50 protein-coding genes (2 of these 50 only partly in view) are annotated in these 56,552 nt (G+C 63.0%); 23 read left to right on the top strand and 27 right to left on the bottom strand.

The features are described 5' to 3' along the window. The 3 genes in view from gatC to gatB are tightly spaced (at most 58 nt apart) and all read left to right on the top strand, a layout consistent with a single transcriptional unit that may run on beyond the window. Positions 1-43 carry the end of an Asp-tRNA(Asn)/Glu-tRNA(Gln) amidotransferase subunit GatC gene (gatC, locus tag MQW23_RS08870; protein ID WP_252107500.1) on the top strand. 245 nt of this gene lie to the left of the window's left edge, so the window shows 43 of its 288 coding nt (coding positions 246-288); the start codon falls outside the window, past its left edge; its stop codon occupies positions 41-43. A 58-nt stretch (positions 44-101) separates the two neighbouring features. Further along, the gene (gene gatA, locus MQW23_RS08865) at positions 102-1,562 is read left to right on the top strand and encodes an Asp-tRNA(Asn)/Glu-tRNA(Gln) amidotransferase subunit GatA (RefSeq protein ID WP_252107499.1); all 1,461 of its coding nucleotides are present in this window, start codon (positions 102-104) and stop codon (positions 1,560-1,562) included. Further along, a complete protein-coding gene (gene gatB, locus MQW23_RS08860; RefSeq protein ID WP_252107498.1) occupies positions 1,562-3,016 on the top strand; it encodes an Asp-tRNA(Asn)/Glu-tRNA(Gln) amidotransferase subunit GatB in 1,455 nt (484 codons plus the stop codon). Before gatA ends, gatB begins: the two co-directional genes overlap by 1 nt. A 76-nt stretch (positions 3,017-3,092) precedes the next feature. Here gatB and sixA read toward each other — a convergent pair whose 3' ends face one another. The 4 genes from sixA to MQW23_RS08840 form a co-directional block, all read right to left on the bottom strand. After that, positions 3,093-3,572 (bottom strand): phosphohistidine phosphatase SixA, encoded by a 480-nt coding sequence (gene sixA / locus MQW23_RS08855; RefSeq protein ID WP_252107497.1) that lies wholly within the window; start codon positions 3,570-3,572, stop codon positions 3,093-3,095. Continuing rightward, positions 3,562-4,632 carry an NAD(P)H-dependent glycerol-3-phosphate dehydrogenase gene (locus tag MQW23_RS08850; RefSeq protein ID WP_252107496.1) on the bottom strand — a complete coding sequence of 357 codons (1,071 nt, stop codon included), beginning with the start codon at positions 4,630-4,632 and terminating at the stop codon, positions 3,562-3,564. The genes sixA and MQW23_RS08850 overlap by 11 nt, the downstream gene beginning before the upstream one ends. 136 nt (positions 4,633-4,768) lie before the next feature. Next, positions 4,769-6,673 (bottom strand): molecular chaperone HtpG, encoded by a 1,905-nt coding sequence (gene htpG, locus MQW23_RS08845; RefSeq protein WP_252107495.1) that lies wholly within the window; start codon positions 6,671-6,673, stop codon positions 4,769-4,771. Between the two features lie 123 nt (positions 6,674-6,796). Further along, positions 6,797-7,129: a YkvA family protein gene (locus MQW23_RS08840; RefSeq protein WP_252107494.1), complete on the bottom strand. Its 333-nt coding sequence runs from the start codon at positions 7,127-7,129 to the stop codon at positions 6,797-6,799. A gap of 135 nt (positions 7,130-7,264) precedes the next feature. Here MQW23_RS08840 and MQW23_RS08835 point away from each other — a divergent pair, with 135 nt between their 5' ends. Next, positions 7,265-9,229, top strand: coding sequence for a transglycosylase SLT domain-containing protein (locus tag MQW23_RS08835; protein WP_252107493.1), 1,965 nt, complete (start codon positions 7,265-7,267; stop codon positions 9,227-9,229). Positions 9,230-9,259: 30 nt separating this feature from the next. Here MQW23_RS08835 and MQW23_RS08830 read toward each other — a convergent pair whose 3' ends face one another. Continuing rightward, positions 9,260-9,928, bottom strand: coding sequence for a LysE family translocator (locus tag MQW23_RS08830; protein WP_252107492.1), 669 nt, complete (start codon positions 9,926-9,928; stop codon positions 9,260-9,262). Positions 9,929-10,060: 132 nt separating this feature from the next. Here MQW23_RS08830 and MQW23_RS08825 point away from each other — a divergent pair, with 132 nt between their 5' ends. Beyond that, the gene (locus MQW23_RS08825; protein WP_252107491.1) at positions 10,061-10,264 is read left to right on the top strand and encodes a cold-shock protein; all 204 of its coding nucleotides are present in this window, start codon (positions 10,061-10,063) and stop codon (positions 10,262-10,264) included. 73 nt (positions 10,265-10,337) lie between these two features. On the opposite strand, the gene MQW23_RS08820 is transcribed toward MQW23_RS08825, so the two are convergent. The 4 genes from MQW23_RS08820 to MQW23_RS08805 form a co-directional block, all read right to left on the bottom strand. Continuing rightward, on the bottom strand, positions 10,338-11,879 hold the full coding sequence (locus MQW23_RS08820) for a hypothetical protein (protein WP_252107490.1): 1,542 nt from the start codon (positions 11,877-11,879) through the stop codon (positions 10,338-10,340). 61 nt (positions 11,880-11,940) lie between these two features. Continuing rightward, entirely contained in the window at positions 11,941-12,900 is a 960-nt protein-coding gene (gene yegS / locus MQW23_RS08815; RefSeq protein WP_252107679.1) for a lipid kinase YegS, read from the bottom strand. 33 nt (positions 12,901-12,933) lie between these two features. Further along, entirely contained in the window at positions 12,934-15,564 is a 2,631-nt protein-coding gene (pepN, locus tag MQW23_RS08810; RefSeq protein ID WP_252107489.1) for an aminopeptidase N, read from the bottom strand. Between the two features lie 144 nt (positions 15,565-15,708). Continuing rightward, a complete protein-coding gene (locus MQW23_RS08805; protein ID WP_252107488.1) occupies positions 15,709-16,194 on the bottom strand; it encodes a YajQ family cyclic di-GMP-binding protein in 486 nt (161 codons plus the stop codon). A 174-nt stretch (positions 16,195-16,368) separates the two neighbouring features. On the opposite strand from MQW23_RS08805, the gene cobO reads away from it, so the two are divergent. Further along, positions 16,369-16,968, top strand: a complete 600-nt coding sequence (cobO, locus tag MQW23_RS08800) for a cob(I)yrinic acid a,c-diamide adenosyltransferase (RefSeq protein WP_252107487.1) — start codon at positions 16,369-16,371, stop codon at positions 16,966-16,968. A 107-nt stretch (positions 16,969-17,075) separates the two neighbouring features. On the opposite strand, the gene MQW23_RS08795 is transcribed toward cobO, so the two are convergent. The 11 genes from MQW23_RS08795 to MQW23_RS08745 form a co-directional block, all read right to left on the bottom strand. Then, positions 17,076-18,374: an adenylosuccinate synthase gene (locus MQW23_RS08795; RefSeq protein WP_252107486.1), complete on the bottom strand. Its 1,299-nt coding sequence runs from the start codon at positions 18,372-18,374 to the stop codon at positions 17,076-17,078. Next, positions 18,374-19,567 (bottom strand): ATP phosphoribosyltransferase regulatory subunit, encoded by a 1,194-nt coding sequence (locus MQW23_RS08790; RefSeq protein WP_252107485.1) that lies wholly within the window; start codon positions 19,565-19,567, stop codon positions 18,374-18,376. The genes MQW23_RS08795 and MQW23_RS08790 overlap by 1 nt, the downstream gene beginning before the upstream one ends. Before the next feature lie 194 nt (positions 19,568-19,761). Continuing rightward, positions 19,762-20,673: a protease modulator HflC gene (gene hflC / locus MQW23_RS08785; protein WP_252107484.1), complete on the bottom strand. Its 912-nt coding sequence runs from the start codon at positions 20,671-20,673 to the stop codon at positions 19,762-19,764. After that, entirely contained in the window at positions 20,674-21,957 is a 1,284-nt protein-coding gene (hflK, locus tag MQW23_RS08780) for an FtsH protease activity modulator HflK (protein WP_252107483.1), read from the bottom strand. Between the two features lie 117 nt (positions 21,958-22,074). Continuing rightward, positions 22,075-23,385, bottom strand: coding sequence for a ribosome rescue GTPase HflX (gene hflX / locus MQW23_RS08775; RefSeq protein WP_252107482.1), 1,311 nt, complete (start codon positions 23,383-23,385; stop codon positions 22,075-22,077). 33 nt (positions 23,386-23,418) lie between these two features. Then, positions 23,419-23,667 carry an RNA chaperone Hfq gene (gene hfq, locus MQW23_RS08770; RefSeq protein ID WP_252107481.1) on the bottom strand — a complete coding sequence of 83 codons (249 nt, stop codon included), beginning with the start codon at positions 23,665-23,667 and terminating at the stop codon, positions 23,419-23,421. A gap of 206 nt (positions 23,668-23,873) precedes the next feature. Then, a complete protein-coding gene (gene miaA / locus MQW23_RS08765; protein ID WP_252107480.1) occupies positions 23,874-24,812 on the bottom strand; it encodes a tRNA (adenosine(37)-N6)-dimethylallyltransferase MiaA in 939 nt (312 codons plus the stop codon). Positions 24,813-24,854: 42 nt separating this feature from the next. Beyond that, entirely contained in the window at positions 24,855-26,762 is a 1,908-nt protein-coding gene (gene mutL, locus MQW23_RS08760; protein ID WP_252107479.1) for a DNA mismatch repair endonuclease MutL, read from the bottom strand. Positions 26,763-26,829: 67 nt separating this feature from the next. Continuing rightward, on the bottom strand, positions 26,830-28,287 hold the full coding sequence (locus tag MQW23_RS08755) for an N-acetylmuramoyl-L-alanine amidase (protein WP_442908586.1): 1,458 nt from the start codon (positions 28,285-28,287) through the stop codon (positions 26,830-26,832). 31 nt (positions 28,288-28,318) lie between these two features. Further along, the gene (tsaE, locus tag MQW23_RS08750; RefSeq protein WP_252107477.1) at positions 28,319-28,777 is read right to left on the bottom strand and encodes a tRNA (adenosine(37)-N6)-threonylcarbamoyltransferase complex ATPase subunit type 1 TsaE; all 459 of its coding nucleotides are present in this window, start codon (positions 28,775-28,777) and stop codon (positions 28,319-28,321) included. Between the two features lie 9 nt (positions 28,778-28,786). Next, positions 28,787-30,304 (bottom strand): NAD(P)H-hydrate dehydratase, encoded by a 1,518-nt coding sequence (locus MQW23_RS08745; protein WP_252107476.1) that lies wholly within the window; start codon positions 30,302-30,304, stop codon positions 28,787-28,789. A 162-nt stretch (positions 30,305-30,466) separates the two neighbouring features. Here MQW23_RS08745 and queG point away from each other — a divergent pair, with 162 nt between their 5' ends. Beyond that, positions 30,467-31,564 (top strand): tRNA epoxyqueuosine(34) reductase QueG, encoded by a 1,098-nt coding sequence (gene queG, locus MQW23_RS08740; protein ID WP_252107475.1) that lies wholly within the window; start codon positions 30,467-30,469, stop codon positions 31,562-31,564. Between the two features lie 10 nt (positions 31,565-31,574). On the opposite strand, the gene orn is transcribed toward queG, so the two are convergent. Next, positions 31,575-32,144 carry an oligoribonuclease gene (orn, locus tag MQW23_RS08735; protein WP_252107474.1) on the bottom strand — a complete coding sequence of 190 codons (570 nt, stop codon included), beginning with the start codon at positions 32,142-32,144 and terminating at the stop codon, positions 31,575-31,577. A gap of 94 nt (positions 32,145-32,238) precedes the next feature. Here orn and rsgA point away from each other — a divergent pair, with 94 nt between their 5' ends. The 3 genes from rsgA to asd are packed head-to-tail and all read left to right on the top strand — an operon-like array spanning position 32,239 to position 35,033. Then, the gene (gene rsgA / locus MQW23_RS08730; RefSeq protein ID WP_252107473.1) at positions 32,239-33,270 is read left to right on the top strand and encodes a small ribosomal subunit biogenesis GTPase RsgA; all 1,032 of its coding nucleotides are present in this window, start codon (positions 32,239-32,241) and stop codon (positions 33,268-33,270) included. Positions 33,271-33,282: 12 nt separating this feature from the next. Then, the gene (locus tag MQW23_RS08725; RefSeq protein WP_252107472.1) at positions 33,283-34,125 is read left to right on the top strand and encodes a sulfurtransferase; all 843 of its coding nucleotides are present in this window, start codon (positions 33,283-33,285) and stop codon (positions 34,123-34,125) included. Between the two features lie 50 nt (positions 34,126-34,175). Continuing rightward, positions 34,176-35,033 carry an archaetidylserine decarboxylase gene (gene asd / locus MQW23_RS08720; protein WP_252107471.1) on the top strand — a complete coding sequence of 286 codons (858 nt, stop codon included), beginning with the start codon at positions 34,176-34,178 and terminating at the stop codon, positions 35,031-35,033. On the opposite strand, the gene MQW23_RS08715 is transcribed toward asd, so the two are convergent. Further along, positions 35,023-35,628 (bottom strand): TetR/AcrR family transcriptional regulator, encoded by a 606-nt coding sequence (locus MQW23_RS08715; protein WP_252107470.1) that lies wholly within the window; start codon positions 35,626-35,628, stop codon positions 35,023-35,025. The two genes, asd and MQW23_RS08715, sit on opposite strands and share 11 nt — an antisense overlap. Before the next feature lie 207 nt (positions 35,629-35,835). On the opposite strand from MQW23_RS08715, the gene MQW23_RS08710 reads away from it, so the two are divergent. After that, positions 35,836-36,999: an HlyD family secretion protein gene (locus MQW23_RS08710; protein WP_252107469.1), complete on the top strand. Its 1,164-nt coding sequence runs from the start codon at positions 35,836-35,838 to the stop codon at positions 36,997-36,999. After that, positions 36,996-38,546, top strand: coding sequence for a DHA2 family efflux MFS transporter permease subunit (locus MQW23_RS08705; protein WP_252107468.1), 1,551 nt, complete (start codon positions 36,996-36,998; stop codon positions 38,544-38,546). Before MQW23_RS08710 ends, MQW23_RS08705 begins: the two co-directional genes overlap by 4 nt. Positions 38,547-38,552: 6 nt before the next feature. Here MQW23_RS08705 and epmA read toward each other — a convergent pair whose 3' ends face one another. Continuing rightward, positions 38,553-39,533 carry an EF-P lysine aminoacylase EpmA gene (epmA, locus tag MQW23_RS08700; protein ID WP_252107467.1) on the bottom strand — a complete coding sequence of 327 codons (981 nt, stop codon included), beginning with the start codon at positions 39,531-39,533 and terminating at the stop codon, positions 38,553-38,555. 83 nt (positions 39,534-39,616) lie between these two features. Next, positions 39,617-40,183, bottom strand: a complete 567-nt coding sequence (gene efp, locus MQW23_RS08695; RefSeq protein ID WP_252107466.1) for an elongation factor P — start codon at positions 40,181-40,183, stop codon at positions 39,617-39,619. Positions 40,184-40,306: 123 nt separating this feature from the next. On the opposite strand from efp, the gene epmB reads away from it, so the two are divergent. Next, on the top strand, positions 40,307-41,305 hold the full coding sequence (epmB, locus tag MQW23_RS08690; protein WP_252107465.1) for an EF-P beta-lysylation protein EpmB: 999 nt from the start codon (positions 40,307-40,309) through the stop codon (positions 41,303-41,305). A gap of 58 nt (positions 41,306-41,363) precedes the next feature. Here epmB and MQW23_RS08685 read toward each other — a convergent pair whose 3' ends face one another. Continuing rightward, complete coding sequence (locus MQW23_RS08685; RefSeq protein ID WP_252107464.1) at positions 41,364-42,443, bottom strand: hypothetical protein; 1,080 nt, start codon at positions 42,441-42,443, stop codon at positions 41,364-41,366. A 100-nt stretch (positions 42,444-42,543) separates the two neighbouring features. Beyond that, positions 42,544-44,700 carry a TonB-dependent siderophore receptor gene (locus MQW23_RS08680; RefSeq protein ID WP_252107463.1) on the bottom strand — a complete coding sequence of 719 codons (2,157 nt, stop codon included), beginning with the start codon at positions 44,698-44,700 and terminating at the stop codon, positions 42,544-42,546. Positions 44,701-44,870: 170 nt separating this feature from the next. Here MQW23_RS08680 and MQW23_RS08675 point away from each other — a divergent pair, with 170 nt between their 5' ends. From MQW23_RS08675 to MQW23_RS08660, 4 genes are all read left to right on the top strand, one after another. Further along, a complete protein-coding gene (locus tag MQW23_RS08675) occupies positions 44,871-45,860 on the top strand; it encodes a helix-turn-helix domain-containing protein (protein ID WP_252107462.1) in 990 nt (329 codons plus the stop codon). 60 nt (positions 45,861-45,920) lie between these two features. Continuing rightward, entirely contained in the window at positions 45,921-46,280 is a 360-nt protein-coding gene (locus tag MQW23_RS08670; RefSeq protein ID WP_252107461.1) for a hypothetical protein, read from the top strand. An 11-nt stretch (positions 46,281-46,291) separates the two neighbouring features. Beyond that, complete coding sequence (locus tag MQW23_RS08665) at positions 46,292-48,313, top strand: pyrroloquinoline quinone-dependent dehydrogenase (RefSeq protein WP_252107460.1); 2,022 nt, start codon at positions 46,292-46,294, stop codon at positions 48,311-48,313. 127 nt (positions 48,314-48,440) lie between these two features. Further along, positions 48,441-49,334 carry a ParB/Srx family N-terminal domain-containing protein gene (locus MQW23_RS08660; RefSeq protein WP_252107459.1) on the top strand — a complete coding sequence of 298 codons (894 nt, stop codon included), beginning with the start codon at positions 48,441-48,443 and terminating at the stop codon, positions 49,332-49,334. A 28-nt stretch (positions 49,335-49,362) separates the two neighbouring features. On the opposite strand, the gene MQW23_RS08655 is transcribed toward MQW23_RS08660, so the two are convergent. Continuing rightward, positions 49,363-50,220: an ion transporter gene (locus MQW23_RS08655; RefSeq protein ID WP_252107458.1), complete on the bottom strand. Its 858-nt coding sequence runs from the start codon at positions 50,218-50,220 to the stop codon at positions 49,363-49,365. Between the two features lie 502 nt (positions 50,221-50,722). Here MQW23_RS08655 and MQW23_RS08650 point away from each other — a divergent pair. From MQW23_RS08650 to MQW23_RS08625, 6 genes are all read left to right on the top strand, one after another. Beyond that, positions 50,723-50,938: a hypothetical protein gene (locus MQW23_RS08650; protein WP_252107457.1), complete on the top strand. Its 216-nt coding sequence runs from the start codon at positions 50,723-50,725 to the stop codon at positions 50,936-50,938. A gap of 207 nt (positions 50,939-51,145) precedes the next feature. Further along, entirely contained in the window at positions 51,146-53,971 is a 2,826-nt protein-coding gene (locus MQW23_RS08645; protein WP_252107456.1) for a monovalent cation/H+ antiporter subunit A, read from the top strand. Position 53,972: 1 nt separating this feature from the next. Continuing rightward, positions 53,973-54,305 (top strand): Na+/H+ antiporter subunit C, encoded by a 333-nt coding sequence (locus MQW23_RS08640; RefSeq protein WP_252107455.1) that lies wholly within the window; start codon positions 53,973-53,975, stop codon positions 54,303-54,305. Continuing rightward, positions 54,302-55,813 (top strand): monovalent cation/H+ antiporter subunit D, encoded by a 1,512-nt coding sequence (locus tag MQW23_RS08635; RefSeq protein ID WP_252107454.1) that lies wholly within the window; start codon positions 54,302-54,304, stop codon positions 55,811-55,813. The genes MQW23_RS08640 and MQW23_RS08635 overlap by 4 nt, the downstream gene beginning before the upstream one ends. After that, positions 55,810-56,307 carry a Na+/H+ antiporter subunit E gene (locus MQW23_RS08630; RefSeq protein WP_252107453.1) on the top strand — a complete coding sequence of 166 codons (498 nt, stop codon included), beginning with the start codon at positions 55,810-55,812 and terminating at the stop codon, positions 56,305-56,307. Before MQW23_RS08635 ends, MQW23_RS08630 begins: the two co-directional genes overlap by 4 nt. Beyond that, positions 56,301-56,552, top strand: partial view of a K+/H+ antiporter subunit F gene (locus tag MQW23_RS08625; RefSeq protein WP_252107452.1) — the 5' portion only. The gene runs 18 nt beyond the window's last position; 252 of the gene's 270 nt are visible here — the first part of the coding sequence; its start codon is at positions 56,301-56,303; its stop codon lies off the right edge, out of view. The genes MQW23_RS08630 and MQW23_RS08625 overlap by 7 nt, the downstream gene beginning before the upstream one ends.

The raw sequence follows: 56,552 nt of genomic DNA, 5'->3' as shown, positions 1-56,552 counted from the left end.
GGTGGAAGACGGCCTGTACCTGGTGCCCCGCGTGGTGGAATGAGGCCACCACTCCCGCCCTTTCGACTTTTCATATTCGCCCCGAACGGAGCTTTTGGGTCATGCATAATCAAACCGTAACCCAGCTGGCGGCCGCCTTGAAAAGCGGCGAGCTCTCGAGCCGAGAGATCACCGCCCACTATCTACAGCGGATCGAGCGGCTCGACGGCAAGCTCAACAGCTTTATCAGCGTGACCGCCGAGCAGGCGCTAAACGGCGCCGAGGCTGCGGACAAGGCGCGCGCCGCGGGCGACACCCACGCGCTTGCCGGTATTCCGCTGGCGCTCAAGGACATCTTCTGCACGAAAGGCGTGAAAACCAGCTGCGGCTCGAAAATGCTGGATAACTTCGAAGCGCCTTACGATGCGACCGTGGTCGAGAAACTCAGCGCCGCGCACACCGTAAGCCTCGGCAAGACCAATATGGATGAGTTCGCCATGGGCTCTTCCAACGAGAACAGCCATTACGGCCCGGTGAAGAACCCCTGGGATTTAACGGCCGTGCCCGGCGGAAGCTCCGGCGGCAGCGCGGCGGCGGTCGCGGCAGGGCTGGTACCGGCCGCGCTCGGCACCGACACCGGCGGCTCGATTCGCCAGCCCGCAGCGTTTTGCGGCATTACCGGCCTCAAGCCCACCTACGGGCGCGTTTCGCGCTTTGGCATGATCGCTTACGCCTCGAGCCTCGATCAGGCCGGCCCCATGGCGCGCTCGGCCTCCGACTGCGCGCATCTTTTAAACGTCATCGCCGGCCACGACGTGCGCGACTCCACCTGCGCCACCCGCGGCGTGCCGGACTACACCGAGCAGCTCAATGCGCCGCTTTCCGGGCTCAAGATCGGCTTGCCGAAGGAGTATTTTGGCGAGGGCCTGAACGCCGACGTCGAGCGCGCGGTGCGCGAGGCGGTGAAGGTGTACGAGTCACTGGGTGCTACCGTGCGCGAGGTGAGCCTGCCGCACACCCACTACGCCATTCCCGCCTACTACGTCATCGCCCCGGCAGAAGCCTCGTCGAATCTGTCGCGCTATGACGGCGTGCGCTTTGGCCACCGCTGCGAGGATCCGAAGGATCTGATCGATCTCTATACCCGCACCCGCGCCGAAGGCTTCGGTGAAGAGGTGAAGCGGCGCATTCTGATCGGCACCCATACGCTCTCGGAAGGCTTTTTCGACGCCTACTACATCAAGGCGCAGAAAGTTCGCCGCCTGATCCGTCAGGATTTCCTCGATGCGTTTGAAGACGTCGACGTGTTGATGGGCCCGGCCGCGCCGACCACCGCGTTTGACCTGGGCGCGAAAAAGGACCCGGTGTCGATGTATCTGCAGGACATCTACACCATCGCCGTCAACCTGGCCGGCATTCCCGGCATGAGCGTGCCGGCAGGCTTCGTCGACGGCCGCCCGGTCGGGCTTCAGATTCTTGGTACCCACTTCGCCGAGGCGCAGCTTTTGAACGTGGCCCACCAGTTCCAGCAGGCCACCGACTGGCACCTTCAACGTCCCGCACTCGCCGAGGAGAACGCCTAATGCAATGGGAAACCGTCATCGGGCTGGAGGTTCACGTTCAGCTCGCCACCCGCTCCAAGATCTTCTCCGGGGCGTCGACCGCGTTCGGCAGTGAACCCAACACCCAGGCAAGCGCGGTGGATTTGGGCCTGCCCGGCTCGCTTCCCGTGCTCAACGAGCAGGCCGTGGCGATGGCCGTTCAGTTCGGCCTGGCCGTGCACGCCGGCATTCCCGAAGTGTCGGTGTTCGATCGCAAGAACTACTTCTACCCGGACCTGCCCAAGGGTTACCAGACCAGCCAGATGTATCACCCCATCGTGGGCCCGGGCGAGGTCGAGATCACCCTGGATGACGAGGTGACCAAGCGCATCCGCATCCACCACGCGCACCTGGAAGAGGACGCGGGCAAGTCGCTGCACGAAGATTTCCAGGGCATGACCGGCATCGACCTGAACCGCGCCGGTACTCCGCTTTTGGAGATCGTCTCCGAGCCGGACATGCGCAGCGCCAGGGAAGCCGCGGCCTATCTCAAGGCGATCCATTCGATCGTCACGTATCTCGGCATTTCCGATGGCAACATGGCGGAAGGCTCGATGCGCTGCGACGTCAACGTCTCCGTACGGCCCAAGGGTCAGGAGGCGTTTGGCACCCGCGCCGAGATCAAGAACGTCAACTCGTTCCGCTTCGTCGAGCGCGCCATCGCCTTCGAGGTCGAGCGCCAGATCGAGCTGATCGAGGACGGCGGCGAGGTCGTGCAGGAGACGCGCCTGTTCGACCCGGAGCGTGACGAGACGCGCAGCATGCGGACCAAAGAGGAAGCCAACGACTACCGCTACTTCCCCTGCCCGGATCTATTACCGGTGGTGCTCGACCAAGCGTATCTCGACCACCTGAAAGGCCAGCTGCCGGAACTGCCCGCGGACAAGCGCGCGCGTTTTCAAAACGAGCTGGGGCTTTCCGCGTACGACGCCAACGTGCTCTCGGCGAGCCGCGAAATGGCGGAGTTTTTCGAAGAAGCCCATCAGGTCTGCGGTGATGCCAAGCAGGCGGCCAACTGGGTTCAGGGCGAACTCTCCGGGGCTCTCAATCGGGAAAACCTGGGCGTTGTGCAAAGCCCGGTGTCGGCGCAGCAGCTGGGTCAGCTCATCAAACGCGTGGTCGACGGCACGATCAACGGCAAGGCCGCCAAGGAGGTCTTCCAGGCGCTGTGGAACGGCCAAGGGCGCGACGCCGACGAGGTGATCGAAGCCAAGGGCCTGAAGCAGGTGACCGATACCGGCGCCATCGAGGCGATGATCGACGAAGTGATCGCTGAGAACCCGGCCCAGGTCGCCCAATACCGCGACGCGGAGCCGGATAAGCGCGGCAAGATGATCGGCTACTTCGTCGGTCAGGTGATGAAGGCTTCGCGCGGTACCGCCAACCCGCAGCAGGTCAACGGTCTGCTAAAAGAGAAGCTCGACGCGCTGCGTTGATCCTTTTTGCGCGGCAAATGCGTAACGCTAAAACGGCGGCCCTCGGGCCGCCGTTTTGGTCTCTGGCGCTGCCGCGCTAAAGCTGGGCAGGCTCAATCAAGCGAATAAGCCTTGCAAGCCCCGCCGCCCATACCGGCGCCTCGAGCTCGGCGAGTGCGCCGGTGGCAAAGCCGGGGCCGCGGGTTTCGCGCCCCTCGATTAGATAGCCGCACAGCGCACCGACCAGCGGCATGTGGCTCACGAGCATGATCGTCTCGCCTTCCGGTTGCGCCAGCAGCCAGTCGCTTACCGCCCGCGGCGCATCGTCGGGCGTGATGTTTGATAATGTTTCGACCGGCACGCCGAGCGCGTCGCTCACCGCGGCCGCGGTTTGCTGGGCGCGCCGGTAGGGGCTCGCGCAGAGCCTGACCGTGCCCAAATCGTTCTGAGCGGCGAGCCAGCCGGCCATGCGCGCCGCCTCCTGCTCGCCGCGCGCGGTCAGCGTGCGCGCGTGATCGACCCGCCCAACCCCCGCTTCGCCGTGGCGCATGATCAGAAGGCGGCTATCACCGGCCATGGTCGCCTCCGGTTTCGCTATGGGCCTGATGGACGGCCTCGCGGGGCAGCACGAACTCCACGTCGCTGCTGTGTTCGTTCATCATCAGCATGCCGGCCATCTCCTTGGGCGCCACGCCTTCGAACAGCACCCGGTTGAGCCCTTCGGCAAGCGGCATGTAGACGTTCATCTCCCGCGCCTTGTCGCGCACGAGCCTGACCGTGTTGACGCCTTCCGCTACCTGGCCCAGCGCGTCGATCGCCTCCTGTAGCGTGCGCCCTTCGCCCATGGCAAAGCCCACGCGGTAGTTGCGCGAAAGCTTCGACGAGCAGGTCACGATCAGATCACCAACGCCGGCCAGGCCCAGAAAGGTCATCGGGTTCGCCCCCTGGGCGACGGCGAAGCGGCCCATTTCCGCCAGCGCCCGTGTCATCAGCATGCTGCGGGTATTCTCGCCCATGCCAAGCGCAGCCGCCATCCCGGCAGAAATGGCGTAAATGTTTTTCAGCGCCCCGCCAAGCTCCACACCGTGGCGGTCGTTGCTGGCGTAAACGCGAAAGTAGCTGCAGCCCAGCAATTGCTGAACGCGGGTGCGGGTCTGCGGGTCCTGGCTTGCCACCACGGTGGCGGTCAGCTGCTTGTCGGCAATTTCCGAGGCAAGATTGGGGCCGGCGATCACGCCGACATGACCGGAGCCGGTCTCCTCCTCCAGCACTTGGCTCATTAGCAGAAAGCTTTCCTGCTCGATGCCCTTGGTGGTGCTGACGAGGATTTGCTCTTTTTTGAGCCACGGTTTGGCCTGGCGAACGACCTGGCGAAAGGCGCTGGAGGGAATGGCGACCAGCACCAGCGCCGCGCCTTCGACCGTTTCACGAATGTTGGTCGAGGCGGTGACCGCCTCGTTGATCGCGTAGTCGGGCAGGTAGCGCCCGTTTCGGTGCTCGGTGTTGATCTGCTCGACCAGCGCCGCGTCGCGCATCCACTGACACACGCGGGCACCGTTGTCGGCGGCGATACTGGCAAGCGCGGTGCCGAAGCTTCCGCCGCCGAGCACCGCAACCTTGATCTGCTCCAAAGCCATGACGTTGTCCTACTCTTTCGGGCGATCCGGCTACTTTATCACTTATCACTTTGACCGGGACGTTGGATAACGGCCTGTTTTCAACCGCTAAAAAAAACGGCCCGCCAAAAGGCGGGCCGCGTTACGCGAAAGCCGATCAGGCGGTAAGAACGCTGTTCAACCGCTTGACGTAGGCTGCCGGGTCATCAAGATGGCCGCCTTCGGCGATGATCGCCTGGTCGAGTAGAATGTGCGCCAGCTGAGTGAACTGCTCGCCGTCGGCACCTTCCAGGCGCGCCACCAGGGCGTGATCCGGGTTGAGCTCGAGAATCGGCTTCACCTCGGGCATCGGCTGACCGGCGGCTTCCATGATGCGGCGCATCTGGTAGCCCATTTCGTGCTCCGGCAGCACCACGCAGGCCGGGGAGTCGGTCAGGCGGTGGGTGATCTTCACTTCCTGAACGCCGTCGCTCAGCGCTTCTTTCACCCGCTTGACCAGCTCCTCCTTCGACTTGGCGGTCTCTTCCTGAGCCTTCTTCTCCTCTTCGTCTTCCACATCGCCAAGATCGAGCTCGCCCTTGGCCACGTCGGCAAACGACTTGCCGTCGAACTCGGTCAAATGGCTCATCAGCCACTCGTCGATGCGATCGGATAGCAGCAGCACTTCGATGCCCTTCTTACGGAAGATTTCGAGGTGCGGGCTGTTCTTCGCCGCGTTGAAGCTATCGGCGACCACGTAGTAAATCTTCTGCTGGCCTTCCTTCATGCGCTCGATGTAGCCAGCCAGCGACTGATCCTGAGCGGCGGTATCGGTATGGGTCGAGGCGAAGCGCAGCAGTGCCGCGATGTTTTCACGGTTGGAGGGATCTTCGCCCGGGCCTTCCTTCAACACGCTGCCGAAGGTGTTCCAGAACGTCTGGTACTGCTCGCTGTCCTTGGAGAGCTTCTTGAGCATGTCCAGCGCGCGCTTGGTGAGTGCGCCCTTGATCTTCTCGACCTTCGGGTCCTGCTGAAGAATTTCACGCGACACGTTGAGCGACAGATCGCGGGTATCCAGCACGCCCTTGATGAAGCGCAGGTAGAGCGGCAAAAACTGCTCGGCGTCGTCCATGATGAACACGCGCTGCACGTATAGCTTCACGCCGCGGGCACCGTCGCGCTCGAACATGTCGAAAGGCGCACGGCCGGGCACGTATAGAAGGCTCGTGTACTCGAGCTTGCCTTCGACCTTGTTGTGGCTCCAGGTCAAGGGGTCGCTGAAATCGTGGGCAACGTGCTTGTAGAACGCCTTGTACTCGTCCTCACTCACCTCGGATTTCGGACGTACCCAAAGCGCCGTGGCTTCGTTGATGGTCTCCCAAGTCGTGACTTCGCTGCCTTCGATCTCGTTGCCTTCGTCGTCCTTGGCGGTTTCGACCTTGGGCATGCGCACCGGCACTTCGATATGGTCCGAGTACTTGCGCACCAGCCCTTTCAGGCGGTAGTCGTCGGCGTACTCCTTGGCATCCTCCTTGAGGTGCAGGGTAATTTCGGTGCCGTGGAAGTCGAGCTCGAGATCGGCAACGCTGAACTCGCCCTCGCCTTTGGAGCGCCACTCGACGCCTTCGCCTTTCTCGCTGCCCGCCTTGCGGGTGCGCACGACCACTTCATCGGCGACGATGAAACCGGAGTAGAAGCCAACGCCGAACTGGCCGATCAGCTTGGCGTCCTTTTGCTGCTCGCCGGTGAGCTGCTGCATGAACTCGGCGGTGCCGGAGCGAGCGATGGTACCCAGATTCGAGATCACGTCGTCGCGGTTCATGCCGATGCCGTTGTCGCGCAGCGTCACGGTGTTGGCGGCGGCGTCGTGCTCGATTTCGATACGCAGGTCGCTGTCGCCTTCGTATAGCGCGTCGCTGTCGAGCGCGGCGTAGCGAAGCTTGTCGCAGGCATCCGCGGCGTTGGAGATCAGCTCGCGGAGAAAGATCTCCCGGTTGGAGTACAGGGAGTTGATCATCAGGTTTAGAAGCTGTTTGACTTCCGTTTGAAAACCAAGCGTTTCTTCGTGGGTTGCCGTGCTCATGCGTAGCCCTCTATTGCCTGTTGCTGCGTTACCAATGCGCTCTGCTCAGCGCGAACGTTTATGTGAAGGTCAATATGGGGCCAGGCCGGATGATTTCAAGAACCCGCCGATACCGAACAAGGGCTAGGCGTCCACGGGCTCCGGGTCGCCGTACTTCCACGCCCGGTAGCCGATCAGGCGTCGGTCGATGCGATCCAGAAGCCAGCCGATGATCAGCGCGTCATCGACGACGCCGATGAGAAAGAGAAAATCCGGAATCAAATCGAAGGGCATGATCAGATAGCCAATCGCCAGCGCCATCATGCCAAACGCCGACCAGGGCACCGGGCGGTACCGGCCGCTTAGAACATCGCGGGTCATGGGGAAGAACAGTTTCAACGCCCGCGCGATACGCTTAAACGCCCCCACGCGGCCTTTCAAGCGTGCGAGCCACCACCCTTTCATCCATCGTGCCATGTGTATCCATCCCTGTTAAAAATGCAGATCAACGCGTCACGTCCTTTGATTGTAGGGGCAAGCGGCGCCGTTATGGTCCACTATAGACGCTCAATGCCCTAGCAGTCAGCGCCACCCGTTCAAAGAGAGGAAGCCATGCCGGTTTTGCGATTACGTTTTCGCCTTAAAGCGCTGGGCGTCGCCGCGCTCGTCGGTTTAGCCGCCCAGGGAGTTGCCACGCCGAGTCTGGCGGCAACGGACGCCCAAATGAGCGCGGCACTCAACGCCGCCCGCGAGCAGCAGTGGCAGCGCGTCGACGAACGCGCCATCGCCGGCCACGTGCTCGAAGGCTACGTCGAGTATCACCGCCTGCGCGGGCGCCTTCCCAACGTCTCCTCCGGCGAGGTGCAGGCTTTTCTCCAGCGCTACAGCGATTCGCCGCTGTCCGAGTGGATGCGCGGCCAGGCGATCGCCAACTACGGCTACGCCGGGCGCTACAACGACCTGCTGGCTATCGCCGATGGCGTGCCCGACGGCACCGCCCGCCAGTGCTATTACTACACGGCGCTGCTGGACCGGGCGCCGATGGAAGCGCGCGCCGCGGGGCTCGATCTCTGGCGCACCGGCAGTTCCCAGCCCGACGCCTGCGACACGCTCTTCAATCGCCTGCGCGCCGATGGCACCATCGATGACCAGGCGGTATGGGAGCGCAAGATGCTGGCGTGGCAGGCTGGCGATATCGGGCTCTCGAACTATCTCAACGGCCTGCTCGGCGGGCAGTGGCAAAGCGCTATCGACACCGTGGAGGCTACCAACCGCAGCGCCTCGATGATCGCTCAGGCGCCGGCGTGCCTGGGGCCGCAGTGCGCCGGGAGCGCGGCGTTCTATCAGGCCGGCATGCAGCGCTATGTTCAGGAAAACACGCCCGCCGCGCTGAGCGCCTGGCAGAATTTATCGCCCCGGCTGGCGCTCGATAGCGAGGCGCAGCGCGTCATCGAAGAGGAGCTCGCCTTTTACGCGTTGGTTCGAAGCGTGCCCGGCGCGCTTGGCTGGGTGGACAGCGTGTTGCCGTCGCTTGGCAGCGAGCGGGTGCTCGAGCTTCGCGTGCGCCGCGCGCTCGAGGATCGCCAGTGGCAGGACGTCATGCGCTGGATCGCCCAGATGCCACCGACCCAGCAGGAGAGCAGCCGCTGGCAGTACTGGCTGGCCCGGGCCAACGAGCAGCTGGGTAATCGTGATGCCGCCGAGGCGCGCTATCGCGAGGCAGCCCTGGATCGCAGCTTTTACGGCTTCGCCGCCGCGGAAAAGCTCGGCATTCCCTACCGGCTGAACAACGAGATCAGCTACTTCGACGAGGTTTCGCGCGAGCGCACCGCAAACCTTCCGGTGGTACAGCGCACCGAGGCGCTGCTGCGCATCGGCGAAGACGGGCTGGCCAACAGCGAGTGGCTTTACGCGGCGCGCACATCGACGCCGCTGGAGGCCCGGGCGCTGGCGGACTACGCCGCCCAGCGTCAGTGGTACGCGCGGCTGGTGCAAACCACCATCGCCGGGGAAATGTGGGACGCGCTGGACTGGCGCTTCCCGCCGGCTTACCGCGAAAGTTTCATGCGCTGGGGCAACCAGAACGGGGTCGACCCTTACCTGCTGATGGCGATCACCCGCCGGGAAAGCGCCTACAACCCGGTGGCGCTCTCGCCCGCCGGCGCTCGCGGCTTGATGCAGCTGATGCCGGGCACCGCCGCCCAGGTAGCCCGCCAGCTCGGCCTTGCCGACCCGGGGCCTTATGGCGTGCTCGACCCGGAGCTCAATATTCGCCTGGGAAGCACCTATATTCGCGAGAAGCTCGACCGCTACCGCGGTAACCGCTTGGCAGCGACGGCGGCCTACAATGCAGGCCCCGGCCGGGTCGATCAGTGGCTGGGCAGCGGCGTGGAGTCATTCGACCTGTTCGTTGAGAGCATTCCGTTTCGCGAAACCCGCGACTACGTTCAGGCGGTGCTGAGCTACCGGGTGATTTTCGAAAGCCTGGCCCGGGGCGGCGACAGCCAGGGCGTGACGCTCTTGAGCGATAACGAGCAACAGATGCGCTACGACCGCGCCTTGCTAACGCTTCGCTAACCGCACCTTTCCCCGTTCTTCAGCGCCCGGTTAGACCGGGCGCTGCTCGAGCGCCAGGCGCAGGCCGAAAACCACCAGCACTGCCCCGGTCGTGGCATTGAGCACCCGCGCAAAACGGGCGCTGGCCAATAGCCGCCCAGCACTTCCCACCAGCAGCACCACGCCAATTTGCCAGACGTTCGCAATCACGAAATGCACGCCGGCGAGCCACAGCGACTTTAAAAGCGCGGGCTCGGTGGGGGCGATGAACTGCGGCAAAAACGCCATATAGAACACCACCGTTTTGGGGTTGAGCACGTTGGACAAGAGCCCTTCGCGAATCGGCTTCCACAGCCCTACCTGCGAGTGCGGTGGCGAGCGCGGCTGATCAAACGCCCCGACGGGCAGCGCCACGCCGCGTTTTGCCGCCAGCAGGCTGCTGATACCCAGCCACACCAGATAACCGGCGCCGGCGAGCTTGAGCAGGTTGAACGCCATTGCGGACTGCAGCAGGATCAGCGAGATACCGAGCGCGGAAATCGTGGCGTGCACAAAAAGCCCGCAGCAGATCGCAAGGCTGGTGACGACGCCGTCGCGCACGCCGCCGCGGGCGGTATTGCGAATCACCAGCAGCGTGTCCACGCCGGGGGTGATCGAGAGCAGCGTGATCGCGATCAGAAAGGGAATGAACTGGGTATCCACCAGCGTAACAGGGCTCATAAAGCGGCGCTCTTTGCGTTAAAAGAATCCTTGCGTCGTCACTGGACGACCCGTTTTTTTACTTCTACAGTAATTTTTGTAGGCTCTAAAGAAGCCTATCTAATTATTAAAAGCTCGTTAAGGAAACGAAAGATGGCAACTGGTACCGTCAAGTGGTTCAACGACACGAAAGGTTATGGCTTCATCTCCCCGGATGACGGCGGTGACGACCTTTTCGCACACTTCTCAGAAATTCAGGCTGAAGGCTTCAAGACCCTGCAGGACGGTCAAAAAGTCACTTTTGAAGTCACGCAAGGTAAAAAAGGCCTTCAGGCTTCCAACATTCGCGTTTCCTGATCGGCGCGCGAAGAGAAAGGCCCGCTCTTGCGGGCCTTTTTATTGCCTAAACATCGGTTCATGAGCCGCCGCATCACTGCGCGGCGCTTGGCTCTTCAAGCTCGCTTTCGCGCTCGTCACCTTCCGCCTCGGCGTCGTTTGTTTCTCCATCGTCCATTTCGTCGGCTTCATTTGATTCCAGCGCGCCGGGCTGTTCTGTCGCCGCACTCGAGCCATTGTCGCCCTCTTCACTAGCGGGCTCGTCGTTCGACGCTCCGTCGCTGGCGGCGTCAGCCTCCTCGACGCTTTCGCCACCCGGCGCGGCGGCGGCTTCTTCGTTCTCGGCCGCAGTTTGCGTCGCCTCGGCGCCTTCGTCACTGGCAGGCGCTTGCGCCGTGTCGTCGCTTGACGCGTTCGAGTCACCCTGCTCTTCACCGGCGGCGTCCTGAACCGTAGTGCCACCCGGGGCCGCCGCGGCTTGTTCGGTTTGCGCCGCGGGGGTATCAGCACTGGCCTCAGTATTGGTTTCACCCGCGCCTGGCAGCTCAGTAGGTGCCGGCGCGTTCGCCTCGCGTTCGCTTGACGGGGCGGCGTCGCTTGACGCTTCGGCGCTGGCAGCGTCATCGCCGCCCGGGGCCGCCAATTGCTGAGTAGTCGCGGCCTGCTCGGGCTGGGCGGCATCGCTTGCCGACTCGCTCGAAGACGCGGCATCGGCGTTGGTGCTCTCTGCCCCGTCGCTCATCGGGGCATTGGATGACGAATCGACATCCGGATCGGAAGCCTCGCCTTGAGTCGCGCTTTGCTGCGCGGCGGGTCGGTCGTCGTCATCGTTATCGTCGCCGCCGCGGTTGGTGATGAGCGCGGTAGCTACCGCCGCGGCGCCGGCGATCGCTGCGGTGCTGAGCATCGAGTTGCCGCTACCCGGCTGGCGGGCGCTACTGCCCAACGTTGGGGCGCTCGTTGCGCCGGCGCTGCGCTCGCGCTCCATCTCCTGAAACTGCTCGTTCAGGCGCTGCTGCGCCTCTTCGAAACGCCGCTCGGTATCTTCGATCATGGCATCGACATCGGTCGCATCCAGGTTTTCGCCCTGGCGCTCGCTTTCGGACAGGCTGCTGTCGATTTCCCAGTCGCTGGAGAAGCTTTCGCTCTCCATGGGCTCGAGTTCCGGCGTTTGGTTTTCCACTTCCTGGAACTGCTGCTCGAGCTGGCGCTGAGCCTCCTCGAAGCGGCGCTCGGTTTCGGCGATCACCTCGTCGACATCGGAGCGGGTAGTTTCACCGGGCATGGCGCTCTCTTCGTTGAGCGCCTCTTCCGGGTCAGCGGCCAGGGTATCCTCGCCGGCCTGCACCTCTTCGCCAACCGTTGGCTCGGCGCCTTCGGCGTCGAGCGCCTCGGCCTGTTCGAGCTCCTCGGCGGCCTGGCGCGCCTCGACGTCGTCCTCCATTTCGCCGGGGTCGGGCATGTTGGCGGCGTTCTCGGCGGCCTGGGGTGCCTCTTCGTTGTCGATGACCTCGTCATCGGAGACGGCGCTATCCGTCGATTCCGGCTCGACGGTCGGCTCTTCCTGGCTATCACCGCAGGCGCTCAGCACGAGCGCCAAACTTGCCAGCAGCGGAATCCACAAGCGATTTACCATCGGGCTACTCTCCTTTGGTGGCCATGCGTGATGGCGCTATTGATAGGCTCAATATGGGTTATCAGGGGTGATCGTTGGCGGCCAGCAATGTGCAGCCCTCGGGTAACAAAACGCTTAGCGCCAACGGCACGACCTCGACACTAAAGCGCTCGTGGTGACGGGCCTCGCCGTCCAGCGTCAGCGGCCAAGGCGCATCGTCGGCTTTGGTCGTGACCGAGAGTTTCGTCGCGGTGAAGTAGCGCACGTAGCGCCCTTCGGCAGGAAAGTTCTGCAGCTCACCGATTAGCGTGGGCAGCTCCCATACCGACGAAAAATCCTTAACCAGCAGCACGTCGAGGCGGCCGTCGTCGAGCCTGGCGCGTGGAGCCAACACCTGGCCACCGCCGGACTGTCGGCCGTTGCCCAGCGCCAACAGTAGAAGCGACTCGCTCTGCTCGTGCTCCTGCCAGTGGAGCGTGCCGCGATAGCTCTGGTGGCGCCAGGCCTTGAGCGCTCCCATCAGCGAGTAGGCGCCGCCGCCGAGCATACGCTTGAGCATCTTGGGCGTGGTCGAGGTGATTTCGGCGCCGAAGCCGCCGGTGGTCATATTGATATAGTAGCTGACCTCCGCCTCGCTGCCCTGGCCGGCGGTCATACGCACCACGTCGATCGGTGAGGCGTCAAAAGCGAGCGCTGCCGACAGCGCCGGGCCCGGCTCCAGCGGCAACCCCACGGAGGTGGCGAAGTCGTTGGCGCTGCCCATCGGCACAATGCCCAGCGCCGGGCGGCGGTCGTGAGCCACGCGCATCAGCCCGTTGACCACCTCGTTGACCGTACCGTCGCCGCCAGCGGCGATCACGTGGGTCATACCGTCTTCTACTGCTTTTTCGGCGAACTCGGCGGCGTCACCGCCTTCCCAGGTCGCGCGCACCGTGATCTCTTTTCCCGCCTTCCGCTCGGCTACGACCGCCTCGCGAAGCAACGGATCACCCGAGGATTTACCGTTCACGATCAGTAAGTAACGCTTTTGCGAGTCTGTCACCGGCGGTTTCCTTTCCATGGTTGGTTCGCCCTTTTAGGCCAGTGCCTTCTCCACCACTTCGAACACGTTGGAGGAGAGCGGCTCCCTGCTGATTCGTTTGAGCTCATCGCGCATTAGCACCTTGCGCGGCTCGTCGAAACGCTGCCAGCGCGTCAGCGGTGTGATCAAACGCGCGGCGATTTCCGGATTCAGGCGGTTGAGCTCGATGACCACGTCGGCCAAAAGCCGGTACCCCTGGCCGTCGAGACGGTGGAAGTTGATCCGGTTCTGGGTAAACGCGCCGATCAGCGCGCGCACCTTGTTGGGATTTTTGATCGAAAACGCCGGGTGGTCCATCAAATAACGTACGCGATCGAGCACATCGGGCTGCGGGCGCGTGACCTGCACCGTGAACCACTGATCCATTACCAGCGAATCGTGCGCCCACTGCTCGCCGAATGTCTTGAGCGCCGGTGTCGTCAAATCGTCGCGGTCGCTGTGTACCAAAAGCGTCAGCGCTTGGCGCACGTCGGTCATGTTAAGCCCCGCCTCGAACTGCGCCTGGCAGAGCTTCACGCCCTTCTCATCCTCGATCGACATCAGGTAGGCAAGCGCTACGTTTTTCAGACTGCGCGTGGCAATCTGCTCCGGCGTCGGCGCGTAGGGCTCGTCCTGGGTGTTCGCTTCATAGGTGGCGATGAACTCGTCACGAAGCGCCAGCGCCAGCGACTGGCGCATGAATTCGCGGGCGTTATGGATGGCGTCGACATCGACGATGCGCTGCTGCTCGGCGATATAGGCTTCGGTAGGCAGCGTGAGCATCTCGGCCAGTACCGCCTTGTCGTTCTGCTCCTCGGTCAACAGCGCGCGAAACGCCTCGACCACCCGCGTATCCATGACCTTTTCGACACCGTTTCGGTGCGCGGCGATCAGGTCGTCCAGCGCCAACATCGACAGGCGCTGGCCGGCATCCCAGCGGTTGAAGCCGTCGCTGTCGTGGGTCAGTAAGAACGCCAGATCCTCGCGGGAGTACGGGTAGTGCAGCGTGACCGGTGCGGAGAAGTTGCGTAAAAGCGACGGCACCGGCGCCTCGGCCACGTGTTCAAACACGAACGTCTGCTCGTCTTCGGTCAGATGCACCACGCCCTGCTTGCCAAGCGACTCGCCGTCAAGGGTCAGCGTCAGATCCTGGCCGGATTTGGTGCCGACCAAGCCCATCAGCACCGGAATGTGCAGCGGCTGTTTATCGGTTTGGCCGGGAGTGGCCGGGGTGCGCTGGCGAAGCGTGAGGTGGTACTCGCCGTGAACGTAGTCGTACTCGCCGAACGCGTCGATCTCCGGCGTGCCCGCCTGGCCGTACCAGCGCATGAACTGCGAAAGATCCTGGCCGGAGACCTCGGCCATGCAGCCAACGAAGTCTTCGATGGTGGCGGCCTGGCCGTCGAAGCGCTCGAAGTAAAGATCCGAGCCTTGGCGAAACGCCTCTTCGCCGATCAGGTTACACAGCATGCGCACCACTTCCGCGCCCTTCTCGTAGATCGTCAGGGTGTAGAAATTGGTGATCTCGATATAGTGGTCCGGGCGCACCGGGTGGGCGGTGGGGCCGGCGTCCTCAGCGAACTGGGCGGTGCGGAAAAACGATACGTCCTGAATGCGCTTGACCGGCGCGGAGTTGGTGTCCGCGGAGAAGCACTGGTCGCGAAAGACGGTGAAACCCTCTTTGAGCGAGAGCTGAAACCAGTCGCGGCAGGTGACCCGGTTGCCGGACCAGTTGTGAAAGTACTCGTGGGCGACGATGCTTTCGACGGTTTGAAAGGTCGCGTCGGTAGCGGTATCCGGGTGGGTCAACACCGCCGCCGAGTTGAAGATATTGAGGCCCTTGTTCTCCATCGCGCCCATGTTGAAATCGTTCACCGCCACGATCATGAACAGATCCAGATCGTACTCGCGCCCGTAAGCCTGCTCGTCCCAGGCCATGGCGCGCTTCAGGGAGGCCATGGCGTGCTCGGTCTTGTTCAGGTTCTCCTCTTCCACCCAGATCTCAAGGGCGACTTCACGACCACTCAGAGTGGTGAAGGTATCGCTCACCTTGTGCAGGTCGCCGGCAACCAGCGCGAACAGATAGCAGGGCTTCGGGTGCGGGTCTTCCCAGACCGCGAAGTGGCGCCCCCCTTCACGCTGGCCTTTCTCGACCGGATTGCCGTTGGCGAGCAGCACCGGCTCGCGGGTTTCATCGCCGATTACGGTGACCTTGAACGTGGCCATGACGTCAGGGCGGTCCGGGTAGAAGGTAATTCGGCGAAAGCCCTGGGCTTCACACTGGGTGCAGTACATGCCGCTGGACTGGTAGAGCCCTTCCAGGGCGGTATTGCTTTGCGGGTCGATCTCGACCTCGCTTTGAAGACAAAACCGCGCCGGCACCTGGGGGATTGTGAGCGCCTTCTCAGTCAGCGCGTAATCGTCAGGCGCAAGGGCGCGGTCGTCGAGCGACAGCGATATCAGTTTGAGGTGTTCACCATCAAGCACCAGCGGCGCGCTTTCAGCGGCGGTGGCGCTTCGCTCAATGAAAAGGCGGGCTTTGACACGGGTAGCAGCAGGGTCAAGATCGAACGTCAGCTCGGTGTGGGTCACGCTGTAATCGGGCGGCTGGTAGTCGCTTAGATAAACCGGCTGCGGATCGGACATGTTGCATAGCTCCTTGCTTGGTCATATCGCTGTTTTTGGAACATCCAGTATAGACGAGACGCGCTTTTGTGTTGGCGCGGCCCGGTCGACCCGGACGCGAATCGATCGCACGGGTCGGGACTTACAAACCCTCTCTCTTGGATGTTAGTCGCGGAAGTTGTCGAACTGAAGCGGCAGGTCCGGGCCCTCTTCGCCACGCAACAGCGCCATGACGGCCTGCAGGTCGTCGCGCTTTTTACCGGTGACGCGCACTTTCTCGCCCTGTATTTGCGCCTGCACCTTGAGCTTGCTCGCCTTGATACGCTTGACGATATCCTTGGTTTGCGCCGCGTCCAAACCCTGCTTGAGCGCTACTTCCTGGCGCGCCTTGACGCCGGAGAGTACCGGGTCTTTCTCTTCCATGCAGCGGGCGTCGATGCCGCGGGCGATCAGGCGGGCGCGCAGTACGTCGAGCATCTGCTTGAGCTGGAAATCCACTTCGGCTTCCAGCGCCACGTTGTCGCCTTCCAAGGCAAAGCTTGCATCGACGCCCTTGAAGTCGAAGCGCGAGCCCACTTCGCGGTTGCCCTGATCCACCGCGTTGGCGGCTTCGTGGCGATCGAATTCGGAGACGATATCAAATGAAGGCATGGTGCGTTCCTTAACAAGAGGTTGCCCGCCATTCTAGAGCAGCCAGACGCCGGTTGCGATACGCCGGTCACGATCCATTGCCCACGACACACTCGCTTTGAGGCAGCGACCGCCATACCCAACGCCGCCGCGATCCATTACCCTGACCGGGCATGACTATCGAAGGAAACGAACATGAGCGATCGCGAAAGCCGCCACAAGGCGTCGATGGAGAAACTCAAGGCCCATGTGGATGAGAAAGTGGCCAGCGCCGATGAGGAGCGCGGCCTGATCCTGGTCAACACCGGCAACGGCAAGGGTAAGACCACCGCGGCCTGGGGCACGGTGACCCGAGCGCTGGGCTACGGCTACAAGGTGGGCGTGGTGCAGTTCATCAAGGGGCTCTGGGAGTGCGGCGAACGCAACCGGCTGGAGGACGACCCCAACCTGAGTGTCGCCATCATGGCGACCGGCTTCACCTGGGATACCCAGAACCGCGACACCGACACCCAGGCGTGCCTCGAGGTGTGGGAAGAAGCCGAGCGAATGCTGACCGACTCCGAAACCTATCTCGTCGTGCTCGACGAGATCACCTACATGCTCAAATTCGGCTATCTGGAGATCGAACGAGTCAAGGCGGCGCTCGAAAACCGACCTCGCGAGCAGACCGTGATCATCACCGGGCGCAACGCCCACCGGGAACTGGTCGCCATGGCGGATACCGTCACCGAGATGCAGGAGACCCGCCACGCCTTCAACAACGGCCTGAAAGCGCGCCGCGGCATCGATTTTTGAGTCCTTGAGTCGGACTCATCGGCTAAACGCAAAACGCCGCCGGAGAACCGGCGGCGTTATCAAGCGGGCCCTGCGGGCCCGCTTTTCTCTGCGCGTCGCTTTAGACGTTACTGCTCATCGAACGGATTACGCAGTACGATGGTCTCGTTACGATCCGGACCTGTCGAGATGATGTCGATGCTGGTGCCCACCTGCTCTTCCAGGTAGCTGATATAGGCGCGGGCGTTGGCCGGCAGATCCTCGACCTTCTTCGCGCCGAGCGTCGACTCTTTCCAGCCCGGCAGATCGAAGTAAACCGGCTCGACGGCTTCGTAGCCTTCGGAATCGACCGGGTTCTCCAGCACGTCGCCATCCTTGCTGCGATAGCCCACACAGACGCGGATGTTCTCGAGCCCGTCGAGCACGTCGAGTTTGGTCAGGCAGATGCCGGTGACGGAGTTGATCTGCACCGCGTGGCGAAGCGCGACGGCGTCGAACCAGCCGCAGCGGCGCGCCCGGCCGGTGGTGGCGCCGAACTCGTGACCGCGCTCGGCCAGGTGACGGCCGTGGTCGTCGAAGAGCTCGGTGGGGAACGGGCCGGAGCCGACGCGGGTGGTGTAGGCCTTGGTGATGCCCAGCACGTAGTCGAGATACAGCGGGCCGACGCCGGAGCCGGTGGCGGTGCCGCCAGCGGTGGTATTGGAGCTGGTCACGTACGGATAGGTGCCGTGATCGATGTCCAGAAGCGAGCCCTGGGCGCCTTCGAACAGGATGTTCTCGCCGGCCTTGCGCAGATCGTGGACCTGGCTGACGGTATCGCCGACCATCGGGCGTAGCTCGTCGGCCATCTGCATGGCGCTGTCGAGCACTTCCTGGAAGTCGACCGGTGCTTCACCGTGGTAGTTCACCAGCACGAAGTTATGATAATCGAGCACTTCGCCGAGCTTGGAGGCAAAACGTTCGCGGTGGAGCATGTCGCCCAAACGCAGGCCGCGACGTGCGACCTTGTCCTCATACGCCGGGCCGATACCGCGACCGGTGGTGCCGATCTTGGCCACGCCCCGGGCCTTTTCACGGGCCTGATCCAGGCGCACGTGGTAAGGCAAAATTAAGGGGCACGCCGGTGACAGGCGCAGGCGCTCACGCACCGGCACGCCCTTGTCTTCGAGCTCGCGGATTTCCTTGATCAGCGCTTCCGGCGAGAGCACCACGCCGTTACCGATGACGCAGGTCTTGCCCGGGCGCAGCACGCCGGAGGGAATCAGGTGCAGGACGGTTTTTTCACCGTCGATGACCAGCGTATGGCCGGCGTTATGGCCGCCCTGAAAGCGCACGACCGCCGCTGCCGACTCGGTCAGCAGGTCCACGATCTTACCTTTGCCTTCGTCACCCCACTGGGTGCCCAGGACTACGACATTCTTACCCATTATGCACTCGTCTCTTGTGTCAGGGCCGTTGTCTGCCAACGACCGTCGATAAACTCGAGGCGGCGATCACAATCGTGCTCCGCCGGTTCACTGCGCTGTCCGGGCAGCGCCTGGATCACCCGCTCGCCTTGCTGGCGAAGCGACTCGATCGCCGCTTGAAGCGCCTCGTCGTCCGTTGACGGTGCCCAGATCAACCCCGGCTCCTTCGCCGCCGCTGCAAGCGTTGCCAGCTGCTTTAAATCCATCGAGAAGCCGGTCGCCGGGCGAGCCCGCCCAAAGGCGCGGCCGGTGTCGTCGTAGCGCCCGCCCTTGGCCAAGGCGTGGCCGTAGCCGGGCACGTAGGCGGCAAACATCATGCCGGTATGGTACTGGTAGCCTCTGAGTTCCGCCAGATCGAAATAGAGCGCCACGTCGAAGTGGGCGAGCACCGTTTTGTTGAGCGCTTCGAGCTGATCGAGCGCGGCAGTGACCGACGCCGGCGCGCCGGCGAAGCGCTCGCGGGCCTCGGCCAGAATCGCGGCGTCGCCGTGAAGCTCGCCGAGTGCCAGAAACATTTCGGAAAGTACCGGGTCACTCACGTGCGCGCTCACCTGGCGGGAAAGCTCGCCCGGGGACTTGAGCGCCAGGGCATCAAAAATTGCGCTCTCCTGGTCACGGTCGAGGGCAGCGGCCTCGACAAGCGCACGGAAAATGCCGATGTGGCCCAGCGCCAGATGAATTTCGCTCGCCCCGGCGGCGGAAAGACTCGCCAGCGCCAGCCGGATGATCTCGCTGTCCGCCTCGAGCCCGGCGTGGCCAAAGAGTTCGACGCCGACCTGAACCGGGCTGCGCCCGCCCTGATGCTGGTCGGCCTTGGCGCGCAGCACGTTGGTACAGTAGCAAAGGCGCACCGGGCCCTGGCGCTTGAGCGAATGGGCGTCCATGCGCGCGACCTGCGGGGTCACGTCGGCGGAGGCGCCCATCATGCGCCCGGTAAGCTGGTCGGTCAGTTTGAAGGTTTGCAGATCGAGCTCGGTGCCGGTGCCGGTCAACAGCGAGTCCAGAAACTCGACGGGCGGTGGCATCACCTGGTCGTAGCCCCAGACGTAATAGAGATCCAGCAGCGTACGGCGCAGCTCTTCCATACGGCTTGCCTGAGGCGGTAGCACCTCATCCATGCCGTCGGGCAGCAGCCAGCGGTCAGCGATGGTCATGTGAACAATCCTGCAAGACGATGAAGGCCCCGGGACTCGATGAAATCGTCGTTGGCACCCTGGCCAAAAACGCACCCGCGCCAAATGAGGGCCACAAAAAAACCGGGCGAACGCCCGGTTCAATTAAGTCTACCACGTTTGGCGGTCAGGTGAACCCCGCCGGCTATCCGCCGGCAAGGCACGACCGCTAACGCTTATTCGTCGCCCGCACCGGCGTTTTGGCTCGCGCCATTGCCTTGATCCGGGCTTCGCAGGTAGCGGAAGAAGTCGCTATCCGGCTCCAGTACCATCATGTTGCCATCGCCGGCAAAGCTTTCGCGGTAAGCGTTCAGGCTGCGCCAGAAGGAGAAGAACTCCTGATTCTGACCGTACGCTTGTGAGAAGATCGCCGCAGCTTCCGCGTCGCCTTCACCGCGCAGGGTTTCGGCGCGCTCGTTGGCCTGTGCCAGCAGTACCTGGCGGCGACGATCGGCGTTGGCGCGAATACGCTCGGCCTCTTCCTGCCCCTGGGCGCGCCACTCGCGGGCCTCGCGCTCGCGCTCGGAGCGCATGCGCTGGAAAACCGCTGCGGAAACGTCGTCGGGCAGATCGATTCGCTTGATGCGAATGTCGCGTATCGCCACGCCCAGCTCTTCACGCATGAGGTTGTCGAGCTCCTCGGTCGGGCCGATCATCAGGTCGTCGCGCCGCTCGGCGATAATTTCCTGAAGGTTCAGCCGGCCGAACTCGTTACGCAGGCTTTCGTCCACGCGGGGCTGAATGAGACGAATCGCCATCATCTCGTCGCCGGCGGTCGCCTCATAGTAGCGGGTCGGATTGACCACCTGCCACTTGACGTAAGAGTCGACGATCACCGCTTTCTGCTCGAGAGTCAGGTAACGGCTGGTGTCAGTGTCCAGAGTCAAAAGGCGCGTATCGAACTTGCGAATCGTCTGGGCGATCGGCATTTTCGCGTGCAGGCCAGGCTGAATGTTCTCTTCGATGACCTCACCAAAGCGCAGCTTCACTGCGCGTTCGGTCTCGTCCACCACGTAGAGCGTGTTACTGGCAAGCCAGGCGATGGCGGCCAAGCCGCCAACGATCAGCAGGGATCGGTTGTTAATCATTTAGCGGCCCTCCCTGCGAATAGTGCCATTGTTCGACGACGAACTATTGCTGCTACCTTGCGTGTTGCGCAGGGTTTCGAGCACCGACGGATCGATCTGCTCGTCGTTCTGGTTCGAGGCGTTGGCGCTTCGGTCGCCCGAGCTGCCGCTACCGCCTCGCAGCTGATCCAGCGGCAAATACATCAAGGGCGCATTGTCGCTGACATCCAGCAGTACCTTGGGCGTGTTGCCGTAGACTTCTTCGAGAGTGTCCAGATACATACGCTCACGCATAATCTCGGGGGCATTCAGGTACTCGCCCACCAGCGCGGTGAAGCGGTTCGCCTGACCCTGGGCTTCGGCGACCACGGATTCGCGATACCCCTGACCCTGCTCGACGATACGCTGCGCCTGGCCCTGAGCCGCCGGAATGATGGCATTGGCGTAGGCCATGCCTTCGTTGATCGTACGCTGGCGATCCTCGCGGGCACGAATGACGTCGTCAAAGGCATCGATGACCGGACCCGGCGCGGTGGTCGATTCAATGTTGATGGTCTGCAGACGAATACCGGCGCCGTAGGCGTCCAGGTAGGTTTGCAGGCGGCTGGCCACGGAACTGCCGAGAATCTCACGGCCCGAGGTCAGGATATCGATCATATCGGTGCCGCCGACGACGTGACGCAGCGACGAATCCAGCGCGTTTTCGATCGAAAGCGACGGGTTACGCACGTTGAGCACGAAATCGCGCGGATTGGAGACCTGGTACTGCGCTGAGATCTCGACCTCAACGATGTTCTCGTCGCGAGTCAACATCGACTGGGTTTGCGATACCGACCGCACGCGGGTCACGTTGACCATACGCACGTCGTCGATCAAGGGCGGATTCCACTGCAGGCCCGGCTCGACGATGCCCTGATACTCGCCAAAGCGCAGCACAACGCCGCGCTCGGACTGATCCACGAGATAAAAGCCCATGGCCGCCCAGATCGCCAGCGCCAGCACAATCAAAAGCCCCGGCAGCGCTAAGGAGTTGCGCGGCTTGCCGCCGCCGCTATTACCGCCGTTGCCGCTTTTCTTGCCACTTCCGCCCAGCATGCCGTTGAGCTTTTGCTGGAACTTCTTTAGCGCTTCGTCCAAATCCGGCGGTCCCTGGTTGTTTCCGCCATTATTGTTGCCGCCGTTGTTGCCCCCATTATTGCCACCGTTGCCTCCCCCGTTCGGGCCACGGTCATCCTTGCCACCGCGTCGGCCACCGCCGCTCCAAGGGTCATGCTGGTTGCCACCACCAGGCTCATTCCAGGCCATACTTCGTCTCCACTAAGGTGTTCACCTGCACGCGGCCCCGCGTGAGAGCGAGGCCGCCGTGCTTATAATATTATTGCTTTAAAAATCCTTGTGCCGTGCGTGGCGTCTATCGATACGCTACCACTCATCGGTCTCTTGTAGCGACTCAGGCAAGTAGGTATTGGCACGCTCACCAAGCTGCGCCATCAACTGATTGAAATCGCGCCTGGGCAGGCGAACATCCAATACCGAGCGCCCGCTTTCATCAAACGCCTCTTCGCGTACGGCGTTGAGTTCGTGAAGGCCCGCTCTGAGCTTACCCTGCTCTGGCGAAAGCGTCAGCGAAAACCCGATGACATCATCAGCCAAACGCTCCGAGAGCGCTTCGTGCAAAAGATCGAGCCCTTGGCCGTTTTGCGCGGAGAGCCAGACCACTTCCGGGCGGCCACTGTCGTCGCGCTCGATGCGCGGGGCGCTGTCGAAGCGGTCGATCTTGTTCATCACCTTGAGTACCGGCACATCGTCGGCACCGATCTCCTTGAGCACGCGGTCCACCTGCTCGACGTTGAGCTCGCGATCCGGGTCCGCCGCGTCGATCACGTGAATCAACAGCGACGCCTCGGCGGCCTCCTGGAGCGTTGCCTGAAACGCCTCGACCAGCTTGTGCGGCAAATGACGAATGAAGCCTACGGTATCGGCCATCACAATCGGCCCGACGTCGTCGATTTCCAAACGGCGCAGGGTAGGATCGAGCGTGGCGAAAAGCTGATCGGCGGCGTACACCTTAGCATCGGTGAGCACGTTGAAAAGCGTTGACTTGCCGGCGTTGGTGTAGCCGACCAGTGAAACGCTGTGAATTTCGGCGCGAGAGCGCGCGCGGCGATTCTGCTCGCGCTGGCTACGCACCTTATCAAGACGCTTGTGAATCGCCTTGATGCGACCCCGCAGCAGGCGGCGGTCGGTTTCGAGCTGGGTTTCACCCGGGCCGCGAAGACCGATACCACCCTTTTGGCGCTCGAGGTGGGTCCAGCCGCGCACCAAGCGGGTGGACATGTATTCAAGCTGGGCAAGCTCGACCTGCAGCTTACCTTCGTGAGTACGGGCTCGTTGAGCGAAGATATCGAGAATCAAACCGGTGCGGTCAAGCACGCGGCATTTTAGCTCATGCTCGAGGTTACGCTCTTGCGAGGGGCCCAAGCTGTGGTTGAAGATCACAAGCTCCGCCTCGTGGGCGGCGAGCATGGCTCTTAGTTCGTCGAGCTTGCCCGACCCGATGAACGTGCGCGGGTCGGGGCGCTGCCGGCTGGCCGTCAGCAGTGTCGCGGGTTCGGCCCCGGCAGAGCGTACAAGCTCGAGGAACTCACCCGGGTCTTCTCTGGCCTGTTCATCGTAGAAGTCAACGTGAACAAGCACCGCCGTTTCACCGGCGTCTGGGCGTTCAAAAAACAATCAATACCTCATGTCTTTCAGGCTATCCACCGCTTAGAGGTCGCCTTCAGGGGCGGCCGGGTCTTGTGCCGGCAAACGTACGTTGCGCGACGGCACCACGGTGGAAATAGCGTGTTTATAAACCATTTGGCTGACGGTATTGCGCAGAAGGATCACGAACTGATCGAAGGATTCGATCTGACCCTGAAGCTTGATACCGTTGACCAAAAAAATGGAAACCGGAATACGTTCCTTGCGAAGGATATTCAGGTACGGATCCTGGAGTGACTGCCCTTTGGACATGCTGCTTCTCCCTAAACTGTCTGGAGTGGGTTATTAAATGGCGCGCCAAGGCGCTACCGCAATCTTATTGCCCGAAAGGCTGGATGTTACAACTAAATGTTACCACCAAGTGCTACCGCTAACTGCTACAACCGGGCATGACAACCAGGCGTTACGAATGTCGCCGGGGCCGCTTAAAAACTCGCCCACGAAAACACTATCTTACGCTAAGCACCGCTTTCGCGCACGATTTTCAGCACCTTATCGTCAAGGCTCGAAGCACTTGAATCGATCCAGTGAAGCGACGGCCAGCTTCTCAACCAGGTTAGCTGACGTTTGGCGAGCTGGCGAGTGGCAATGATGCCGCGCTCGCAAAGCGTGTGCCGGTCGTACTCACCGTCCAGGTGCTCCCAGGCCTGCCGATAACCGACGCTTTTCATCGCCGGCAGATCCTTGTGTAAGGTACCCCGCTTTCTGAGGGCGGCCACCTCGTCTATCAAGCCCTCGGACAACATTGTTTCAAAACGCCGCGCGATTCGCTCGTGCAACACGTGGCGCTCGGCGGGCGCGAGTGCTATCGACACTACCCGATACGGAAAGTTTTCGACGCGCTGCTCGGCCCAAAGCGCGCTCATCGGCCGGCCGGTAATGCGGTGCACCTCCAGCGCGCGCAAAAGCCGCTGGGGGTCGTTGGGGTGAATGCGTGCCGCGGAGACCGGGTCGACCTTTTCGAGTAGCGCATGAAGCCCGCCGGGGCCGAGCGCCTCATGCTGCTCGGCAAGCTCGCGGCGCACGTTTTCATCGGCGGCGGGCAGGTCCGCGACGCCCTCGAAAAGGCGCTTGTAGTAAAGCATGGTGCCGCCGACCAGCAGCGGCACGCGCCCTGCCGCGGTGATTTGTCGCATCTCACGAAGGGCATCGTCGCGAAAATTCCCCGCCGAATAGGGCGTTTCCGGCTCGCGGATATCGATCAGGCGGTGCGGCGCGCGGGCAAGCTCCTGCTCACTGGGCTTGGCACTGCCGATATCCATGCCGCGGTACACCATGGCCGAGTCGACGCTGATGAGCTCGCAGCCTAGGCGTTCGTGCAAGGCGATCGCGGTGTCCGTCTTGCCCGCCGCGGTCGGACCCATCAAAAAAATCGCCAAGGGGCGTGTGTCGACCATGGCCGAAAGACTCCGTATCGAGGGCAGCTGGCTGAGTAAAGATTACTGTCCGCGCAAGAAGAGCTTGTCCAGCGCCTTCATGCTCATTTGCGTCCAGGTAGGTCGGCCGTGGTTGCACTGATCGCTGCGCTCGGTGCGCTCCATGTCGCGCAGCAGCGCGTTCATTTCATCGAGGGTCAGCCGGCGATTGGCGCGCACGCTGCCGTGGCAGGCCATGGTGGATAGAAGCGCGTGAAGCCGCGCCTCGACCTGGTGACTCTGGCCAAAGCTTGCAAGCTCTTCGAGCACCTCGCGAATCAGCCCTTCCGGGTCGGCGCCGCTCAAAAGTGCCGGCAGGCTGCGCACCAAAAGCGTCTCCGGGCCGGCGACATCGAGCTCAAGACCCAGCGAGGCAATCGCCTCGTGCTCGCTCTCCACGGTGGCCACCTCCTGGCCACTTGCGGCAAGCGACACCGGCACCAGCAGCGGTTGGGTATCCACGCCCTGGCGTGCCATCTGGTTTTTCATGCGCTCGTAGACGATTCGCTCATGGGCGGCGTGCATGTCCACCAGCACCAGCCCGTGAGCGTTTTGGGCCAGAATGTAGATGCCGTGAAGCTGGCCCAGCGCAAAACCGAGCGGCGGCGCGCTGGTCGGGTCACTTTCGGGCATCGCTACCGGCGCTTCGCGCACCTGGTGAGGCTGTGGGCTCTGCTCGGCGGGCGGCTGCGGCGTTAGCAGGCTCTCTTCGTGGTCCGGGTGTAGCGCCTGATACCCCTGCATGAAGCGGCGCACGCGCTCGGCGCCGGGGTGGCGCGCCGGCCCTTCGCCCAGCGCCATGCCCTGCTGCTGCCAGCGCGGCGTCGGCTCATCCGGCGCGACGTCAGCGCCGGCAGTGGGCGCTTCGACCGCCGGCAACGCATCGTCATCGGCGCTAGCGTCAGCAGGCCTGGAGGCCGCCAAACAGTGGTGCAGGCTCGAGTAGAGGAAGTCGTGCACCATGCGCGAGTCGCGAAAGCGCACTTCGTACTTGGTCGGATGAACGTTGACGTCGACCACGTCCGGGTCGAGCTCGAGATAAAGCACGAACACCGGGTGGCGGCCGTTGTAGAGCACGTCTCGGTAGGCCTGGCGCACCGCGTGGGCCACCAGCCGGTCGCGCACCACGCGCCCGTTGACGAAAAAGTACTGCTGATCCGCCTGGGCGCGCGAATGCGTGGGCAGCCCTACCCAGCCGCTCATCTTTAGCCCGCCCGCTTCGCGCTCGATATAGCGGGCGTGCTCGATGAAGTTTTTGCCAAGAAGCGAGGCGATGCGCCGCTCCCGGGCAGCGGCGGAGTCGCCGGCGGGCAGCTGATGCACGGTTTTTTGATTGTGCCGCAGCACCCAGGTGACGTCGTAGCGCGACAGCGCCTGGCGGCGAAACGCCTCCTCGACGTGGGCGAACTCGGTTTTTTCGGTGCGCAGAAACTTGCGCCGGGCGGGCGTGTTGAAGAACAGATCGCGGACCGCCACGCTGGTGCCTTTGGGGTGCGGCGCCGGGGCGACCCGCGCTTCCATACCGCGCCCTTCGGCCACCACGCGAAAGCCGCGGGTCGGGTCGTCGCTGGCGTTGGAGACGAGCTCCAAACGTGACACCGAACTGATCGAGGCGAGCGCCTCGCCGCGAAAGCCGAGCGAACTCACGCCTTCCAGATCCTCGAGGCTTTCGATCTTGCTGGTCGCGTGTCGGGCGAGCGCCAACGGCAGATCGTCCTCGCCGATGCCGATGCCGTCGTCACGCACGCGCACCAGCCGCGTGCCGCCCTGCTCGATCTCGATTTCGATACGCCGGCTGCCCGCATCGATGGCGTTTTCCATCAGCTCCTTGGTCACCGACGACGGCCGCTCGACCACCTCGCCCGCGGCGATCTGGTTGGCAAGCCGCGGGTCGAGCACGTGGATCCGCGGGGTTGGACCTTGTTCAGACACTCATCACCTCACGCTCTCAAGCCATGCCCTCAACTTGGGTTCTAACGTCGTTTTTCAAGCCAGGCTCTCAGGAGCCGGGAATGCGCAGCACCTGCCCTACGCGGATGACGTCACCATTCAGGTCGTTGACCTGTCTAAGCTGACTCACCGGCACGCCATGGCGAAGGGCAATCGTCGAAAGCGTATCGCCGGACTGAATGCGGTACTCGTTCCCGGTCGGCGCGCGCTGGTTGTCGCGCTGCCAGGCAAGCAGACTCGCCGGCGGCGGGTTACGCTCGAAGTGCGCGCGCAGGCCGCCGAAAATCGCCTGGGAGAGCGTGCTTTGGTAGGTCGGGTCGCGCAGCTTTCGCTCCTCGTCCGGGTTGGAGATGAAGCCGGTCTCGATCAGAAGCGACGGGATGTCCGGCGACTTCAGTACCATAAAGCCCGCCTGCTCGACGCGCGACTTGTGCAGCCGGTTGATCCGCCCGAGCCGGTCGAGCACCTCGCCGCCGATGGCGAGCGAGTCGTTGAGCGTCGCGGTCATGGTCAGATCCAGCAGCACTCCTCGCAGCACCTGATCCTTGTCGCGCAGCGACAGCGACCCATCCACCCCGCCGATCAGATCCGAGCGGTTTTCGCTGTCGGCGAGCCACTGCGCGGTTTCCGAGGTGGCGCCGCGCTGGGAGAGCGCGAATACCGAGCTTCCCTGGGGGCGCGGGCTCGAAAAGGCGTCGGCGTGAATCGAGACGAAGAAATCCGCCTTCTGCTCGCGGGCGAGCTGGGTGCGCTGGCGCAGGCCGATGTAGTAGTCGCTGTCGCGGGTCAGCACCGCCTTGAAGCCTTGGGTTGCGTTGATGTCTGCAGCCAGGCGCCTGGCTATATCGAGCACGACGTCCTTTTCCCGGGTGCCGCTGGGGCCGATCGCCCCCGGGTCTTCGCCGCCGTGACCGGCATCGACGGCGATGATGATGTCGCGACGCGGGTGGGGCTGGGCGGGCTGAACCGCCACCGGGGCACGCTCGGCCACCGGCGCATCCGGCGGCGCGATGACCTCGGCCTGAGCGGTGGCGCGCTGGGCCTGGATCTCCTGCTCGCGGATCATCGCCTCGATCGGGTCGATCGGGTTTTCGACCGCGCTTTCGCCGGGGTACTCCAGATCCACCACCAGCCGGTGGCCGTACTGGTCGTTCGGCGCCAGCATGAAGTGGCGCGGGGTGATCGCGCGGTTGAGCTCGAGCACGACCCGCAGGCCGCCGCCATCCAGCCTTCCCGTGCGCACCGCATCGATGGCGCTGTCATTCAGTGGCAGCGTCGAGGCATCGGTATCGAGCTGGGTGTCGTCGATATCGATGACCAGCCGTGACGGGTTATCCAGCGGAAAAACGTCGGCGGTGGCGGCGCCGGACAGATCGAACACCAGCCGCGCGTGATCCGGCGCCGCCCAAAGGCGCATGCTTTCGACCGTCGCGGCCTGAATTGACGCCGACAGCGCCAATACGCCGAGCGCGGCCGCCTTGAGCAGACGTTTGAATGGGCCACTCATTTCCATTGACTCACACCACTTTTGCGGTTTATCACGTAAAAGCCTTCAGGTTGGCGAGCACCTGCTCGCCCCAAGGGCTCTTTGCCGTTAGCGTGGCCGTGCGTCCCTGAACGGCCACGCTTAATTCGATGCGCACGTCGGCGTCTGGCAGCCAGCCGGCACCGCGGCTGGGCCACTCGATCAAACAGAGCGCATCGTCACTTAAAATGTCGCGCCCGCCGATGAACTCGAGCTCTTCGGGGTCGCCAAGACGGTACAAATCGAGATGATACACGCGCCGGTCGTCGAACTCGTAGGGTTCGACCAGCGTGTAGGTTGGGCTTTTCACCGCGCCCTGATGGCCGTAGGCGCGCAGGATGCCACGGGTGAGTGTAGTTTTCCCCGCGCCCAGCTCGCCTTCGAGATACACCCGCCCGCGCCCTTCGAGCGCACGGCCGAGCGCCTCGCCAAAGGCGACGTGGGCGTTTTCGTCATTCAACTGCACCTGCATGGAAGGCCTTCACGGGTTGATCAAAATGCGTGCATAGGATGCCAGATCGCTTGCCAGCAAGCCACGCTCGCCGTGCTCTTTTGCCGCCGCGTCGCCGGCCAGGGCGTGCACCATGACGCCAAGGCGCGTCGCAAGCTCGAGATCGTCGAACTGGGCGACGAGCGTGCCGAGCATGCCGCTGAGCACATCGCCCATGCCGCCACAGGCCATACCGGGGTTGCCGAACGGGCAGACGACCAGGCCCCCCGGCCCCGCGATCAGGCTACCCGCGCCCTTGAGCACAACGACTCCACCCCGGCTTCGCTGAAGCGCGCGGGCGGCCTCTGGCCGGTTGGCCTGCACCTCGGCGGTAGAGCAGCCCAAAAGCCTTGCCGCCTCGCCCGGGTGCGGTGTGAGTACCCAGTTGTCGCGGGAAAGCCCCGGCCAGCGCGCGGCCAGCACGTTGAGCGCGTCGGCATCGACGACCAGCGGCGCATCCGTCTTGAGCGCGGCCTGCAGCACCGCCTGCCCCCAAGCGCCCTCGCCCATGCCGGGGCCGACCACGATGACATCCGCGCTGCCCGCAAACTCGAGGGCATCGGCGCCGCCGGTCACGCTCCGGGCCATGACCTCCGGGCAGCGCGTCAGGCTTGCGCTAACGTGCTCGGCGGCGGTGGCCAGGCTCACCTTGCCGGCGCCCAGGCGCGCGGCCGCGTGGGAGGCCAAAAGCGCGGCGCCGCCAAAGCCCGGTGCGCCGCCCATCACCAAAACGTGTCCGAAAGCCCCCTTGTGTCCGGCCCGCGGCCGGGGCGTAAAGGCCGGCGCCAGCCAGCTCTCGTCCAAGCGCCAGGCGGCGGGGACGATATCGAAAAACGCCTGAGCCTTGACCCCGAGCGGGCGAAAGTCGATTTCGCCGGTGTAGCCCGGCGCGTCGCCGGTGTGCAGGCCGACCTTATCGCCGATGAACGTTACCGTGCAGTGGGCGTGCACCGCAGTACCCTGCACCGCGCCGGTGTCCGCGGCGATGCCCGAGGGCACGTCCAGCGACAGCACCGGCTGTTCGGCGCGGTTGATGTCGTCGATCACCGCGCGCGCCTCGCCTTCGACCGGACGCGAAAGCCCGGTGCCAAACAGCGCATCGACGATCACCTCGCCCACAAGCGTCATACCCTTGCGATAGCGCTCGCAGTCCACGCCGGCGGCGCTGGCAAGCTCGGCGGCGCGGTAAACGTCGTTTTCAAGCGACTCGAGCGCGCGGGTCGATACCCGCTGCACCTTGAGCCCGGCCTGCATGGCGAGTGCCGCCAGCACGTGGCCGTCGCCCCCGTTGTTACCGCTGCCGCACACCACGGTGACGCTTTTTGCCTGGGGCCAGCGCGAACGGAAACTGTGCCAGGCGCTGGAGGCGGCGCGCTGCATCAGCGCAAAGCTTTCGATGCCGGCGGCGATGGTGCGCCGGTCGAGCTCGCGCACCTGGGCGGCCTTGTAAAGCGGGCGCAGGGCCTCGACGGTAAGCGTGGGATTGAGCGTTTGGCCTGAAATCGACACGAAAGCTCCTTGTGCTATCGGTAAAGGGTCGGTGGACGGTGCCTGGCCCACAGTATGGATCGAAATGCCCCGCCGTGTCGTCAAAACGTCTTATGCGGTAGCATAGCGCGCCCGCACGTTGGCGTTTCACTCACCGGCTTCACTTATCTGCGTTGATCCACCATGGCGACATCTACCGCTTCACTATCTACCGATGAGCTCGAGCGCTTGGCGTCGATGATCAAGACCTGGGGGCGCGAGCTCGGCTTTCAGCAGATCGGCATTACCGACACCGACCTTGGCGAGCACGAAACGCACCTGAACGCCTGGCTCGATAACGGCTACCAGGGCGAAATGGCCTACATGGCCAAACACGGCACTAAGCGCACCCGCCCCGCCGAGCTCGAACCCGGTACCCGGCGGGTCATCAGCGCGCGCATGGACTACCTGCCGCCGGAGGTCGAAACCACCAAAGTGCTCGGCCAACGCCAGCTCGCCTACGTCTCGCGCTACGCCCTGGGGCGGGATTATCACAAGCTGATCCGAAAGCGCCTGGCGACGCTTGCCAAAAAGATCGAGCAGGAGGTGGGCGCGTTTGACTACCGGGCGTTTGTCGACTCGGCGCCGGTGATGGAGCGCGCGCTGGCGCAGAAGGCGGGGCTTGGCTGGTTCGGCAAGAACGCCATGCTGTTGAACCCGAAAGCCGGCTCGCTGTTCTTTCTCGGCGAGCTCTATACGGATCTGCCGCTACCCGTCGATGCGCCTTTCGATACCGAGCACTGCGGTCGCTGCAACGCCTGTCAAACGGCCTGCCCCACCGGCGCCATCGTCGATGACAAGATCATCGACTCCAACAAGTGCATCTCTTATCTGACCATCGAGCTTCACGGCGCGATTCCGATAGAGTATCGCCGCGCGATGGGTAACCGGGTTTACGGCTGCGACGACTGCCAGTTGGTCTGCCCCTTTACCCGCTTTACGAAGGCGAGCGCGGAGGAGGATTTCGCCCCGCGCCACGACCTGGACCGCGCCTCGCTGATCTCGCTGTTCGCCTGGAGCGAAGAGGAGTTTCTCGACAAGACCGCTGGCAGCGCCATTCGCCGCATCGGCTTCGAGCGCTGGCTGAGAAACCTGGCGGTAGGGCTGGGTAACGCGCCCTGGAGCGCCCAGGTGGAAGCCGCGCTCAAGGCCCGGCGCGCCTACCCAAGCGCGCTTGTGCGAGAGCACGTCGCTTGGGCACTCGATGAGCAGCGCCAAAAGCGCGGCGCGCGCATTGCCTAATATTCAAGGATCACTGGTCGCCATCGGCTTTCAAAAACGTCTTGCGGTAGTGGGCAAGCTCGGCGATAGACTCCTTGATATCGTCCATCGCCAGGTGCACGTTTTTCTTGCCGAACCCTTCGAGCGCCTTCGGATTCCACCGCTTGGCCAGCTCCTTCACGGTGGACACGTCCAGGTTGCGGTAGTGGAAAAACGCCCAGAGCGAGGGCATCTCGCGCTCCAGAAAGCGCCGGTCCTGGTGGATGCTGTTACCGCACATCGGCGAGGTGCCAGGCTCGACATAGCGGCTTAAAAACGCCAGCGTCTCGCGCTCTGCCTGGGCGGTATCCACTTGGCTCTCTTTCACACGGGCGACGAGACCGGACTCGCCGTGGGTCTTCTGGTTCCAGTCGTCCATGCCGGCGAGCAGGCGCTCACTCTGATTCACCGCGATCACCGGGCCTTCGGCAACCACGTTTAGGTCGGTGTCGGTGACGAGTGTGGCCACTTCGATGATGCGCTCCTTATTCGGGTCCAGCCCGGTCATTTCCAGGTCGATCCAGACGAGCAGGTCGCGGCGCGGGACAGTCGTGTCAGGCATGGTGTTCTCCAAAGTGGGCATCAGGGCGGCGGGGTCGTTACCCGCGCCACGTTAACAGGTACACTAACGCCATTGTACCGATCATCGGGTGGTCATGAGCAAACGTAAATTAAGCCGCCAGCAGCGCTGGCGGGTCGAGAAGATCCAGGCCGAGCGCGCCAACCGCGCGCAAAAGCGCGAAACCGACGACAGCGAAAAGCTCGCCGCTGGCGAATACGGCGCTGAGCAGCCCGGGCGCGTGATGGCGCACTTCGGCCGCACGCTCGAGGTACGCGATAGCAATGGCGCCCCGGTGCGCTGCCACCTGCGCGCCAACCTCGAGGGCCTGGTCACCGGCGACCGGGTGATCTGGCGCGCGGGCCAGGAGGGCTCCGGCGTGGTGGTCGCCCGCGAAGAGCCTGACAGCGTGCTCAAACGCCCGGACGCTCGCGGGCTCTTAAAGCCAGTCGCGGCCAATATCGACCAGATTTTGATCGTCTTCGCCGTCGAGCCCGCCCCGCACCCCAATCTGATCGACCGCTACCTGGTCGCCGCCGAGGCAACCGGTATCGCCCCGGTGCTGGTGCTCAACAAGACCGACCTGTTACCCGACGACGGCGGCGAGCTCGGCGCGCTGCTGGAGCGCTACGCGGGCCTTGGCTATCCGGTGGTACGCACCACCACGGCCAATGACGCGGGCCTGACCGCGCTTCGCGAGCAGCTCAATGGCCGCACCTCGGTGTTCGTCGGCCAAAGCGGCGTGGGCAAATCGTCATTGATCGATTTACTGCTGCCCAAGGAGTCGCTGCGTATCGGCGCGCTCTCCGAGGATTCGCGCAAGGGCACGCACACCACCACCACCGCCAGGCTCTACACCATGAATGTCGACGAGGTGGAGAACGGCGAGTTGATCGACTCCCCCGGCATTCGCGAGTTCGGGCTCGTTCACCTGACCGAACAGGAAGTGACCGAGGGTTTCATCGAGTTTCACCCCTTCATCGGCCACTGCCGCTTTCGCGACTGCCGCCACCGTCAGGAGCCGGGCTGCGCTTTACTTGGCGCCGTCGAGGCAGGCAAGATTCACCCTGAACGTTTTTCAAGCTACCGGCGCATACTCGACAGCCTAAGCGCGCCAGGCGCCCAATGACAGGAGCGGTTCATGAGTGCTGAACACCCATCCAGCGAAGCCAACGTGTTGCCCTTGATCGTCGAGCCCGGGGAGCTTGCGGCCAAACTGGACGCCCCCGAGCTTTTGATCATCGACGTGCCGGCCAACCCGGACAGCTACCGTGCCGGCCACGTGCCCGGCGCGGTGTATCTCGACTTTCGCTACCTGCTGCGCGGTGAGGGCCCGGTGCCCAACGACGTACCGGACGTGGGCTTTCTCTCGCAGCTTTTCAGCGCCCTGGGCCTGACTCGCGATACCCACGTGGTGGCCTACGACGACGAAGGCGGCGGCTGGGCAGCGAGGCTACTCTGGACGCTGGAGTTGATCGGCCACACCCGCTACTCGTACCTGAACGGCGGCATCCACGCTTGGCGCGACGAAGGTCTGGATGAAAGCAGCGAGCAGACCCGTCCCGAGCCTTCCGAGTACCACGCCGAGATTCTCAACCCCCAGGTACTGATCACCTGCGAGGAGATCAAGGGCAAGCTCGAGGATCGCAATTTCGCGGTGTGGGATGCGCGCTCCAAAGGCGAGTACGACGGCGAGAAAGGCAACAACAAGCACCTGGGCCACATCCCGGGCGCTGTGAACATGGACTGGGGCGACGCCATGGACCGACACCGCGCGCTTCGCATTCGCGACTACGCGGAGCTGATCACCGAGCTCGAGGCGATGGGGCTGACCCCGGACATGGAGATCGCCACCCATTGCCAAAGCCACCACCGCAGCAGCTTTACCTGGCTGGTCGGCAAGGCGCTCGGGTTCAACATTCGCGGCTACGCCGGTTCCTGGGGCGAATGGGGCAACCGCGACGACACGCCGATCGAAAAGTAGCGCCCCGCCTTGTACCGGGATTCAAGAGCCTCTGACGAAAAGAACGCCACGTGACGCTATCTCAAAAAGCTTTTTCGCTGATTCAGTACCCCTTGCCGCACCACGCGATCTCGCGGCTGACGGGCGCCTTCGCCCGCAGCGAGACGCCCTGGCTCAAGAACGCGCTGATCAAGGCGTTCATCAAGCGCTTCAACGTCGACATGAGCCAGGCGCTCGAACCCGACCCGACGGCCTACCCACACTTCAACGCGTTCTTTACTCGCGCGCTCAAGGATGACGCGCGCCCGCTCGGGGAAGGTCTTTTGAGCCCCGCCGACGGCGCGCTTTCACGCCACGGTCGTCTCGAGCAGGGTCGGTTGATCCAGGCCAAGGGTCACCACTATTCAGCTCAGGCTTTATTGGGCGGCGACGCCGCGCTTGCCAGCGAGTTCGACAACGGTAGCTTCGCCACGGTGTATCTGTCGCCAAGCGACTACCACCGCGTCCACATGCCCATGACCGGTACGCTTCGCGAGATGATCTACGTGCCCGGGCGCATCTTCTCGGTCAACCAGGCCACGGCGCGCTATGTGCCGAACCTGTTTGCGCGTAACGAGCGGCTAGTGTGTATTTTCGACAGCCCTCAGGGCGCGTTCGCCATGGTGCTGGTCGGTGCCATGGTGGTGGCCGCCATCGAAACCGTGTGGGCAGGCCAGATCACGCCGCTGGCGGGCACGCCTCAGCGCACCCGCTTCGAGCAGCCGATTACGCTTACGCGCGGCGAAGAGATGGGGCGTTTCAAGCTGGGCTCGACGGTGGTGATGTGCTTCGAGAACCCGGTCGACTTCGACGACCTGGCCCCAGAAACACCGGTACAGATGGGCCAGCGCCTGGGCGATACACCTGTGAGAGCGCCGGTTAGCGCTTGACGCCCTCCAGAAAGATCGCCGCGCAGCGCCGGGCCCGGGCGTTGCAGCGCGCCTCGTCGATGTTTAAGTCCCGGCCGAGTAGCGCATTGATGTGCCACTCGCCCATCAGCATGCCCATGAAAATGCCCGCGGCCTCTCGAGGCGCTTCGAACGCCAGCCTCCCCTGGTCGACCTGGTCGCTTAGATAGTCCGCCAACGCCTCGCGGGTACGGTCCGGGCCGCGCACGAGAAACAGCTCGCCAAGCGCCGGAGCACGCTCGGCCTCGAAGGCAAGCCCCCTTACCAGCCGAATGACGGCGGGGTCGAAGACCAGCATCAGCATGCGCCGGCCGAGCTCGAAAAGCACCTGCTCTGGCGCTTGGCGGTCGCGTCGCCCCTCCTCGATCACCGCCCAAGCGGTTTCAATATGGCGCTCCATCGCCGCGGTAAAAAGCCCCTCCTTGCTGCCAAACTGCTTGTAAAGCGTGGCCAGCGACCCGCCGGCGCGAGCAACCACGTCGTTGACGCTGGCCCCGGCGTAGCCCTGCTCCAAAAACACGTCCCGCGCGGCGTCCAGCAGCCGCTCGCGCCTTGCCACACCCCGGGGCGTCCTCATATCACACTTTTCCTGTCCTTCCACTGCCCTTTCCGCTCCCATCGATTGGCCCTTTTTTATATCTGGTCGGCACCTCAACGTGTCCCTACGCCACCGATAAAAATCTCACGTTGGATCTTCGGCGCTGGATATGTAGTGTAGCATTCATTACACTATTGATCCCTTCTCTTTCGGCCCGGGCCGAAACGTTTCCTTACAGGAGTAGCCATGGCTCAGGGCGACGCTCAAGGCGATACCGCCAACCTTACCCCCGATGCGCCTACAGCGCAGGCCAAGCCTAAAAAGCGCGGGCGCAAGTGGCTTCTGTTGGTGATCGGCCTGATCGCGCTGGCCGCGCTTGGCTGGTGGCTCGTCGGCTGGTGGCAGGTGGGGCGGTTCATGATCGACACCGACAACGCCTACGTGCGCACCGACAGCGTGGCGCTAAGCGCAGAGCTCTCGGCGCGGGTAGTCGATGTAGCGGTGATCGAGAACCAGGCCGTTCAACAAGGCGATCTACTCGTGCAGCTCGACGATGCCGGCTACCGCGATCAGTTGAACCAGGCCCGAGCACAGCAAGCCGTGGCCGCAGCGTCGTTTGCCCAAACCCAGCGCCAGGTTGCACTGCAGCAGGCCGCCATCGATCAGGCGCGCACCCAGGTGGACGCCGCCCAGGCCGACGTCGATCGTGCGCGCGCGCATCTTGAGCGCTCGTCGTCGCTGGCCGCCAACAACTATGGCTCACGCCAGCAGCGTGAGGACGACCAGAGCGCGCTACGCGTGGCCGAGGCCAATCTGGCCAGCCGCCGCGCCAGCGTGGTTTCTGCCGAGCGCCAGCTGGCGGTGGCCGAAAGCGACGTCACCCGCGCCGAGGCAAGCCAGGAGGCCGCCGCCGCGGATCTGGCCTACGCCCAGCACCAGCTCGACAAGACGCGCCTCACTGCCCCGCGCGACGGCGTCATCGGCAACCTTCGGGTGAAGGCCGGCATGCTTGCCCAGCCGTCGCTGACGCTGATGCAGCTCGTGCCCATCGAGTCGGCTTATGTGAGCGCCAACTACAAGGAGACCCAGCTCGAACGCATTCGTTTGGGCCAGCCCGCCACCGTTCATCTGGACGCCTACCCGGACATCGCCTTTGATGGCGTGGTCGAGAGCCTGTCGCCGGCCACCGGTACCGAGTTCAGTCTGCTGCCCCAGGACAACGCCACCGGCAACTTCAACAAGATCGTGCAGCGGGTGCCGGTGCGCATTCGCGTGACCGGCCCTCGAGAGTCGCTCGGCCTTTTGCGCGCCGGCCTTTCCGCCGTGCCCGAGATCGACACGCGCGACCTTGATCCCGAGCGCAACGACCGGCTAGCAAACGCCGCTCCCCACACCCAAGCGACCCCATGAGCACGACCGCCCCACCAGGCCACCAGGGCGTCAGCGACATGCCGCCCTGGCCGCAGCGCATCGGCTTTATCGCCGCGGTGTTTGGCATGTTCATGGCCATTCTGGATATCCAGATCGTCGCCAGCTCGCTCAACGAGATCCAGTCCGGGCTCTCCGCAAGCCAGGATCAGATCTCTTGGGTGCAGACCTCGTATCTGATCGCCGAGATCGTGATGATTCCGCTCTCCGGCATGCTGATGCGCATTCTCTCCACGCGGGTCGCCTTTACCCTCTCCTGCGCCGGGTTCACCCTGGCGAGTTTGGGCTGCGCGTTGGCGGGCTCCATCGAGCAGCTGATCGTGCTGCGCGCCATCCAGGGCTTCATGGGCGGGGCGATGATTCCGATCACCCAGGCGATCAGCTTCTCGATCTTCCCACGGCGGGTGATGGGCAGCGTGCAGGCGGTGATCGGCATGGTGGTCACCATGGCGCCGTCGATCGGGCCGACGGTGGGCGGCTACATTACCGAAACCCATAGCTGGCACTGGCTGTTTCTGGCCAACGTGATTCCCGGCATTCTGGTGTGCTGGGCGGCCTGGAAGTTTCTGGATATCGACAAGCCCAACCACGCGCTCGCGCGCCGACTCGACGTGTTGGGCCTTACGCTGATCGCGCTGTTTCTCGGCTCGCTGGAGTTCGTGCTCGAAGAGGGCCCGGGGGATGACTGGTTCGCCAGCCACGAGATCGTCATTTTCAGCCTGATGTGTCTGGTGACGGGGGTCTGGTTTTTTACTCGAACGCTGAGAAGCTCTCACCCGATCGTCGATCTGCGCGCTTTCGCCAACCGCAACTTCGCGATCGGCGCCGGCATGGGCTTCATCATCGGCATCGCGCTATACGGGCTCGTCTATATCATGCCGCTGTTCTTTGGCTACGTGCGAGGCTATTCGAGCTTGCAGATCGGCCAAGTGATGTTCGTCACCGGGATGACGATGTTCTTCTGCGCGCCGCTGGTCGGCAAGGCGACCAACCATCTGGATTTGCGCCTTTTGCTGTTCTTCGGCTTTTTACTGGTCGGCGTCGGTACGATGATGAATTCGAACCTCACCGTGGAGTCCGGCTTTTGGCAATTCTGCCTGCCGCAGATCGTACGCGGCATGGGCCTGATCATATGCATCATCCCCGCCTCGCGTATCGCGCTCGGCACGCTGCCGGCCCATGAGGTCGGCAACGCCAGCGGGCTCTTTAACGTGATGCGCAACCTCGGCGGCGCCGTGGGGCTGGCACTTCTGGATACGGTGCGCGACATTCGCGAGGACTTTCACTGGAACCAGCTGATTCCGGCCATCGATACCAGCCGCGAGGTGGTAGTGGCCGAGATCGCCCGATACGAAGCGCTGCTCTCAGGCGCCGTCGCCGACGCCCACCAAGCGGCGGTGGGTTTGATTGCTCAGCGCGTCGCGCAGCAGGCCCAGGTGCTCGCCTTCAACGATATCTTTACCTGGCTGGGGCTCGTTTATATCGCCACGGTTCCGCTGGTATTTCTGCTCAAGCGCATTCGCGCCTAAAAAGGATTAACAGCGTGGGGTAGAGAAGGCCAGTACTTCTTCCAGGCGCGCCTTGCCAAGCGCAAGCTGAATCAGTCGGTCGATCCCCAGCGCCACGCCGGACCCATCGGGCATGCCGTGTTCGAGCGCAGCCAGAAGCCGCTCGTCGACGTCCACCGGCTCGAGCCCTTGGCGCGCGCGCTCGGCGTTGTCCTCAACAAAGCGCGCGCGCTGCTCGAAGGCGTCCGTCAGCTCGTCATAGCCGTTGGCAAGCTCCATTCCTGCCACATAAAGCTCGAAGCGCGAGGCAACCCACTCGCCATCCTCGTCCTGGTGGCGCCGGGCCAGCGCCGCTTGGCTTGCCGGATAATCCACCACGGCGCTGATTTCACCGCGACCGAGCGTGGGCTCGATCACCACGCTCATCAACAGATCCAGACAGGTTTCCCGGGGCTCATCGGCCAGACTTTGCGGCGCCATCTGGCCGCGCTGCTCGGCCAGGTGCCGGAGCGCCTCGAGCGGCGCGGTGAAGGGATCAATCGCCAGATGTATTTCGAACAGCGCGCGGTAGCGGTAGCGCTTGACCACTTGAGGCGCGCCCGGCATCAGCGCGTTCACGAGTGCGGCAGTTTCGTCGATCAGCGCAGGAAGCGTCATTCCCGGCTGGTACCACTCGAGCATGGTGAACTCGATATTGTGACGCCCACCCACCTCGCCATCGCGAAAGCTTCTGGCCAGCTGAAAAATCGGCCCGCTGCCGGCGGCCAGCAGGCGCTTCATGTGAAATTCCGGCGAGGTTTGAAGCCAAAGCCGGCGCAGGCCCCTGTCGGTACGCGCCTGAGCAGAAAGTGATGCCAGGTGCACGTCGGTACTGCCGCCCTGGCCAAGCGTTGGGGTTTCCACCTCCAGCACGTCTCGCTTGGCAAAGAACTCGCGCACTCGGGCCAGCAGGCGCGCGCGCGCCTTAAGCGTTTCGATCTCCGCGCTGGGGCGCCACTCGATGGCCATTGCCGTATCCTCAAACAATAAAAGCCACGCATCGGCGTGGCTTTAAGGTGGGGCTCGGCGAAGGGACGACGAGCCGGTCAAGATCACGCGCGCGAGACGTACTCGCCGGAGCGGGTATCGATCTTCAGCACTTCGCCCTGGTTGATGAACAGCGGCACGCGTACCACGGCACCCGAAGAGAGCGTGGCCGGCTTAGAGCCACCCTGAGCGGTGTCGCCTTTCAGGCCCGGGTCGGTCTCGACCACTTCAAGCTCGATGAAGTTCGGGGCCGATACGGCAATCGCCTTGTCGTTCCACAAGGTAACGGTATAAGCCACCTGCTCTTTTAGCCACTTGCCGGTATCGCCCAGTGCTTTCTTCTCGACCGCGTACTGCTCGAAGGAGCCGTCGGTTTTCATGAAGTGCCACATGTCGCCGTCGGTGTAGAGATACTCCATCTCGAGCTCCATGACGTCGGCGCCTTCAAGGGACTCGCCTGACTTGAAGGTCCGCTCCCAGACGCGGCCGGTCATCAGGTTGCGCAGCTTCACGCGGTTGAAGGCCTGGCCCTTGCCCGGCTTGACCAGTTCGTTGTCGACGATCGAACACGGGTCGCCGTCGAGCATTACTTTCAAACCGCCCTTGAATTCGTTGGTAGAATAGTTCGCCATGATCTCTCTCACTAATCGGTTGCTGAATAACGCACTTCAAAGCTGCGATGAGGCACTCTTTGAGCGATGCCTTGAACAAGTGCGCGCATGATAACCCGAAGGAGGACTTTTTTGCAGGAGAACATGAGGATCCCGGCCGCCGAGGCCTCGCCAGCCTGGCAGCGCCAGCTATCCGGGGCCGTTCGCAATCCCGCCACGCTTTTAAAGCGCCTGGGGCTCGAGCCGACGCACCTTCCAGGGGCCAACACCGGCCACGTCTTATTCGAGGTGCGGGTGCCCGAGGCCTATCTTTCGCGCATTGCTCCAAACACCCCAAACGACCCGCTGCTACGCCAGGTGCTGCCACTAGGAGAGGAAGCGCTTACCCCGTCAGGCTTCGTCAACGACCCACTCGAAGAAGCCGATCACCGCCCGGTCAAAGGGCTGATTCACAAATACGCAGGCCGTGTGCTCCTGATCGCAAGCCCTACCTGTGCGATCAACTGCCGCTACTGCTTTCGCCGCCACTTCCCCTACGCCGACAACGCGCCGTCGCGAGCCCAGTGGCAGGAGGCGCTCGACTACCTGCGCCAGGACCCAAGCATCCATGAAGCGATTCTCTCCGGCGGCGACCCGCTGGCGGCCAGCGACCGCCAGCTTGCCTGGCTGACCGGCGAGATCGAGGCGATCCCCCATATCAAGCGTCTGCGTATCCACACCCGCCTGCCGGTGGTGATCCCTGATCGCATCGACGACGCCCTACTCGCTTGGCTCTCGACCACGCGCCTGCAAAAAGTGATGGTGCTGCACATCAACCACGCCAACGAAATCGACCAAACGGTGGTCGATGCCTGCGCGCGGCTCAAAAAGGCCGGAGTGACGCTGTTGAACCAGAGCGTGCTGCTACGCGGCGTCAACGATAACGTCGCCATGCTCGCTACGCTCTCCGAGCGGCTATTCGAGGCCGGCGTGCTGCCCTACTACCTGCACGTGCTCGACCCGGTCCAGGGCGCGGCGCATTTTGATGTGCCGGACATTGAGGCGCGCGCGCTCGTGAGTGAGCTGCGAAACCACCTGCCCGGTTTTTTAATGCCGCGGCTGGTGCGGGAAATTCCGGGGGAAGGGAGCAAGACACCGCTTTGAGAAGCTGCCTGAGCGATGATCAAAAATCATGAAAGGTGGCCAGATGGGCGGTCTCGATCTATTCGATCAGGCGTTTCGAATGACGCAGCAGGAGCGTGGCGCTCCATAAAACCGGCGCCAGCACGAAGCGCCAGAACAACCGCCCCACAATCAGTACCGGCAGCAGCACGATCAGCCAGAGTGCGAACTGCCCCACCCAAGCGGGCAGGCCAAGCCAGCGGGCGACGTTGGCGCCCAGCGCGCTGACCAGCGATGGGTGTCGGATCAACACGTAAGCGGTGGCGGTGAGCGCGGCGAATTTGGCGGTGCGTGAGAGCGTGGCGAAGCGGGTGCCGCTTGACAGTAGCCCCGTGCGTACGCCTGCCTGGGCGCTGCGCGCTTCCACGCTTGTCACCCGCGTGCCGCGGGCAAGCCGACCGGCGCGCAGCACCTTGACCGTACTTGCCATCAAGAGGAGATCGACCCCGGCCCAGCCGATGTCCGCCGCGCCGATCGCCTCGTCGCGGCGCCACTGCCCTTCCAGCCCGCGCACGCCGCTGGTGAAAAAATCCCCCACCCCGGTGACGATACGCTCGCCTTGCAGCCAGTGGATGTCGCCACTCGCGTCCACCGCGAACTGATTCAACAGCGCGTGACCTTCCTCACTGAGTAACGCAATACCCATCAGCCCACGCTGGTCGGCGTTCCATTCGCTGGCGTTCTCCGGTTGCGACTCGTCATCGTTCCACCAGCGGCTAGCCGCCTGATAGCGCTCGCCGAGCCAGTGCCTGGCTCTAAGCGTGGCGATGTCGTGCTCGCGGTAGTAGGCAATCGGCAGCACGGCCTCCGCGCCAAAGCGAGCCAGCACGTTCTGAAAGGCGGGCAGATAGGCGTAGGCGAGTAGCGCCTCACGGGCGGCGGGGCCATGACGTTCGAGGGCCAGGTGCGCGTTCATCCAGAGCGCGGGGGTGTCGGCGTAGTGCAGAAACACCGCGTTGATCTCGGCGCTCTGCTGGGCCAAGGAGGCGTCGATCGAGGGCAGCGCGCGCTGCGCTTCGAGCCGAACCAAACGCGGCTCGAAGGCTTCCGTCGAGGCCAGCGCGGTCAGCAACCCGGCCAATCCCACGGCCAGTGCAAGAATGATTCGTGCCGGGCGCATGGACTCTCCTGCAGCGTGACAAAGAGCCCATTAAAGACGAACGCGGTAAAAACTCAAGATGAAAGGCGGCGCGCGACCACGAGCCGCCTTGAGGATGGGCTTAGAAATCGTAGCTCAAGGTCGCCATCACGTTGGCGGGCGCGCCGGGCATGTTGAAGGTGTTAACGCCGCCAACGCGGTTGTAGTACTCGCGATCAAAAACGTTGTTGAAGTTCAGCTGGCCGCTGACGTTGTCATTGAAGTCGTAGCCGATCATCGCGTCGAACACGGCGTAGCCCGGGGCATCGACGCCGGCGCTCGAGTTGAAACCGCTCATCGCCGTCATGCCGGCACCCACGCGCAGCCCATTAAGCGTCTCGCCGGCGAAGTCGTACTGGGTCCAGAGATTAACGACGTTTTGCGGCATCAGCAGGAAGATGGCGTCGTCGCGATCATCACCGCTTTGCTGAACCTCGGTGTCGAGATAGGTGTAGCCGGCGATCACATCCCACTGGTCGGTGACGCTGCCGGTGACCTCGAACTCGGCGCCCTGAATGCGCATCTTGCCGATCGGCACCGCGTAGCTTACGCCGGTGTCCGGCGGGGTGCCCGCGCGGTTGTCGTCGTAAAGGCGAAAGGCGCTGAGTCGGGCATTGAGGTCGCCGCTCAGATAGCTGCCCTTCACACCGACCTCGTACTGGTCGCCTTCGCGCGGCTCGATCAGATTGCCGTCCGGGCCCTCGGCGGTCTGCGGCTTGAACACCTGAGAGTAGCTGGCGTAGAGCGAGTGGTTCTCGTCGACATCGAACACTACACCGGCGTAGGGCGTTACTTTGCTGTCGCTGCGATTCTCATAGGTGTCAGTGGCCCGATCCTCGAGATCGATATCGTAGTGGCTCACCCGGGCGCCGGCGATCAGCGCGAGTGGGTCTACCGGGCGCAGGGTCAGCTTGCCGTAGAGGCCGCTCTCTTCCAGCCGGGTATCGGTGTGCGAGTAGCCCCGGCCGGTGGCGCGCGCCGCACCTAACACGTCGACGTAGCTTAGCTCGTTGAGCTTGTCGCGGGTCACGCGGTTGCCGGTCAGGCTGCGCGAGCGCCCGGACTCGGTGTCGGTATCGAAGCGCTTGTAGTCGGCGCCGAGCACGAACTCACTGACGCTATCGAAGGCGGCGAAGGGCTGGCTGTAGCTGGCGTCGAGTGCGACCGACTGCTGGTCGATGCGGCTGCCGATGCCGGCGACCGTCAGGCGCTCGTTGTCATCCAGAGCGCTGCCGCCGAAGGCGTAGTTATAGCTGGCGTTACGATTGGAGTAGCGCGCCGCGACTCGGCCGAAACCGCCGGTATCGAAGCGGTGGGTCAGCTCGGCGATCCAGTCGTTGGAGTAGCTGTCGAAATCGTTCCAGTCGGCGCCGTAGAAATCCGAGCGGGAGCCGTAGAGCAGCTCGTTGTTGGGCCCGACCGGATGGCCGTTGTTGACGCGGATGTCCTTGCTGTTGTGAATGTAGCCAAGCCCCAAGGTCGTCGAATCGTCGAGATCGACATCGATCGCCGCGTAGATATCGTTTTGGCGGTTGGTGTTGCGATCGACGAACTCGCCGTGGTGGGTGCGGTCGATCATCAGTCGCCCGCGTACGCGGCCGTCGTCGCCGTCGATGGGGCCAGAGACGTCCACCTGGGCGGAGCGCTGCTGGTCGGTGCCGGCGCCGAGGCTAATCCGCCCCTGCGGATCATATGTTGGGCGCTTGCGCACCAGATTGACGATACCGCCCATTTCGCTGGTGCTGTTGAAGAGCCCGGAGGGCCCGCGCATGATCTCGACGCGGTCAAAGGCCGCAAGCGAAGGCACCGAACCCGTGATACTGGTCATCGGCGCGGGCAGTCCGTCGATGTTGTACTCGTCGTACTCGAAGCCGCGGGCATAGATCGAGGAGCGGCCGTTGTCGTTGGAGAGCACGCGAAGCCCCGGCGTGCGCCGGCCCAACTGATCGAGGGTAGTGAAGTTCTGATCCTCGATGGCGTCTCGCGTGACGACGCTGACCGACTGCGGAATGTCGCGCAGTGACGCCGGCGTCTTGGTCCCCACGGTCGCCGCATCGACGCTATAGCCGCCGGTGACTTCAGAAGGCAGCATCTCGTAAAGCCGATTGCCCTCGACCGTGACGGTTTCCAGACGCGACGCCTCGGCAGTGGCCTGAGCCAGCACGTTGGGTGCAAACCCCATCAGCGCTGCGCTCCCCACCGCGATCACGCCTTGATATGTACGCGCCTTACTTAACATTGTTTCAATCCCCTGTGATCTCTTATCGTGCGCCCACTTTGCGAATGAGAATCCATTGCAATAAAATTCGAGGCAGCGGATTATGCCACTCTACGCGCTCGTCGACCTTTGCAAACGCGGCGCGTTACTGTGCAAAGAGAGCAAACAGCGTAAACACCATAAGCAGGCTCATGATCACCACTGACACTCTAAAAAAACCGTGTGATGGCAGCGCGATCAGCGCCACGGAACTGCAAAGGCTGTCGGCGAGGCTTGTCGAGAAACAGCGCTTCGAGGCGCCAAAGTGGGACAAGCGCTACCCGCCGCTGAGCGGGCGCATGTGGGTAAGCGACATCGCGCCGGGCATGCAGTTAAGGCTTGCGGATATCGAGGACTGCTTTGGGCTCAAAAGCCAAGCCGAACTGCCCGAAGGAATCAAAATCGCTTTAGTGATGAAAGGCTGCGCCCGGATCGGCTACGGCGACACGACCACGCGGTTGGGCCCTAAAGAGGCGCACCGCGCGCTGCTCGCGCTGCTGCCGGACAAAACGCCCTTCACCCGCACGGGCCAGCCCGGTACCCGGGAGCGCACGCTGACGCTGTCGCTTTCGCCGGGGTGGCTCGAGCGCCAAGGGTTCGAGGCGCTCGCGAGCAGCAACCGATACAAGGTTCAGCTCCACTACTGGCGCCCTTCAACAGGCCTTTTGAGCTTGGCCGAGGCACTGTTCGAGCGCGATGACCAGCAACCGCCCATGCGCCTAACGCTGGAAGGCTTTGCGATGCTGCTGGCCGGCGAGGCGCTCGCCGTGGCACCAAGGGCGCCCCTGGCCCCTTCGGTTTCGCCGCGGCTAGCAAAGTTAATGGCGCTGATCGACCGCGGCGAGGCGCGGGGCGTCACGCAACGGATGCTTGCCAAGCGCTTGGGGGTGAGCCTGAGCGCGCTGCAGCGAAGCTTTCAGCGCACCTACGGCGAAGCGCTGGGGCCCTACCTACGCCGCTACCATCTGGAGCTTGCGCGAAAGGCGCTGACGCGGGATTCGATCAGCATCGAGCGCGCGGCGAGCCTGGCCGGCTACGCCAGCGCCACCAACTTCGCCACCGCTTTCAAGCGCGAGTTCAACGCCGCCCCCAGCGAGTACCAGAAGGCACGAAAAGCCAGCGCCGCGCGCCACCTCTGCTAGGCTTACAGACCGTTAGGGGGCCAACTAAACGGATGTAAAGAGAGGGGAGCAAGAATCACCATGTCATCGTTGAAAAGACGCCGACTCGGCGCAGGAGTGCTGCTTTTATCGGCACTCGTGGGAATGGGTATCGCACTGTACGCGTACGTCACGCCGCTGACCGGCGTGACCGGTACTCTCGGGGCGCTGGTCGCCATTCTGGCGTGTGTCATATTGACCGCCGCGGCGCTTGGGCTTTTCAAGCTCTCGCCGGGGGCCGGGCTCAACGTGCTGCGCGGCCTGATTTTGCTGGGCCTAGCGGGCACTTTCTTCGCCGCGCTTCTGCTTCATCAATGGCTCTTGTGTGTGGCGATGGTGGTCGGCCTGATCGGCTGGATCATCGATATCGCCACGCCCGCCCCTTCCCACGCCCTTCGCTGATGAGAGCTCCCATGCTTTTAGACACGACCGCCCCGCGCCTTTTCGCCCACCGCCAGCGCCTGGTGAGCCCGTTGGCCCTCTCAATGGCGCTGCTGACACCGCTGCCGCTTCTGGCGCAGCCAGCACCGCCCGCCGATGGCGAAGAGCAGGCGAGCGAAGCCGCCACGCCGCCGATTCCGCTGGTGCCGGAAGGCGCGGTGTGGGATGGCTTCCAAGGCCAGCTCAACGCCCAGAAGTACAGCCCGCTGGATCAGATCACCGCCGACAACGTTGGCGATCTCGAGAAAGCCTGGGAGTTTCATACCGGCGACGTTTCCGATGGCTCCGGCGACACCGCGCCCACGGTGTGGTCGGCAACGCCAGTATTTGCCAACGACACGCTCTATATCGGCACGCCGATGTACCGGGTGTTCGCCCTGGACCCAGCCACCGGCGAGGAGCGCTGGCAATTCGATACCAGCTCCTCTCAGGAGGCGCTAACCCAGCCGGCGCTCAAGAGCCGCGGCGTCGCCTACTGGGAGGCGGATGAGCCGGTCGAAGGTCAAGCGTGCCAGAAGATCGTCTATTTCGGCACCATGGACGCCCAACTGTTTGCCCTGGACGCCGACAGCGGCGAACTGTGCGAAGGCTTTGCCAATGGCGGTGTCCTGAACATCAACGACTGGAACGACAAGCCCGAAAACTGGCCGCTGTCGCTTTTGCAGCCGCCCACGGTGGTCGGTGACCGGCTGATACTCGGCTGGGCCGGCAAGGACTGGGAAGAGAGCGTCGCCCCGGCGGGCACCGTATTCGGCATCGATGCGCAAACCGGCGAGCGTGAATGGACCTTCGAGGCGCTGACCCCGGAGATGCGCGAGCGAAGCGGCACCGCCAACGTCTGGACCCATATGAGCGCCGACGAGGAGCTGGGGCTCGTGTATCTGCCCGTGGCCTCGCCTTCGCCCAACTTCTGGGGCGGCAACCGCACCGAGGAGGTGCCGCTTGCCACCTCGACCACCGCGCTCGACATCGAGACCGGCGAGGTGGTCTGGTCGCGCCAGTGGGTGCATCACGACATCTGGGACTACGACATCAACGCCGCGCCGACGCTGATGGACATCACCGTCGATGGCGAGGAGATCCCGGCGCTGATGCAGGCGACCAAAATGGGCTTTCTGTTCGTGGTCAACCGCGAGACCGGCGAGGACGTCTGGCCGATCGAGGAGCGAGAGGTGCCCGGTGGCGACGGCAACGTCGAGGGTGAGGTCTACTCGCCGACTCAGCCCTTCCCGACGCTTCCCGCGCCGCTTCTGGACCAGTCGCAAAAACCCGAGGTTTGGGCGCTGGCGGATATGGCAAGCTTCGGCGAGTGTTCGGCGCTCTGGGACGATCTCTGGTATGAAGGCATGTACACCCCGCCCACTACCGAGGGCGAAGGCACGCTTGCCTACCCGGATAGCGCCGGCGGCGTTCAGTGGGGCGGCGTGGCCTTCGATCCTGTTAGCCAGACCGCGGTGGTCAACACCTCGCACATCGTGCAATACATCAAGCTCTTCGAGCGCGAGGCGTATGAGGAAGCGGACAGCGGTTCCGGTAACGAAAGCGGCTTCTCCCCGCAAGAGGGCGCGCCCTACGGCATGCGCCTGGAAGTGGCGCTGAACTGGCTGGGCATGCCCTGCTGGGAGCCGCCCTTTGGCGAGCTGGTGGCCATCGACATGACCACCGGCGAGGTCAAGTGGCGCGGCCCGGTTGGCGCCTCCCAGCAGTTCGGCTTTTTCATGCCGGAGAGCTGGGGCTCGCCGACCATCGGCGGCCCGGCGATCACCGCCGGTGGGCTGATCTTCATCGGTGCCTCGATGGACGCCAAGGTGCGCGCCTATTCGCTTGACACCGGCGAGCAGCTTTGGTCGGACCAGGCCCAGGCCCCGGTGGTCGCCAACCCCGCCGTCTACGAGTATGAAGGCCGCCAGTACGTGGCGTTCGTTGCCGGCGGCAATACCATCCTGAAGGATCACGTCGGCGATCAGGTAGTGGTCTACGCCCTGCCGCAGTGATTCATACCTCACCCTTTGGGCGGCCCTCGAGGCCGCCCATTTTGTTTGCAAGGCGCGGGAAGCGCCGTCATCGCCCTGTCATCTTCGCTCACCAGAATGGCCACGACATTTAATATCGGGTGAGACGATGAAAAAAACACTGGGCCTACTGGCCCTTATGACCTCTGCATCGGCGCTGGCGCAGCCTGGCGCGCAAAGCACCGTCGAGAACCTGACCCTTGGCGAGCTCAAGCCAACCCAGCCGGCACTGGGTTACCGGCAGATGGATTACAAGCAAGGGCGCTTCGCCCAGGACCGGGAAAAGCTTTTCGACGAGTACTGCGAAACCGCGGGCCAGGGCGAAATCCTTCGCTTCGATGACGCCTCGACGCTGGACGACCTTTCGAGCTTCGAGTGCAAGGACGAAGTCGGCACCCATCCCGGCGATATGAAAACCGCGGTACGCGCGCCAGGCGGGGCGCTCTACCTGACCGACGGCCATCACACCTTTAGCAACTTCATCGCCCTTCAAGGCGAGGCGTTTGCCATGCCGGTGCGCATCACCAACGATTACAGCGACCTTTCCGGTATGCCTGAGTTTTGGGACACCCTGAAAAACGAGCGACAGGTGTGGCTCGACGCCCCGAGCGGGCCGATCGGCGTGGAAGCGTTGCCCGAGCGTTTGGGTCGAGCGCACCAGGTGGATGATCCCTACCGCTCGCTGGTCTACTTCACCCGCGGTGTGGGCTATGACAAGCCGGCGACGCCGCCGCCCTTTCTGGAGTTCTACTGGGGCCAGTGGCTGGCCGAACGCCTTGCGCTTTCGGATTTCGATTTAACGACGGCTCAAGGCTATGCAGAGGCCGTCAAGGCGGCGGCAGAGCTCATGGTCGAAGTACCTGCGGACACCATCATCGCCAATACGGCTAGCGGCCCGCTCACCGCGCGGGAGATGGGAAGGCTCGACACCTTCGATCAGGCGAGCCTTGATAAACTTACATCTGAGCGCGGCAAGCTCACCTACGCCTTCTCGGTGCAATGATCCGCCCCGAGAACTTTTAAAGCGGTCATCAGGACGCTCGCGTCGGCGGGTCCGGCGCGTCGTTCGATTTTGTCAGCGCGGCTTCCATTCGATCGAGCTGGGCCTGAAGGTTTCTAACGTCGCCTCTGAGCGCGGAGAGCTCCGCCTCTTCGCCTTCGCCGTTATCCAGCGCCATCTGCGCGCTCTCCTTTTGCATGACGTCCAGCACGATGCCAATCATCATGTTCAGAAACACGAAGGCGTTCAGGAAAATGAACGTGAGAAAGTAGATCCAGGCGTAGGGAAACTGCTCCATGGTTGGGTAAAGTACCGCCGTGGCCCAGCTCTCGAAGGTGGCCACCTGGAAAAGCGTGAGCATGGCGAGTGCAATATTGCCCCAGAGCTGCTCATCGACCGTGTGAAACAGAAAGCTTCCGATCGCGGCGTAGATGTAAAAGATGATGAACATCAAAAGCGCCACGTAGCCCATCCGCGGGATCGACTTCACCAGCGCCGAGAGCAGCATCTGAAGCTCGGGAATCATCGACACCAGTCGCAGCACGCGGAAAATGCGCAATAGCCTGGCCAGCAGCACCATTTCCGACTCGTCCATCGGAATCAGGCTCGCTGTGACGATCAAAAAGTCGAAGACGTTCCAGCCTTTCTTGAAGAAGTCGCGAAGGCGCGGCTCGGCGGCCATGCGAATCAGCACCTCGACCAGAAAGAAGATCGTGACCGCCACATCCAGATAGCCCAGCCACCGCTCGAACTGGCTGACCTCTTCATAGGTACGCGCCCCGATCACCAGCGCCGACACCACGATGATCGCGATCACGAACGTCTCGAAAATCTTGTTACTGCGCAGCTGCTCGAAACGCGCCTGCCAGGTAGTCAGGGAAGCACTCATCTAAACCTATACGCCTTTAAGCCGGGGGAGAAAGAGCACGCGCCGGGCGCGAGCGCTGGCATTCTACCTTAAAATGCGCGTTCGATAGAGCAGACGATAACGAGGAGCCGTTGGAATCCATGGCGTTTCGTGTCGCAAAAACGCAACGAAAAGGCGCCAGAATAGGCTTGCGAGAAAAAGGAGGGAAGACGTACCGATGACGGCGTGTGGTGGGCGTTGACGCAGCTTAGGCGAGGGCAAAAAAAAGCCCCCTTTCGGGGGCGACGGGCTGCCATCATGGCAATGTGCACTCATCCGTGAATGCGATATCCGTATCCAAAGCGGCGTCCTGCCGCGAACGACTTTAAGTTATACCAGCCATGTACAGAATGCAAGAAAATGCGCAAACGAATGGCGTAAAAACGCGTTGGCGAATGAGCGTACGATTACTATAATCCGCCTCGATCGTTTAAATGATGCTTATTCATTCATCTAACATCATGCTTTGGCTAAGGAAAGCCCCGTGACCAGACACCGCGACGTGATCGATACCACGCAACGAATACCTCGCAAGGAGCTCGAGGTTCTTGTCAACGCCCGTATAAGCATGGGCGACGTCGTCGCGATCCCCACCGGCCTTTTCCCCGTCGACCGCGCTCACGGTTGCGGCGGCTACTCCGTCGAGGTGCTCGAACTCGACGACAGCGACTACAGCTTCAGAGTCATCGGCACGCTTTAAAGCATTTTGCCCGCCGCGGTTGAATGGACGTAATTGACACCAACGGAGGCGGTCATTTTAAGTGTGCGTCTCAGACTAAAGCCGCAAGCTCTCCCGTTAGTGGTATCCTCTTTCGGTTTGTTTACACTGAATTGGCTTAAAAGCCCGAGTTCGTTCGAAAGCGCCTACGGCGCTCGCCACGTTTTACATCTTGTGCTGGATGCCCCAATGACATTGCTCTGGATTGCTTTACTTCCGCTTTTGGGAGTGTTGGTGCCTCTCATGGCGGGACGGCGCTCCCGCTTGACGTGTTCGCTCGCCACCATGGTCGCGCCGGCGATCGCCCTAGGCCTGACGCTCTGGCAGATCCCTTCGCTCAACGCCGGGGAGTCGCTTCGCTTTTTCGCCGACTGGCTGCCGGAGCTGGGCCTTGCGCTGGCGTTTCGTCTCGACGGGCTGTCGCTTTTATTCAACCTCTTAATTCTCGGCATCGGGCTTTTGATTCTGCTTTACGCCCACTTCTACCTCTCCGAAGAAGAGCCGGTGGGGCGCTTTTACAGCTTCCTGATGCTGTTCATGGCCTCCATGGTCGGCATATCGCTTTCCAACAACCTGCTGCTGCTATGGCTATTCTGGGAGCTGACGAGTCTGTCGTCGTTTCTGCTGATCGGTTTTTGGTCGCACCAGAACGATGCGCGCAAGGGTGCGCGCATGGCGCTGACCGTGACCGGCGCTGGCGGCCTTGCGCTACTGGCGGGGATTTTGTTGCTGGGCGATATCGTCGGCAGCTTCGATATGGACCAGGTGCTGGCAAGCGGCGCGCTGATCGTAGAGGATGCGCGCTATCCGGTCATGCTCACGCTGGTGCTATTGGGCGCGTTCACCAAGTCCGCGCAGTTTCCGTTTCAGTTCTGGCTGCCTAACGCCATGGCAGCCCCCACGCCGGTATCGGCGTATCTGCACTCGGCGACCATGGTCAAGGCGGGTATTTTTTTGATGGCGCGCCTGCACCCGGCGCTCTCCGATAGCGCGCTTTGGCAGCTCGTGGTGCCAATCGTTGGCATGATCACGCTGCTTTACGGCGCCTGGTTCGCGTTTTTAAAAACCGATCTCAAGGGCATTCTCGCGTTCTCTACGGTCAGTCATCTGGGGCTCATTACGGTGCTTTTAGGGATCGGCACGCCCATGGCGGTGCTGGCAGCGCTTTTCCATATTCTCAACCACGCCACCTTCAAGGCGGCGCTGTTCATGATTTCCGGCATCATCGACCACGAAGCGGGCACCCGCGAGCTCAAGATGCTCGGCCGGCTTAGAAAAACCATGCCGATCACCGCCCTTCTGCTGACTCTGGCCGCCGCGTCCATGGCCGGGGTGCCGCTTTTCAACGGCTTCCTTTCAAAAGAGATGTTTCTCACCGAAACGCTGGAATCACCGCTGCTGGGCGGGCTGAGCTGGTTGATGCCGGTACTGGCGACCATTGCCAGCATCCTGTCGGTGGGTTACTCCGTGCGTCTGGTCATCGCGGTGTGTATTAAAAAGCCCCGCCAGCCCTCGCCCAAGGCGCCCCATGAGCCGCCGCGGATGATGCGTTTGCCGGTCGAGATTCTGGTGGGCCTGTGCCTGCTGGTGGGTATTTTGCCCGCGTTCATGGCGACCGGCCTTTTATCGCTGGCAAGCCAGGCGGTACTGCAGGAGCCGCTCGATTTCCATCTTTCGATCTGGCACGGCTTCAAGTTGCCGCTACTAATGAGCGTGGTCGCCTTCGTCATCGGTGGCGCGCTTTACTGGCAGCACGCGCACCTGCGCAAATTCAAGGAGTCCTTCGCGCCGGTCGATGCCGCCCGCGTTTTTGAGCGCGCGCTGGTGAGTCTGGGGCAGCGCTGTGAGCAGCTGATTGCCGTCTGGGATGGTCAGTCGCTGCAGCGCTACATGGGCTGGCTGTTGCTTGCAACGTTCATCATGGGCGCCATCGGCCTTTCGCAAATCACCGAGCTGACAGGAGATCTTGGCAATCAGCCGGTGGATGGCATCGTGGTGCTGGGCGCGGTGATGCTGATTTTCGGCGGTTTGGCCACCGCGATCACCCACCGCTACCGCCTGATTTCGCTTCTGATGCTGTCGGTGGTGGGTCTTTTCGTGGCGCTGACCTTTGCGCGCTTCTCGGCGCCGGATTTGGCCCTGACCCAGCTCTCGGTCGAGGTCGTGACGATGATTCTTCTAATGCTGGCGCTGTTTTTTCTGCCGCAAAAGACCCCGCCGGAGTCGAGCGCCAAGCGTAATCTGCGCGACATCGTCCTGGCTGGCGGGCTCGGCGGCGTGGTGGCGAGTCTCAACTACGCGGTCATGACTCGCGAGTCGTTTTCAATTTCGCAGTTTTTCATGGACAACAGCGTGCCCGGCGGCGGCGGCCATAACGTGGTCAACGTCATTCTGGTCGACTTCCGCGGCTTCGATACGCTGGGCGAGATCACCGTACTGGCGCTGGCCGGGCTTGCCATCTTCAAGCTGTTGAACCGTCTGCGGCTATTCATCCCCCACAGCGATAGCGAAGGCCGGATCTGGTCGCCGGACCGCTACCCGGCGATTCTCACCTCGATCTCCTTGGCGCTTTTGCCACTAGCGCTGCTGGTGTCGGCGTTCATTTTCCTGCGTGGGCACAACGAGCCCGGCGGCGGCTTCATTGCCGGGCTGATCACTGCCGTGGCCCTGATTCTTCTCTACATGGCCCGCGGTGTGGAGTGGACCCAGCAGCGTCTCGACTTCCCCTTCCAGCCGGTCGCCGTCGTGGGGGTAGCGGTGGCGACGCTAACCGGGCTCGGCAGTTGGCTTTTCGGCCATCCGTTCCTGACCTCGGCGTTTGGTTATTTCAGCCTGCCGGTGGTGGGCAAGTTCGAACTGGCCACGGCGCTGCTGTTCGATCTCGGGGTATATTTGGCCGTGGTCGGCGCCACGCTAATGATTCTGGCGAACCTGGGCAAGGTCACCACCGCCCACCGTCCGGCGGTCAACGCGACCAAATCCGACGACGCCGGCACGAACAAGGAGAGTCTCTGACATGGAAACGCTTTACGCGGTGACCACCGGCGTGCTGAGCGCCTGTGGCCTCTATCTGACGCTTAGAGGGCGCACCTTTCCGGTAGTGGTGGGGCTGACGCTGCTCTCTTATGCGGTGAACCTGTTTCTGTTTTCGATGGGCGGGCTCACCACCGACGGCCCGGCGCTGGTGCACGGCGAAGGCGTCTACGCCGACCCGCTGCCCCAAGCGCTGGTACTGACTGCCATCGTCATCGGCTTTGCCATGACGGCGTTCGTGGTGATCCTCGCGATGCGTGCGCGAAGCGAGCTGGGCAATGACCAGGTCGACGGCAAGAAGGAAGACCGCGAATGATGCAACACCTGGTAGTTTTTCCCATCGTGGTGCCGCTGGTCGCCGGTATTTTGCTGCTCTACCGCCGCGAAGGCCTGATCCGCTTCAAGCGCGCGGTCAGCGTCGTGGCCACGCTCATGCTTTTGGCGGTGTCAATGGCGCTGGTCGGGCGCGCCTCGAGCGGCGAGATCCTCTATTACGCGCTAGGCGACTGGCAGCCACCATTTGGCATCGTGCTAGTACTGGATCGGCTCTCCGCGCTGATGCTGCTGCTCACCTCCGTGCTTGCCCTGGGCGCGGTGGTGTTCGCCTGCGCCGGCGACGACGAAAAGGGCAGCAACTTCCACGGGCTTTTCCAGTGGCAGCTTTTAGGCATCAACGGCGCCTTTTTGACCGGTGATCTATTCAACCTGTTCGTCTTCTTCGAGGTGCTGCTGCTCGCCTCCTACGCCCTGCTGCTTCACGGCGGCGGCAAGGCGCGCATTCAGTCCGGCGTCTACTACGTAGTGATGAACCTGGCCGGTTCGTCGCTGTTTCTGATCGCCGCCGGCATTCTTTACGGCGCGTTAGGCACGCTGAATTTAGCCGATATGGCGATTCGGGTGGCCGAGCTTCCCGCCGACCGCCAGGGGTTGGTCACCGCTGGCGGTTTGATTTTGCTGGTGGTGTTCGGGCTCAAATCCGCGATCCTGCCGCTCTACTTCTGGTTGCCCCGGGCCTACGCCGCCGCCCCCGCTCCGGTCGCGGCGCTGTTCGCGATCATGACCAAGGTGGGCATCTACGCCATCCTGCGCGTGTACCTGTTGATCTTTGGCGACGCCGCCGGCCCGCTGGCCGCCCTCGAACAGGCTTGGGTGTGGTGGCTGGGCTTGGCCACGCTTGTAGCCTCCGCCGTGGGCATTCTCTCCTCGCGCGATCTTCGCCTGCTCATTGCCTATCTGGTGCTTTTATCGGTGGGTACGCTGCTGGTGTGCGCCGGCATGCGAAGCGAGGTGTCCGCCTCGGCGCTGCTTTACTACTTGATTCACACCACTCTGATCACCGGCGGGCTCTTTTTGCTCGCCGAGATGATCGGCGTGCAGCGCGGCAAGGCGGGTACGCGGCTGGTCAAGGCGCGCCCGCTGGTGCAGGGCAAGGCGCTGTCACTTTTGTTCTTCATCGGCGCGATTGCCGTGGTCGGCGTGCCGCCGCTTTCCGGGGCGATCGGCAAAGCGCTGGTGCTGGCCGCCGCCGATGACGCCCAGCGGCTGTGGCTCTGGCCAACGCTGCTGTTTGCAAGCCTTGCCTCGCTGGTCGCACTTTCGCGGGCGGGCTCGACGCTTTTCTGGCGCAGCGCCCACGGTAGCCCGTCGGGTAGCCGGCTGCCGGCGCTGCAGTGGTTCGGCGTGATCTGGCTATTGAGCGCCGCCCCCCTACTGGTAGTGTTCGCCCATCCGGTCAGCGTCTATACCCAGGCCACCGCCGAGCAGCTCGCCAATCCCGAGCGCTTGACCGAAGCGCTTCTTTCACCTTCGCGAGGCCACCTATGATTACCCCGCGTAAATGGCTGCCTACACCGGTTCTGTCGCTCTTGCTGCTGTTCGTGTGGCTTTTGATGGCGCGTAGTTACGCCCCGGGCCAAATACTGCTTGGCGGTACACTGGCCATCCTCATACCGCTGGTGACCTACCGCTTCTGGGACGGCCACATGCAGATCAAAAAGCCGCGGCTGTTGGTGCGCTTCATTCTGCGCGTGCTGAAAGACATCGTGATCGCCAACTTCGAGGTGGCAAGGCTTTTGATCAATCCGTGGAAGCGGCTCAACCCTCACTTCATCGAGTACCCCTTGATGCTGGAAGAGCGCTTCACGATCACGGTGTTGGCCAGCACCATCAGCCTGACCCCGGGCACGGTGTCCGCCAACCTGCGCCTGGACGGCAAGTCACTGTTGATTCACGTGCTGGACATAGAAGATGAGCAGGCGCTGATCGAGCAGATCCGCGAGCGCTACGAGCGCCCTCTCAAGGAGATTTACGAATGCTGAGCGTGGCCTTGACTATCACCTCAACATTAGTGGTGATCGCCCTGATTTTGAATCTGTACCGTTTGGTGATAGGGCCGGACCTGCCGGATCGCGTGCTGGCGCTGGACACCATGTACGTCAACTCCATTGCGCTGATCGTGCTGCTCGGGCTTTGGCTCGGCGGCAAGACCTACTTCGAGTCGGCGCTATTGATCGCCATGCTCGGCTTCATCAGCACCGTCGCGGTGTGTAAATACATTCTGCGG

It is taken from the genome of Halomonas sp. S3-1-1, from assembly GCF_023757625.1.
Classification (GTDB): domain Bacteria; phylum Pseudomonadota; class Gammaproteobacteria; order Pseudomonadales; family Halomonadaceae; genus Vreelandella.
Note: the sequence above shows the minus strand (reverse complement) of the source record. Positions and strands in the feature narration are given on the sequence as shown.

What these genes read in the sequence shown, in the direction of transcription:
- MQW23_RS08660 (WP_252107459.1), top strand. Translation starts at nt 48,441, where the DNA reads ATGAAAAAAACACTGGGCCTACTGGCCCTTATGACCTCTGCATCGGCG.
- orn (WP_252107474.1), bottom strand. Translation starts at nt 32,144, where the DNA reads ATGCCTGACACGACTGTCCCGCGCCGCGACCTGCTCGTCTGGATCGAC.
- MQW23_RS08705 (WP_252107468.1), top strand. Translation starts at nt 36,996, where the DNA reads ATGAGCACGACCGCCCCACCAGGCCACCAGGGCGTCAGCGACATGCCG.
- MQW23_RS08670 (WP_252107461.1), top strand. Translation starts at nt 45,921, where the DNA reads ATGTCATCGTTGAAAAGACGCCGACTCGGCGCAGGAGTGCTGCTTTTA.
- MQW23_RS08630 (WP_252107453.1), top strand. Translation starts at nt 55,810, where the DNA reads ATGATTACCCCGCGTAAATGGCTGCCTACACCGGTTCTGTCGCTCTTG.
- tsaE (WP_252107477.1), bottom strand. Translation starts at nt 28,777, where the DNA reads ATGCAGGTGCAGTTGAATGACGAAAACGCCCACGTCGCCTTTGGCGAG.
- efp (WP_252107466.1), bottom strand. Translation starts at nt 40,183, where the DNA reads ATGGCGAACTATTCTACCAACGAATTCAAGGGCGGTTTGAAAGTAATG.
- MQW23_RS08850 (WP_252107496.1), bottom strand. Translation starts at nt 4,632, where the DNA reads ATGGCTTTGGAGCAGATCAAGGTTGCGGTGCTCGGCGGCGGAAGCTTC.
- miaA (WP_252107480.1), bottom strand. Translation starts at nt 24,812, where the DNA reads ATGGTCGACACACGCCCCTTGGCGATTTTTTTGATGGGTCCGACCGCG.
- MQW23_RS08840 (WP_252107494.1), bottom strand. Translation starts at nt 7,129, where the DNA reads ATGGCACGATGGATGAAAGGGTGGTGGCTCGCACGCTTGAAAGGCCGC.
- hflK (WP_252107483.1), bottom strand. Translation starts at nt 21,957, where the DNA reads ATGGCCTGGAATGAGCCTGGTGGTGGCAACCAGCATGACCCTTGGAGC.
- MQW23_RS08665 (WP_252107460.1), top strand. Translation starts at nt 46,292, where the DNA reads ATGCTTTTAGACACGACCGCCCCGCGCCTTTTCGCCCACCGCCAGCGC.
- MQW23_RS08645 (WP_252107456.1), top strand. Translation starts at nt 51,146, where the DNA reads ATGACATTGCTCTGGATTGCTTTACTTCCGCTTTTGGGAGTGTTGGTG.
- cobO (WP_252107487.1), top strand. Translation starts at nt 16,369, where the DNA reads ATGAGCGATCGCGAAAGCCGCCACAAGGCGTCGATGGAGAAACTCAAG.
- MQW23_RS08710 (WP_252107469.1), top strand. Translation starts at nt 35,836, where the DNA reads ATGGCTCAGGGCGACGCTCAAGGCGATACCGCCAACCTTACCCCCGAT.
- epmB (WP_252107465.1), top strand. Translation starts at nt 40,307, where the DNA reads ATGAGGATCCCGGCCGCCGAGGCCTCGCCAGCCTGGCAGCGCCAGCTA.
- MQW23_RS08680 (WP_252107463.1), bottom strand. Translation starts at nt 44,700, where the DNA reads ATGTTAAGTAAGGCGCGTACATATCAAGGCGTGATCGCGGTGGGGAGC.
- rsgA (WP_252107473.1), top strand. Translation starts at nt 32,239, where the DNA reads ATGAGCAAACGTAAATTAAGCCGCCAGCAGCGCTGGCGGGTCGAGAAG.
- MQW23_RS08655 (WP_252107458.1), bottom strand. Translation starts at nt 50,220, where the DNA reads ATGAGTGCTTCCCTGACTACCTGGCAGGCGCGTTTCGAGCAGCTGCGC.
- queG (WP_252107475.1), top strand. Translation starts at nt 30,467, where the DNA reads ATGGCGACATCTACCGCTTCACTATCTACCGATGAGCTCGAGCGCTTG.
- MQW23_RS08820 (WP_252107490.1), bottom strand. Translation starts at nt 11,879, where the DNA reads ATGGTAAATCGCTTGTGGATTCCGCTGCTGGCAAGTTTGGCGCTCGTG.
- MQW23_RS08755 (WP_442908586.1), bottom strand. Translation starts at nt 28,287, where the DNA reads ATGAGTGGCCCATTCAAACGTCTGCTCAAGGCGGCCGCGCTCGGCGTA.
- MQW23_RS08835 (WP_252107493.1), top strand. Translation starts at nt 7,265, where the DNA reads ATGCCGGTTTTGCGATTACGTTTTCGCCTTAAAGCGCTGGGCGTCGCC.
- MQW23_RS08715 (WP_252107470.1), bottom strand. Translation starts at nt 35,628, where the DNA reads ATGAGGACGCCCCGGGGTGTGGCAAGGCGCGAGCGGCTGCTGGACGCC.
- MQW23_RS08805 (WP_252107488.1), bottom strand. Translation starts at nt 16,194, where the DNA reads ATGCCTTCATTTGATATCGTCTCCGAATTCGATCGCCACGAAGCCGCC.
- pepN (WP_252107489.1), bottom strand. Translation starts at nt 15,564, where the DNA reads ATGTCCGATCCGCAGCCGGTTTATCTAAGCGACTACCAGCCGCCCGAT.
- gatA (WP_252107499.1), top strand. Translation starts at nt 102, where the DNA reads ATGCATAATCAAACCGTAACCCAGCTGGCGGCCGCCTTGAAAAGCGGC.
- hflC (WP_252107484.1), bottom strand. Translation starts at nt 20,673, where the DNA reads ATGATTAACAACCGATCCCTGCTGATCGTTGGCGGCTTGGCCGCCATC.
- MQW23_RS08725 (WP_252107472.1), top strand. Translation starts at nt 33,283, where the DNA reads ATGAGTGCTGAACACCCATCCAGCGAAGCCAACGTGTTGCCCTTGATC.
- sixA (WP_252107497.1), bottom strand. Translation starts at nt 3,572, where the DNA reads ATGGCCGGTGATAGCCGCCTTCTGATCATGCGCCACGGCGAAGCGGGG.
- MQW23_RS08825 (WP_252107491.1), top strand. Translation starts at nt 10,061, where the DNA reads ATGGCAACTGGTACCGTCAAGTGGTTCAACGACACGAAAGGTTATGGC.
- hfq (WP_252107481.1), bottom strand. Translation starts at nt 23,667, where the DNA reads ATGTCCAAAGGGCAGTCACTCCAGGATCCGTACCTGAATATCCTTCGC.
- MQW23_RS08675 (WP_252107462.1), top strand. Translation starts at nt 44,871, where the DNA reads ATGATCACCACTGACACTCTAAAAAAACCGTGTGATGGCAGCGCGATC.
- MQW23_RS08790 (WP_252107485.1), bottom strand. Translation starts at nt 19,567, where the DNA reads ATGACCATCGCTGACCGCTGGCTGCTGCCCGACGGCATGGATGAGGTG.
- MQW23_RS08830 (WP_252107492.1), bottom strand. Translation starts at nt 9,928, where the DNA reads ATGAGCCCTGTTACGCTGGTGGATACCCAGTTCATTCCCTTTCTGATC.
- gatB (WP_252107498.1), top strand. Translation starts at nt 1,562, where the DNA reads ATGCAATGGGAAACCGTCATCGGGCTGGAGGTTCACGTTCAGCTCGCC.
- htpG (WP_252107495.1), bottom strand. Translation starts at nt 6,673, where the DNA reads ATGAGCACGGCAACCCACGAAGAAACGCTTGGTTTTCAAACGGAAGTC.
- epmA (WP_252107467.1), bottom strand. Translation starts at nt 39,533, where the DNA reads ATGGCCATCGAGTGGCGCCCCAGCGCGGAGATCGAAACGCTTAAGGCG.
- MQW23_RS08795 (WP_252107486.1), bottom strand. Translation starts at nt 18,374, where the DNA reads ATGGGTAAGAATGTCGTAGTCCTGGGCACCCAGTGGGGTGACGAAGGC.
- MQW23_RS08640 (WP_252107455.1), top strand. Translation starts at nt 53,973, where the DNA reads ATGGAAACGCTTTACGCGGTGACCACCGGCGTGCTGAGCGCCTGTGGC.
- MQW23_RS08685 (WP_252107464.1), bottom strand. Translation starts at nt 42,443, where the DNA reads ATGCGCCCGGCACGAATCATTCTTGCACTGGCCGTGGGATTGGCCGGG.
- MQW23_RS08635 (WP_252107454.1), top strand. Translation starts at nt 54,302, where the DNA reads ATGATGCAACACCTGGTAGTTTTTCCCATCGTGGTGCCGCTGGTCGCC.